Source organism: Arthrobacter sp. efr-133-TYG-120 (assembly GCF_030209785.1).
Lineage (GTDB): Bacteria > Actinomycetota > Actinomycetes > Actinomycetales > Micrococcaceae > Arthrobacter.
In genome coordinates this window covers 1-51,906 of sequence record NZ_JARVRI010000050.1, presented here as the reverse complement: position 1 = coordinate 51,906, position 51,906 = coordinate 1, and the positions used below count along the sequence as shown (strand labels likewise).

The window sequence follows — 51,906 nt, the reverse complement described above, 5'->3', positions numbered from 1 at the left end:
ACCTACTCTGCCAGCCAGTCCCAGACCAGCCACCCCAATCCTCACAGTCGTTTTGAGCGCTCAGAACGACAACAACTGCGAGCTAGTTGCATTTAAATGCGGCGGAAGCGGCGCGGCGCGTCAATCCCGTCGACAAGATCGGCAAGTACGCGGCCAATAGCCGGGGTGAACTTGAATCCGTGGCCTGAGAACCCCGCGCCGACCACCAGCGGTCCAAAACGGTCGAGCAGGAAATCTTCGTTGGCCGTGCTCGTGTAAGTGCAGCTGATGGGAACCGCCGATTCGGCGTCGACCCCGGGCAGCCACTCACGAGCGTAGCGGCGGAGGGCCTCCAGCTGAACCGGCTCGGGTTCGAATGTGCGGGCATCCGGATCGGTGACAGGCCCTACGCCATGCCACCCCGCCTTGACCCCCTCGCCTGGAGTGAGCATCCCATAGACGGGGCTGTACCAATAGTCGTCACGGGGATCTCCCGGGTCCGGCGCGTGGTTGAAGCTCGGCCAGGACTGGGAATCATCGATGGGCGTGAAATGGGCAGGTTGCTCTTGGGTGACCACCAAACGGGGGAGTGGGACTTGCGTCCCGACAAGCTTGCTGGTCCAGGCGCCCGCCGCGATGACAATCCGGCGCGCCGTGATTTCCAGCGAATCGGTCACGACGACGGCGCGATCCTCGCCGAGAACGCGGATCTCGCGAACAGGGGTCGAATACTCGAAGCGGGCACCGTGTGCCTCGGCCGATGTGCGCAGCGCCTTGAGGGCCTCGGCCGCCCGGACCCGGCCCGATTCCGGCACGAAGAGGACATCGCTTCGGAACACCATGCCCCGCCAACGCTCTGACGCCTCCTTGGCGGAGATGAACTGGCTTGCGATGCCCCGCTCAGCGTGCGCGGTCCGAACTTCCCGGAGCCGGGCAACATTTCCGTGGTTGGCCAGACCCACAAGATCCAACAACTGCGTTTCGGTTTCCTCCGCGAGCCTGTCCCAGAGGTTCCTCGCTTCGCTGACCAAGGCGAGGTAGTCACCCTCTGCGTAGGCCGTGTTGAAGTTGCGCGTCGCACCATGGGAAGCCCCTACATGGTGCCCCTCCTCAAACTGCTCAAGGAGAACCACCGATCGCCCCTTGAGTGCGAGCTGCCAGGCCGCAGCTGATCCCATCGCGCCTCCGCCGACTACGACGACGTCAACATCCATCCCGGCTTCATCCATCCTGTCCTGCGGCCCTCCCACCGAGGTCCGCTGCGGTTTCCATTCTGCCGTGGACGGAGCGGCTGTTTTGAGCAGTGCCCTCGGCATGGAAGATTGGATCGGGTGAAATTCCTCCTTCCTTCGCAGACCTCGTCTTCGCGCGGCATCGCGTTTCTAAGGATCGTGTTCGGCGGCCTTTTGCTGGTGCATGGAGTCCAGAAGCTGCTCGCGGGGCAGCCTGCATTTGAGGCAACCATCGCCGCGATGGGTGTTCAAAAAGCGGAGCTGATGTCCTGGCTGGTCATCTGGGGTGAAACCGGGCTGGGCGTACTTTTGGTGCTCGGCGCTCTGACGCGGGTGGCTGGCTTCCTGGCGGCCCTCATGTACGCAGGGATCTGGTTTGTCACCGAATCGGGCAAACCGTTGTTGAGCGATAGCCCCGGAATCAACGCCGAACTGCTCATCCTGTATATCGCGTTGGCGTTGGCGTTCGCCTTCATCGGTTCCGGGGCGGTTTCGCTGGACCGGAGACTGTTTGCCGGGAAGCCAGCCCGGAAATCGCGGCGCTAGGCTCCTAGCGCCGACCCGCCTGGAGACCCGCGCGGGCCATCGCGTCCGCGTAGGAGCGGCCCATTTCGATCAGCCATTCGGTCTGGCGTTCCTTGGAACCGGCGAAGGCGCGCCCGTGCAGCGAACGGGCCTTGTAGACCTTCAGGCCGCGGCGCCAGATCAGCTGGTTGTCAGTCTTGAGGAGCATCTGCGCCAGGCGGTTGGCTTCCGTTCCGTGCGCGACGATCGCCGATGCGCGCGGGACGAGTTTGAGGAACGCGATGAGCGGCTTGAGCCCGGCACTGACCTGCTCGGGGGTCAGTTTTCCGTTCGCCTCGCCCGGAGTAAACCACGGGTGGGTGTTCCACGGCATCATCCATTCCGGGCGCAGGCCGAGCTGGAACTGCAGACCCAATAGCCGGGTGGCGGCGGCGTCGTCTCCGGCCCACACAACGCCCCGCGGGGAGGCCTCGCTGGTGTTGGAGAACAGGCTGACAATCCGGCAATCCTCCACCGAGTGCATCGGATCCACGTAGGGGACTTCGAAGCCAGGGCGGAGCTTGCGGAGGAACTCCACATGCTGGTTGACCGGAGCGATGTGCGGGGCGAAGAAAGGGCTGTCCGGAACCGCGGGAGTCACCGATTCTTCCGCGGGAGCCGCTTCGGAGCTTGCGGGTTCGACGACGGCGGGTTCGACGACGGTGGCGACCGGTTCGGCGACGGGTTCGACGACGGGAGCGGCCGCAGGGACCACCCTGCGGGTAATGACCGGGCTGGCCTTGGGCACCGAATTTGTGGGCGCCTTCTTCGGCGTGGCCGTCTTTGCGGCAGCAGCCTTCGGAGCGTCCTTCTTGGCCGGAACCTTCTTTTCGGCCTTGGCCGGGGCGTCCAGGTCATCATCCTCGTCGTCAAACAGACCATCGAAGAGCTTGTCGAGTTCGTCGTAGCCGGTGCCGTAGTCGTCGTCGAGCTCGGGGCCGCGCCCGAAACCTTCCTCGTACCGCGAGTCCAGTTCGGTGCGGTAATCCTCGTCGTGGACCTCGAAATAGTCCGGTTCGGCCAATGCGGTCATGAGAGCAGGGGTCTCCTGGGGTCGGGCAGGGGCCAGTATCGGGCGCGAAGGGGCGCGTCCGTTTCCGGGCCAGTTGATGGGGGCTCTCCGGGGGACCGGTTGAGCCTTTAGATCTTAGCAAGCCATAGATGGTCTGGAGTCCTTCAGCCGTTCATCTGACTCGGTATGTCGCGCGGCTCCGGGGATCGAGGAACCGCGATGCGTCGAACATCACCCGTGGGCGCCGCCGAGGGCGGGCGGAGACACGAGAGGGCGGTGGAATGGACGAAAGAGTCCATTCCACCGCCCTTGTTCGGCGTCAGTCGTCCGGCGTCAGCCCTCAGATGTGGATGACGAATTGTGCAAGTGCCGCGGCCGCTATGAAACTTGCGGAGAACGTGATGGTCGCCACAATGACCGTGCGCCAGTTGAGTGTCTTCAGCGCGTTGATGTCGCGTCCAACGTTCATGCCGAGCAGGGCGATCGAGCCAAGGCCCACGTAGAGCGGGTCAAGGTTGTGGGTGAAGGAGACGATCAAGCCGCTGAAAGGCAGAATCGGAGCTGTTGCCAACGTGGCGAGCGCAAGGACCCATACGCTCGACGGCACGGCGGGAACGTACTTGGCCAGTACGAATGCCAGCGCGGTAAGGAGGCCAAGGATCACCACGCCAATGACGTCGTTGATACTGCTGGACTTGGTGCCCAAGGCGTTGAGGACCACGCCCGCGGCGATGCTTGCACCGAAAGCGATAATCCACGTTGAGGGCTTCGTGCGCACTTCGGGGTCCTGGAGCACGGCTGAAACGTCCACTTTGGATCGGTCCTGTGGCCGGCGCAGCTTCGCGGCAACGGGGTTCCCGTTGCGGTCAAGGCGCTTGCCTTCGTCATCGCGGCGGAAGAGGCGCGACCAGAACTTGTAGAGCCGCAAAGACATCGGCAACGAAAGGAAGGCTCCGGCGTAGAAGCCCACAAGGTTCGTCACCAGGTTCGACAGGGCTGCAAGCGCCATGATCTCCGGTGCTTGCCCGGGATACAGGATGGACAGGGCCGCGACGCCGCCAAGCATCATGGATCCCGAGCCGAGGCCCAGGCCTAACGCGAGTGCAAGCGGGTCGAAGATGCCCATTCCGCCGAGCAAGCCGGCCAGGAGGGAGATGAAGACGGCGCCGAATACACTGCCCAGCAGCCACACGGAGAACACGCCGCGGTAGACCGGGGACTTCACGCCGAAACGCTGCAGTGCGTAGGCCAAATAAGATTCCCGGTCAATTGCCCAGGTGGCCCCGATGGCCGTGCGGCCCATGCCCAGCGCGACGCCGACCGGCAGGGCAATGATGACGGTTCCGAAGATGTGGCCGACTTCCTGGAGCAGGATGGCCGGGCCGAGGGAGGTCAGCTTGGCGAAAGAAGGTCCCACCTGGGTGCCGAGGGCCCCGAGGAACATGACGATGCTGACGTTGAGCAGTACCGAGGCCACGGCACGGCTTTGGCCGGACATGGGGCGCACCTTCTGGACGCCAATGACGGCGCCCATCAGCACCGCCCACAAGACGGGCATGAGCACGATAGCGGCGTTGCCCAGGGGAATCTTGTGTGTTCCGGCCAAGATGGCGACGGCGCAGACGGCTGTGGACAGCAGGATCATCGATCCCCATTGCCGTGCGGTCGGGGTGAAGAGGCGGGCCCGTCCGTGATCGACGTTGACTACGGGCGTATCCACCTCCGGAGTGGTTGTGGATTGGTTCTTCATTGTTGTGCACCCTTCGTGTGCTGCAGTGGCGAGGGACGGATACATCCATGCCATTTGGTATACCAAAGATGGTAAGGTGGATCACATCGCAATGCAAGACATGTCACAAAAGCTGCTCGGATTCCCCAAACCTAGGGCATTCGCGCGATCGTCCGATGCCGGACTCGGTCTGCAGCTTTTTGACCTTGGGATACCAAATTTGGAGGGTTTATGATCACTCAGCTTTCTGCCCGGTACGTCCTTGGCTATGACGGGACCGGGCACGTCATGCACACGGATGGGCACGTGGTGATGAGGGATGACGAGATCATCTACGTGGGTACCGACTACGCCGGTCCCGTTGACGAACGCCGGGACTTTGGACAGAGCCTCATCTCCCCTGGCCTCATCGATCTCGACGCCTTGACGGATATTGATCACATGATCTTCGACTCCTGGCCCACCGAGGAAATCGCTCCGGGCTTGCAATGGTCCGAAGACTACTTCCATAACCGCCGCCGCGATGTCTTCACCGCGGCGCAGCGCCAGAGCGTACGCAAGTTTGCGCTGGCGCAGCTGGCCTTGCACGGCGTGACCACCTACATGCCGATTGCCTCGGAGATCCACAGCTCCTGGGCGGAAACCTTCGAGGAACTCAAAGGGATGGCGCAGTCCAGCATCGAGCTCGGCCTGCGCGGCTTCCTGGGCTCCGCGTACCGTTCGGGGATCAACGTCACTGACCACGACGGCCAGCGCGTGATCCTTTTCGACGAGGAGGAGGGACGCACAGGGGTCGCCGACGCCGCACGGTTCCTCGACTACGCCGACGAGCTAGGACACCCGTTGCTTACCGGTGTCCTGCTGCCATGCCGGATCGAGACACTCTCGGACGAACTGATGCGCCGGACTGCCGAACTGGCCACCGAACGCAACGCGCTGGTCCGCCTCCATTGCCTCCAGGGGACCAATGAAGACGGTTTCCTCGTCAAGCTCACGGGGCGTACAGTCCTTGAGCAGCTTGCGGATTCAGGCCTGCTGGACACGCGGCTCCTCATCCCGCACGGGGTTGTCATCGACGGCACCGACCCGTCCTCCAGCGCAGAAGGCGGGCCGTTGGATGTGCTGGCCCGGCATGACGTCAGCATCATTCACTGCCCCCTGACGTCGTTCCACTACTCAGGCATGCTCAAATCCTTTGACGCCTTCGCAGCCGCCGGGGTCAACATGTGCCTGGGAACGGATTCATTCCCACCGGACCTGATCAAGGGCATCGATGTCGGCACGCACCTGGCCCGCATCGCAGAGGGCCGCCGGGACGCCGGTACGGTCTCGGCGTTCTTCGACGCTGCCACCCTGGGTGGTGCCAGGGCGCTGGGTCGCGACGACCTGGGGCGCCTGTGTCCGGGCGCCCAAGCCGACATTATGGTCGCCTCACTGGAGGACTTCCGTGACGGAGTCGTGGAAGATCCATTGCGCACGCTCATCCTCAACGGTTCGGCACGCAATGTCACCGACACGTACGTTGCGGGCCGCCCCGTGGTTGTTGACGGCTCGCTCCCAGGCATCGACCTGGATGGACTGCGCGCTGAGGGTCAGCAGCTCTTTGGACAGATGGTGGACGCCTACGGCGAACGCGACTACCTGCGGCGCGATGCCTCCGAGCTGTTTCCACCGGTCTATGCCCCGGCAGCAGCTCTGACACATGACGCGACGGCGTACGCACCTTAAGGGTTAAGGGTCAGAAGTCCCTATGTTCACGCGTGAGCTCCTCCGCGGGGCTGTTTGCCCTGCGGAGGAGCTGCAAGCGGGCTACATCCAATGCGGTGGAGAAGCCCGAGCCGGTGACTATGCGGGAATTGTTGCCCGGATCTTCCGGCTGCCCACCATCACGATGAGGCCAAGCAACAGCAGCGCTGCCGCGAACAACAACCACAGGCCATTGAAGCCGGTGCTTGCGAGAACAGCCGTTCCGGTCCCAACAGCACCCGCTGCAGTTACAGAGGCCGCATTGGCTTGTGCTGCAGTTCCGGATGCAAGGGCCGCCGGTGTCTCAACCGAAGGAGCGGCTGCAGCCGGATCGACGAAGCCCTGAGATCCGACCGGCCCGTTCACGACGGGCAGGTTCACGACCGGCAGGGTGACGGCGGGCAGGGTGACAACGGGTTGGCTGATAGAGGGCAATCCCAAACCCACCGATGCGGTGCCGACAGTGTTCGGCAGACCCAAGGGTGCCGTCAGTCCTGCACTCAAGAGCGATCCGACGCCTCCATTGGTGCCCGTCGACGCGGTGCCGAGTAGGCTCGCCGAGGTGTCACCCAAGGAGGCCAGTCCGTTCACCGACCCAGCGACGCCGGTGCCTCCGGTGGCGCCAGTCGGTGTCGTGCTGAGGACGTTGACCGCGGTGTCACCCACGGTGACAGGAGCGGTTACCGGTGCCGTGACGCCGGTTCCGCCAGTGCCTCCGGTGGCGCCAGTCGGTGTCGTGCTGAGGACGTTGACCGAGGTGTCGCCCACGGTGACTGGAGCGGTGACAGGCGCGCTGACGCCGGTGCCTCCGCTGGTGCCTGTCGGTGTCGTGCTGAGGACGTTGACCGAGGTGTCACCGACGGCGGCCAGTCCGTTCACCGGTGCCGTGACGCCGGTGCCTCCGCTGGTGCCTGTCGGTGTCGTGCTGAGGACGTTGACCGAGGTGTCACCCACGGTGACTGGAGCGGTGACAGGCGCGCTGACGGGAGCCGTCGCCTGGGTGCCAGAGGCTGTTCCAGGGGCGGAGTTGCTCAGAACTGCCAGTGAGGTGGCTCCGATATTAACAGGGACCGATATCGGAGCCACCACCTGGGTTCCGGACGGGACGGCTGCTCCGCCGGAATTGGTCGCCGGGGCCGGAACCGGGGCGAGTGCAGGGGCGGTGGTCGCGGCGCCCGAAAGGATTGAGAGCGACGTCGACCCGACGTTCACCGGAATGGACACCGGTGCAACGACTTGGGTGCCTGAGGCATTGCCCAGCGCACTTGTAGTGGTGTCTGCCGCGTTCGCGGCAGTTGCGCCGAGGGCTATCAACCCACCGGCAAAGAGGGTGCCAAGCAGCCCCTTGCGAATCATGCTGTGCATTATGTTGTTCTCCTGAACGAGTAGTTCCGAAAGGCGCATTGGAGCGCCTGGATTGGCCATTTGCCGCGGTCCGGAATTGGCTTCCGGGAAAGCGGCGGGGCGCGGAACTAGTCAGGGGATGAACCCGGGTCAAACGACACCGGAGCCGGAACTCTGCCGGCAGCAGCTGTTGACACGATGGTCCCAGCCAAGGGGTAAAACAGCTTGGTGCCTTGGAGCCAAGCGGCAGAAGCTCCCGAGGGATTGCTGGAAAGGACCGCAGAGCCGCTTACGGTGTCGCTGCCGCCTGGCGCACCGGGCGGGAATGTCCCGTCGGAGGGCGCTGAAGGTTCGTTTGAACCGCTAGCCCGGACAGTCGACTTCGAAGGCGTTGCCATCAGGCCCGGAGGGCCACTGGAGCCAGCGAGGCTGAGCAACGGGGTCGCGACATCCTGAGCCGACGTCAAGGGGACACTGCCAGCGGGCCCTGCAACAGCGGGTCCCGCTTCAAGGGCTTCGCCGATTCCGGCGGCATCGGGGATGTGGATTGAAGGCACGGTTACGTCCGGGACAGTGACCGGAAGGCTGCCAACCAAGGAACCAACGCCTGACCCGACCCCGTCAACCGCGCGCGCTGCCGGCGATACGAGGCTTGCAGTCGCGGCACTAACTGCGCCATCAGGCAGGACTGTGCTCACCATGGGCGTGTTGGCCAGAAGTTGATCGACGCTCGCAGTCAGCTGCGGAAGCTCGTTGACCACCGCAGGGGGCACCTGTACCGCGGGTAGCCGGACCTCGGGGACTGGAACGGATGCCACGGCCGGGGCCGGCACGGACGCGACACTTGCCGCAACCGCGTCGCTGACAGTTCCGGAAAGCCCCTTTGGCGTATTGTGCACCACGTTGGACACCGTAGAGCTCTTGCCGCCCAGAAGGGTGTGGTTGTTGGTGTTTCCGGAATCAGCGCTGGCTGCCGTGGAAGAGAGGGCGATCCAAACAACGGCCCCCGCGCCGGCAAGCATGACGGAGCGGAGAACATGAAGAACGCGCGACTTACTTTGCTCAGCTTCCATCTCGACACCCCCCAGCGTCAGCTTGGATCGACGATCGCTCCCATCCTAGGCCTCACTAGTTAACTAGTCCAGACGTTGGAGGGCGGATTCGCCCATTCAGTTCAGCGGGCGTCGTTGGCGTATCGGACTCCGAGCTGGGATCGCACCCCGTCGAAGAGGCGCATTGTGTTCAGCGAATCGTCCAAGGGCATCACGGGACTTTCGGTCAGTCCTTGCTGGACACAGCGGGTAACCTCACGCAGTTCGTAGGTGTAGCCGATCCCGACCGCGTCAAAACGTTCGGTCCGGGGTTCATCCCAGCCCGTTCGAATCAGCAGCTCGCGCGGATTGTTAATGGACCCCTGCGTCTGGAGGAAGCCCTTGGAGCCTGCAACGGATGCCGAGCGCGGCCCATGGGCCAGCAACGAGGATGTCAGCTGGGCGATAGCACCGCCGTCGTAACCCAGCGTGAGCGCATTCTGGGAGTCGACGCCGTCGTCCGTCAAAGTGCCGATTGCGCTGACAGACTGCGGGAAACCGAGGGTGCCCAAGGGCCACAGCAGGGCGTACACCGTGAGGTCCAAAAGGGCTCCGCCGCCGTCCGCCGGGGCCCAAATGCGGGCGGTGGGATCGTAAGGGGCAGGGAATCCAAGGTCGGCGCTGACCCACTTGATGTCGCCCAGCTCGCCCGACGCGGCAATGGCGAATGCCCTCTGCATGCTGGGCAGGAATCGACTCCACACGGCTTCCATGAGGAACAGTTTCCGTTCCCGGGCCAGAGCGACGAGCTCCGCCGCTTCACGGCCGTTGATGGTCAAAGATTTCTCGCACAGGACGTGTTTCCCGGCGTTGAGGGCATCCCTGACGATCTCGAAGTGCTGGGCATGCGGGGTGGCCACGTAGACGACATCGACGGCGTCATCGGCTAGCAGCCGCTGGTAGCCGGGTACGCCGCCGTCGTCGCCATAGGACTTCGTGACCCCCTGCGCGGCGGCAAAGGCATCCGCGGATTCCTGGCGCCGTGAACTCACTGCATGGAGGTTTGCGTCCTCGAGCTGGGCGAGGTCGCCGCTCACGGTCTTGGCGATTCCTCCCGTGGCGATGATGCCCCAGTTCAAGGCCTTGCCAGTGGCCGCGCGGGGATCCTGGTTCGGCTGGCTGAACAACCACGGTTTGGCGATATGCAGACTCATGCGGCCAATCCTCTCATTGCACAAGCCGCGTTTACAGGACGCATTCGGGCCAACGGGCCGGGAACCTTGCGATTCCCGGCCCTCCGTCTGTAGCACTGAAGAGGCGATCAGGCCCCGGCGGCGACCCGCGGACAAACGGCTTCCTCGCTCAGTTTGCCCTGCTGCAACCTGAAGCGGCGCTCGGTCTTCTGAGCCAGGCTTCGGTCGTGCGTCACCACCAGAATGGTGGTGTTATGGTCCCGGCTCAAGGAACTGAGCAGTTCGATGATGTGCTCACCGGTCTGCTCATCCAGGTTGCCGGTGGGCTCGTCGGCCAGGATGAGCTTGGGCTCGTTGGCCAGCGCCCGGGCAATGGCAACGCGCTGCTGCTCGCCGCCCGAGAGCTTGTTGATGCGGCGGGACTGTTTCTCCGGATCCAGCTGCACCTGCTCCAGGAGGGACCTGGCCCGCTCCAAGCGGGCAGCCTTCCGCATTCCGGCGAACTCCATCGGCAGCATCACGTTATCCACTGCCGAAAGGTTGGGGATGAGGTTGAACTGCTGGAAAACGAACCCGATGTCCCGGCGCCGGTATTCGGTGAGTTTGCCGGCGGGGAGCCCGGCCAGGCTGACTCCGTCCACGACGACGTCCCCGCTGGTGGGCTTGTCGAGGGCACCGAGCAGGGAGAGCAGGGTGCTCTTGCCGCTTCCGCTCTTTCCCACGATCGAGGCGAGGGTGCCCTTTTCGAGCTCGAAGCTCACGCCGTTGACAGGCTTGATGGTGCGGTCGCCGGACTTGAACTGGCGGACCAGGTCTTTGACTTCAATCATGGCTATTCTCCTCGGAGGACTTCGATGGGGCGGATGCGGGCGGTGAGCAGTGCTGGTACCAAGGCGCCCACGACGGCGACGCCGAAGACTGCGGCAACGCCTGCAGCAATGACGCCGGGGGAGGCGCTCGCCGTGACCGAGGTCAGCAACTGGGAGGCTCCGCCGAAGGGGTTTCCACCTGGACCACCAAACCCTCCGCCGCCGGGACCGCGCTGGCTCGTGGCCGTCGTCGAGCTGTTGGAACTGATCAGCGCCGACGCGATGCCGCCGCTGGCGAAGGAGGCGATGGCAGCGCCAACGACGCTGCCAAGCGCCACGAGGACGAGGGCTTCGAGCAGGAACTGCAGGCCGATGGTCCGGTTGCGGGCGCCGATGGCCTTGAGGACTCCGATCTCACGGCGGCGCTCGCGGACCAACATGACCATGATGAGCAGGATGATCAGGCCGGCGGTGCCGAGTGCCGCGATGAAGGCCACGAGTGAAATGTTCTTGACGCTGTCCAGCGAATTGACCGCGGTTTCAAGGTTCCGCTGGCCCTGTGTGACATCGGCCTTGCCGGAGCCGAGGGCGGCTTGAAGCGCCGTCTTGGCGGCGTCCACATTCGCCATGCTGTTGACGGTGACCACCATGCTGGAGAGCTCGCCCGGAGTCGCCGCGAGGGCCTGGGCCTCGGCGAGTGTCGTGTACACGGCGTTGTTGCCGAAAGTGGTGCCGGCGTCGAAGATGCCTGCCACCGTGAACGTCTTGCCGGCGATGGTGAACGTCGAGCCGGCTTTGAGGTTGTTCTTCGTCGCGAGAGTCGTTCCGACGAGGGCCTTGGTGCTGGCGACGGTGTAGTCGCCCAGGCCTGTGCCGCTTGTGATGTTCAGGGCCTTGCCGGCGGTGTCCACCTCGGCCCCGATACCTGTAGCAGTGATGGGCAGCGAGAACGTGGGCGCCGTTCCGGTGCTACCCGAGCCCGTGCTGCCGCTTGTGTTGTTGCGGTTGCCGAGCGTGCCGGCGTCGATGGCTGCCTGAAGGTTCGTGGTGACGCTCGTGCCACCGCCGGGACCGCCACCGGGTCCGGCTTGCTGCCCCGTGGTGCCGGTGGTCGAGGTGGAGGCCGTCGTCGCGGTCTCCAGCCGCAGCGCCTTGGTGCCCACCACGGAAACGACGTTCGGTACCGCTGCCGCCGTCGCGGTCTGGGCCGCGGTGAGCGGCTCGCCGCCGCCGTCGAATCCCTGCGCGCCGGCCGGATTCACGGTCAGGACCGTGCCCACGGAGGCGTTCAGCTCCTGGACCTTGCCGCCAACCTCTTGGTTGGCCACGAGCATGGCCAGTGCCAGCCCGATCGCGACGGCCAGGACTGCCACTACAGCCGCGGTCCTTATCTTGTTGCGGAAGGCATTGCCTACACTCCGGGCGAGGACGCTCACGATTCTCCTTCTGGACCTGGCCCGCCCCAGCGGCGCGCCTGCTCACCTAACAGTGCTCACGGCGGCTGTGCGGCTGTGCTGCTGAAGCTATGCGGGGCCTGTGAAGAGTTGCGCGACGGCGGATGGAGCCGGACACACCGACGGCGGCCACCCCCTGGAGTGGGGATGGCCGCCGTCGTTGGTGCCTAGAGGAGAGCTACTACTTGGTGATCGGGCCGAGGACCGGATCGTCCACGTAGGCCGTCTTCACGTTGGCGAGGGTCACGATGACCGGAGGCAGCAGGTACGCCGGCACGGTCTTGACGCCGTTGTTGTAGGACTTGGTGTCGTTGATTTCCGGGGTCTTGCCGGACTGGATGTCGTTGACCATGGTGATGGAGTGCTCAACGAGCTTGCGGGTGTCCTTGTTGATGGTGGAGTACTGCTCGCCCGCAAGGATGGACTTGACCGACTCAACCTCGGAGTCCTGGCCGGTCACGACCGGAAGCGGCTTGCCTGCCGCCTTGACCGAGGTCAGGATGGCGCGGGCCAGGGTGTCGTTCGGGGACAGCACGCCGTCCAGCGAAGCGCTCGTGTAGGTACCTGCGAGCAGGGTGTCCATGCGCTTCTGGGCGTTCTCTGCCTTCCAACCCTGGGTGACGGCCTGCTCGAAGGACTTCTGGCCGGAAACCACCTTGAGGGTTCCGTCATCGATCTTCGGCTGCAGGATGCTCATGGCGCCGTCGAAGAAGACCTTCGCGTTGGCGTCATCGGGGGAACCTGCAAACAGCTCGATGTTGTACGGGCCGCTCGGCTTCTTGGCCTTGAGTCCGTCCAGCAGGGCCTGGCCCTGCAGCACACCGACCTTGAAGTTGTCGTAGGCCACGTAGTAGTCCACGTTGGAGGTGTTCAGGAGCAGGCGGTCGTAGGCAATGACCGTAGCGCCGGCGTCCTTGGCCTGCTTGAGCTGCGTGCCCAGCTGGGCGCCGTCGATGGCACCGACGATGATGAGCTTGTCGCCCTTGGTGATCATCGCGCTGATCTGGTTCTGCTGCTCCGAAACGCCACCGTTTGCGAACTGCACATCCGGCTTGAAGCCTGCGCTTGTGAGCCCGTCGTTGAAGAGCTTCTCTGCCAGGACCCAGTTCTCACTGGTCTTCTGCGGGAGCGCGACGCCGATCGAGGAACCCTTGGGGAATGCCTCGCTGCCGCTTGACGAGCCACCGGAGCTGCCGCTGTCCGTACGGCCGCAGGCCGTCAGCGCCAGTGCCGCGATCGCAGCTACTGCTGCTGCCTTTCCTGCTTTACCAAACATTCGCATATCTTGGTTCGCTTTCTTTGTTGTGGATGGAACAAGCCGTCTTGAAGCCGATCAGGCTTCCTTGGAGATGACTTCCTTGGTTGAGGTCGTCTCGTCCGGGGCACTTTCGCTGCTCCGGCCGAAGTTCTTCATCATCAATCCGATGATCGATTTCTTGCCCTGCGTCTTGTTGTAGACGTCGAAGGCAACTGCCGCCAGCAGCACGAGGCCCTTGATGATCTGGGTGAGGTCCGCGCCGACGCCGAGCAGTTGGAGGCCGTTGTTGAGGACAGCCATGACCAGGCCACCAACGATGGAGCCGATCACCGTGCCCACGCCGCCGGTGACCGCTGCGCCACCGATGAATACGGCCGCGATCGCATCCAGTTCCCAGCCGACGCCGTCGAACGGACCCGAAGCCGTGGAGCGGCCCACGAAGATCATGCCGGCGAGGCCGGCAAGGATGGACATGTTCATCATGACCATGAAATTGACCTTCTTGGACTGGACTCCGGAGAGTTCGGCCGCGTGGCGGTTGCCGCCGACTGCGTAGATGTGGCGGCCAATGACCGTCTTGGCGGAAATGAAACCGTAGATCAGGACCAGCACGGCCAGAATAAGGCCCGGGATGGGGAATGAGGTGCCTGGGCGGCCAGTCGCGAACAGGTAGGTGGCGTAGAGGATGGCTGCATTGACGAGCACGAGCTTGGTGACCATCACCCAGCCTTCTTGCACTTCGGCGCCCAGTGCCTGGGCGGTGCGGCGGGAACGGATCGCACTGACAATCACGAATGCGACGGCGATAAGGCCCAGCAGGATTGTCAGGTTGTTATACCCCGTCTTCGGCCCTATCTCGGGCAGGTACCCGGAGCCCAGGTACTGGAAGTCTTCGGGGACCGGAACGGTGTTGGACTTGCCCACGAACTGGTTGAAACCGCGGAACAGCAGCATGCCGGCAAGGGTCACGATGAAGGCCGGGATACCGACGTATGCCGTCCAGAATCCTTGCCAGGCTCCGATCAGGGCGCCGAGCAGGAGCCCGAACAGGACGGCTACGTACCAGGGCAGGTGCCAGTCCCTGATGGCCAGGGCCACCGAGATGCCGACGAAGGCCGCTACCGAACCTACGGAGAGGTCGATGTGGCCGGCGATGATGACCAGGACCATGCCGATGGCCAGGATCAGGATGTAGGAGTTGCCGTTGAAGAGGTTGATGACGTTGCCCGGGGTGAGCGTGCGGCCCGAGGTGAAGATCTGGAAGAAGATGACGAGTGCAACCAGGGCGAAGATCATGCCGAATTGGCGGGTGTTGCCACCGAATAGCTTCTTGAGCGCGTTCATTGTTTTGGGTCCTTGTGTCCGTGTGGTTCTGGAGGTGACCGGGGTCAGGCAGCTTTGCGGCTGGATGTCATGAGCTTCATGAGGCTTTCCTGGCTGGCTTCGTCCTTGTTGAGTACGCCAGTGATGGAGCCCTCGAAGATGGTGTAGATACGGTCGGAGAGGCCCAGCAGTTCGGGAAGTTCGGAGGAGATCACAATCACGCCCTTCCCTTGGTTTGCCAGCTGCTGGATGATTCCGTAGATCTCGTACTTGGCCCCGACGTCGATTCCGCGGGTGGGTTCATCCAGGATGAGAAGGTCCGGATCAGTGAACATCCATTTGGCGAGAACAACCTTTTGTTGGTTTCCGCCGGAAAGCTTCGATACGCCTTCCTCCACCGACGGCGTTTTGGTGCGCAGCGACTTCCGGTATTGCTCGGCCACCATGAATTCCTTGTTGGTGTCCACAACGATTCCCCGGCTGATCTTCTTCAAGTTGGCAGACACCGTGGTGGTCTTGATGTCGTCCAGGAGGTTCAGTCCCAGGCTCTTGCGGTCCTCCGTGACGTAGCCGAGACCGGCGTCGATCGCTTGGCGGACGCTGCGCATGGTGATCGGTTTGCCGTCCTTGTACACCTGCCCCGAGATGAACCGGCCGTAGGAGTGGCCGAAGACGGAGCGGGCAAGCTCGGTGCGCCCGGCGCCCATCAGGCCGGCAAAGCCGACGATTTCACCCCGGCGCACATGGAAGCTGGAGTTCTTGCAGACCAGGCGGTCCTGGATCTGGGGATGCCCGACCGTCCAATCCTTGACTTCGAAGAACACCTCGCCGATCTTCGGCGTGTGGTCCGGGAAGCGGGACTCGAGCGTCCGCCCGACCATGCCCTTGATGATCCGGTCCTCGTCGACGCCGTCTTCCACGACGTTGAGCGTCTCGATGGACTTGCCATCGCGGATGATGGTGATCTCGTCCGCGATCTGCTCGATCTCGTTGAGCTTGTGGGAAATGATGATGGACGTGATGCCCCGGCCCTTGAGGCCAAGGATCAGGTCCAGCAAGTGCTGGGAGTCCGATTCGTTCAGGGCTGCCGTCGGCTCGTCGAGGATGAGCAGCTTGACGGACTTGTTCAGCGCCTTGGCGATTTCCACCAGTTGCTGCTTGCCGACGCCGATTTCCTTGATGGGGGTATCCGGGTCTTCGCGCAAGCCGACCCGTGCGAGGAGTTCGATTGACCGCTTGCGTGCCTCGGCCCAGTCGATGATGCCGCGACGGACGGGTTCGTTGCCGAGGAAGATGTTTTCCATGATGGACAGCTCGGGGATCAGTGCCAGTTCCTGGTGGATGATCACGATTCCCGCATGTTCGCTGGCCCGGATGTCCTTGAACTGCTGGACTTCCGCCTGGTACACGATGTCGCCGTCGTAGCTGCCGTAGGGGTAAACCCCGGAGAGCACCTTCATCAACGTGGACTTTCCTGCACCGTTTTCGCCGCAGATCGCATGGATTTCGCCCACCTTGACCCGGAGGCTCACGTCCGAGAGCGCCTTCACGCCGGGGAATTCCTTGGTGATGGACCGCATCTCGAGGAGAACCGGATCCTGGTGCGTTATGGGGGTCGACATACCCTCGCGCCTCCAATGTTTGACGTCGTTGTCGGCTCGGGGATGGCGAGCCTATCTGATGAGAAAGTAAACTGGATCACACCGCTTGTCGTCAAGACTTTAACGCAAGACGGCGATAACAGCGTGGTAACGAAATGTTCAGGACTGCTTGATTCCGGCGTGCTGGAACACCAAAGCGGCCGCCCCCAGGGCCTCCGCCCGGGCGCCGAGCGAAGACATCGCGAGGTGCGTTGTCTCGCCGATTACGGGCACTGCATGGCGGACGAGGCCCCGCCGGATCGGGTCCAGGAGGATGTCGCCGAGGCCGGCCAGAGGGCCGCCCACCACGATGACTTCCGGGTTTATGAGATTCGCCACATTGCCCAGCGCGCGCCCCACCGCGAGTCCGGCGTCGTCCACTACGCGAAGGGTCGCCGGATCCCTCGCCAGGGCGTTGCGGACAATGTCCTCGGGTTCGAGATGGAGCCCTGAGCCCTTCCCGAGCAGCTCGATCATGGTGGTGGTGGAAGCCATCGTTTCCAGGCAGCCCCGGTTGCCGCAGCGGCAGATCGCGCCGTATTCGTGGATGGTCGCATGGCCGATTTCTCCTGTGATTCCCACTGCCCCGTAGTAGGGCGCACCGTTGATGATGAGGCCCGCTCCGATGCCGGAGCCGATCTTGAGGAACATGAGGTTGCTGATCCCGCTATGGGGCCCCCAGGTGACCTCGGAGAGGGCGCCCAGATTGGCGTCGTTGTCAACGTATACGGGAAGATCGAGGGCTTCCTCCAGCCGTTCGAGAATCTGGATCCCCACCCATTCGGGCAGGATGGCGCCCTGCGCCACGGTACCGGAACGGCGGTCGATGGGGCCCGCTATGCCGGCCCCCGCGCCAACCACCGCGCTTCGGTCCACCCCGCTCTCGAGCAGGAGCTTGTTGAGGAGCGCGACGGCGGCGCTGATGCCCTGTTCGGCGTGGTGGCCAAGGGGGAGCGTGACCGTTTCCTCGACGATGATGTGATAGCCCAGCGAGGCCAGGACCACCCGCAGGTGGCGCCGGCCAAAATCGATGCCGACGGCCACCGCGCCGTTGCTGTTGAGCCTGACGTTCAGCGCCCGTCGTCCGGAGCTTGTGATCGGTTCGGTGGAGACGAGCCCTGCGTCCTGCATGATCTTGACGATGTTGGACACCGTTGCCGTGGAAAGGCCGGTCTGCCTGGCGAGTTCGGCCTGGGTGGAGGGGCCGCTCAGCAGGCATTCGATGAGCCGCTGCTGGTTCAGGTGGCGCAGCGCTGATTGCGAGCCGGGGTTCTTGCGGTGGCTCTTCGTCGAGCTGGATGTTGCGGGCATGACATGAAGCGTGCCTCAAATCACAGTTGCAGTCAAGAAGTTAACGCAACGGCGTGAACTTGCATCGTCATCATGAACTATGCCCCGGTTTTGTACGAACCATCCCCGGCGGGTTGCCCGCAGGTCCTTTTGTCCCGGGTGGCGAGCCTTCTGCTGGCTAGGCTGGAAGGACGAGTGATCCCGGGCGTGCCTCCCATGAACGCCTGACGGGGATGCAAGGTGCTATTGAGGTGGTAATGATGCTGCTGTCCGTTCTGCAGGCCAACGCTGTTGTCCTGGACATCGACGCCAATCTGAAGACGGTCGATGCGGCGGCACAACGCGCTGCCGCGGCCGGGGCCGCCTTGTTGCTGACCCCCGAGCTCTTCCCGGTGGGGTACGCGCCGTTGCGGCTCCACGCGGAGCTGGATTTCGCAACGCTTCCAAGCATCCGGGAACGACTTGCGGACATCGCCCGCACGCACGGCATCGGGCTCGTGTATAGCCTTCCCGCACCAGCTGCCGATGGCGGTTGGCATATCTCCGCCACTCTTCTGGACGCGCACGGAACCGTGCTCCTGGACTATGGCAAAGTGCACCTCTTCGGCGCGGAGGAGCGAAAGGCGTTCTCCGCCGCCCAGGCAGCTCCCGGCGTCGTGGACTTCAAGGGCATCAAGACGTCGCTGCTGATTTGCTACGACGTCGAGTTCCCCGAAACGGTCCGCGCCTCGGCCACGCGAGGCGCTGACCTAGTGCTTGTTCCCACCGCCCTGTCGGCCGGATTCGACGCCGTGCCCCAGATCCTGATTCGGGCCCGGGCACTGGAGAGCCAACTCAACGTGGCCTACGCGAACCACAGCGGCCACGAGGACGGCTGCGACTTCCTCGGCGGGAGCGTGGTCGCGGGTCCGGACGGTTCGTTGCTCGCTGCGGCCGGGGATGGTGCCGAATTGCTCTTCGCCGAGATCTCCACTGAAAGCGTCAGGGCGGCACGGGAACAGGTGCCCTACCTGCGCGAACGCCGCCCGGAGCTGTACCGGGAGTGGGAAGGTTCTGCTCCGAAAGGTTGAGGCCGCGAATGCATGGGGTGGATGAGTAGCTCAGCGGTTGACTACGGGCGCGCGTAAGCCAACCGGCCGAGCCCAAGCACGGATTCCGAGAATGAGGCTGCGTCCGTCGCCAAAGAATGGCAGAAGAAAGACTGCATGCAACAGGAACCAGTGCTGCAGGAATGAACCGGGTGCCAGTAGTGCAACCAGCGCCCCCACCAAGCATGATCCACCCGGACCGAGTATCGCCACGATTGCGATCTGCCACCCGTAGAGATGCCCGACGGGAATGACGGAGAAGCGAAGGATGCCGGAAGAAACTACGACGTCGGAAATCCCGTGAAACAGCCTCATGCCCGCAACGTGAGACCACTCATGCACCAGAAATCCGCACAGCAGGCACAGCACATGCACAAGAAGCCACAGGCCAGCCCGGAAAAGTATCGGGTCAGTGGTCATGGCGGCCAGGAAGGTGCACGCCGTGAAGCCGAGAGCCGCGGCGGCAAAGGCAATCTACATGACCATATGAGTTGCTTGGCTATCAGCCCGGCAGTGACATCCCGGAGGGCGAACTTTCGAACAGTCAATCCTGGTTCGCTTGTAGGAGTCGCTTCTTGTGGAGCTTTAGCCGTTCCAGGACTGATGCAACGGCAACATAAAAGACAAGCGATGCCGCGAAGACAAAAGCGATGGGCGCGCCGTTCGACACCCCGATTTCCAACGCGGTCGCCCCGTCGGGCTTTGCATGGGGCTCGAAGAAGAGCGCGCCGAACAGGCCAGATTTCCTGACTCCTGTTTCTGACGCCGAGAACATCGTGGTGATGAAACTTGCGACAACGACGATCATGGTGACAACAAAAGAGACTGTCATCCCGACGATGGATCTAAGCAACCACTTCATGGCGTGCAATCCTTTCCATTCTCCGCATACCCAGGATGCTGTAAAAGACGACGAGCATGTTAAGCGCGGTGAAAATTCCCGCACTGATCATTGGATCAAAGTTAAAGACGTTCAAGCCGAGCGCCACAATCATGACGACTATCACCGTGAGCAGGACCCCCATGATGACAGTGAATGGGTTTCCCTTCTCAGGAGGGAAAGCGATGCCAACTAGGGTTGATATGAGAATGTTGCTCAAACACAATCCAAGCACCGGCAGGCACGCTTCGAAGGTAATTCCTTGCGACAAGGAAATCGTGATGACTGGAATGCCCACAACCATCAAGAGGACGCCTTGCGAGCCGACGAGGCGTAAGTAGTTCGCAACGGTGCGGCCCGGATAAGTGACCATGCGCCGCAGGGGCTCCGAGTTTGAAAATGCATAGACTCCCTGAAATGTTATGAGAGCGAGGACGTAGGGTGGGAACACCAAATGCTCGAGCCAGGCGAAGACTGAATAAATGATGATAAAAGAGATAGCCACCATCGTTTCGAAACTTCGAAACAAGACCAGAATGTAAACGCCGAACTTACGATCTGCCAAGCGTGAAGGCAGAAAGACGAAGAAGCGACGCATCGGGACGTAGTTCCTGGGTGCGATGGCGACGATTGCCGGAATTACTGCCGCCGATGTCGCAAGGAGGATTAAAATGGATAACCAGAGCCCAACGGCTTCCTGCAGTTTCGCGTAGAGCAATGCAGGTGCAAAGTAGTCGCGCCCCAATACGTAGCTTTCGGCGATCTGGCTGCTCTGCTCGTTGGTTTGAGGAAACGCCACCGCCAGCCCGAAAGCCAGCACCATCGGGACTATCAGACCGCGAAGTCGGGCGATCCGGAGGGCCTGCAGAGCACGCTCAAGCAGGTAGTAGCCGAGGCTCAGAAGCAAGTAGGTTGAAATAGCGGGGAACCAGATGGATGCCAGAACCCTCGGAATGTAATCAGGACCCTCGATCAACACGGTTGAAATGGAGAAAGCACCGAAAACGAACACGGTCATAAGGAGAACGAGGGATGACTCAAAGAGCGCAAACGCCATCGTCCTTTCCTTGTTGGTCACGGGCAGATTGAAGGAGAGCTTCAGAAGCTCATCTGCCTTCATGAACAGCACCCGGATCAGTGTGTACGCAATAAGTACCCAAAATCCGACCGTTGCGCTGGCCACTTGAAGAACCGGCTCAAGCAGGCCGGTTCCACCGAGATACTGACGGATGACCACATAGCTCAACACGTTGAATCCCGCGAACGCGAGAACGAGCAGGAATATGGTAGAAAGCCGAGCAGCCGGGCTGGCCAACAGGCCTCGTCCCAAGACGCGCCTCACGATGAAGAGCCAGAACAATCGAGACAGGAGAACTACGCTCTTGAAGCGCATTTAGGATGGCTCCATTGCCTGGATGAATTCGTTGGCAAGGTCAGCTATCGTTCCGTGATCTTCGATAATCTTCCGGACGGGAGCCTGAACCACCAGGGCCCCTTGGATGAGAAGCGCCAGCTCGTCAGCGACGTGCTCCAACATGGTGAAGTCATGACTGCACAGCAGAACCGATCGGCCTTCTTTGGCAAGTTGTCGGATATCTCGCTCGAAGAGGTTGATGGCGTCGATGTCGACGCCATTGAGGGTCTCATCGATGACGGTAAACCTTCGCCGGAGCATGAACGCCGCGATAAGTTGCAGCTTCTTCCTCATGCCGTGTGAGTAGTCCTCAATCAAGTCGCGGTGCCTGTCGCGCATGGAGTACCTGGCGAATTGCGTCCTCAGTGCCGCGTGATCCATGGATTCTCCATAGAGCCCGTGCATGAAACGCACGTATTCCTCCCCCGTGAGGAACTCAGGGATGTAATCATTGCTCGACAAGTAGATCGAAGACATCTTGGCGCTGCGGCTCTGACTGCTGACAGGTCCGATGCGGACGCGGCCGCTTTGAAGTTGGAGCAGATCCAGGATGACCTTTATCAGGGTGGACTTCCCGGATCCGTTGGGACCGATGAGGCCCATGATCTGGTCCTCGGCGATCGTGAACGAGACATCATGAAGCACTTGGGTTCTGGAGTTATAGGCGTAGTTGACGTTGGCAACACTGAGAGTCATGAGGCGTGATTCCGATGCTCTGGTCGTGGTGGCACGTTGTCAGTGCCACCACGACGGCTGGCTTGCTGGGAGTTACCTGCATTCAACCCACACAGAGACGCCCCATTGGCTCCAACTCCAATTGCCAGTAAAGCGGCCTCGTCCTTGCGTCAAACACCAGACGGCCATCGCTGCGAGCATTGCAAAAGCAAGCACCATCAGGACGGGGAGAACCACCAGAAACCAGCCATCGTAGCGAACAATCATTTCGTCAATCTTGGTTCGTGCCGTTGCCATGGTGCTGCTTGCATTCAAGGCGTCGTAGTGAGCATTTCGTTCCTCCACTTCGATTTGAGCTACTGGCGGATCCCGTGTAGCCGGCACTCGAATGCTAGGCCGCGAAAACCGCGTCTCAGTGGTCAAACGGCGAAATTAAGTGGTGAAACCCGGCAAAATACGTGCAAAATCGACGTTTCTCCGTGTGCCGGCGGCTCCGTCTACGTGTTTAACCAGCACAACCCGTAGACAGGGCGCCAAGAAGGGCTCGGGACTAAGCTTCCCTTCCGCCCACCAACCCGTCCGTGTACTGGAGGGCGATCCAAAGTTCCGCGCGCACTTGGGCCTGATTCAGATCCGTATCGAGCAGTTCGGCGAGCAGCCCGATCTGGCGGCGCACGCTGTTGCGGTGCAACCCCAGCAGCTTGGCAGAGGCGTCCCAGCTGCCGTTTTCGCTTAGCCAGCCCCGGAGCACTGCCAAGAGGGGATCGCGCTTGTCGGCTTCCAAGGCAAGCACCGGTTCAAGAAGCCTCGCGGCCAGCATCGACCCGGCCTCGCGGCCGAGGAGCCCGGTGACCGACCACGTCACCTCGTCGACGCGGGCGCTCCGTCCGCTGGACTGGACCCGTGAACGTAGCGAGGTCACCCGCTGGTGCGCTGCGGCGAGGCCTGTCAGTTCGGTCGGGTCTCCGATGACGAGCCGCCAGCCGAGCTTTTCGACGTCCGCCAGGAGCGCGTCGTCCACCTTCAAACGGGTGATCGCAGCGAACCCGTAATCGGTGACTTCCACCAGTTTGGTGTCGAAGAGGCGCCGCCACTGCAAAAGCTCACGCACAGGGCTGTCGCCGGCGGGCCATTCGGGGGAGTCCACCTTGATGCCTTGGACTACGCGTAGGGCAGCGGAGCGCGTGGAGGACAGGCTTTGGGCGAGGAGGTCCTTGAGCCCGTTGACGTGCCGGGTTCCGCCGCTCGCAAGGCTTTCAGGGTGCAGCAGCAACGCCGTCGCCAATTGGCTTGGCGCGAGCGAACCGCTGGTCCGTTGGCGGACGAGCAACTCCAGTAACCCCACGACGGACTGCACCACGCTGTTCTGTGCAGGCGTCAGCGCAGCGTCCGAGCCGAGGATCAGGGCGCCCAGGTTGGCGTCCTTGGTGCTCCGCAGCGGGTGGCCAAAGACCATCTCCGATCCCGGCTGCTCAAAGCCGTCCATCTCGACTCGCGGCCCGCTACCGGAAAGGAGCCGTTCCAGCATGGGCTCCAGGAGTGAATGCTCGACGCCGGTGCTGCCGCCGGCCGCGTGGGCGCGCGCACGTACCCGCCCGTCCGCTCCGACCAGAAGGGCCCAGACGGGCACCTTCTGGACCAAAGCGGCGAGCAGCTCGTGTTCAGGCCGAGGGGAGAGGACCGCCCGCATGAGTTGCCGGTTGGTGTCCGCGAGCTGGCGGAAGACCTTCGCGTTGTCCGATTCCAGGAGCTGGGAGAACTCAAGCCCGATCGCGGCGAACGGGATGGATTCCGGAATCTCAATCAAGGTGAGCTTGTGCCGCCTGCAGGCCTTGAGCAGCTCGGCCGGGACGGCGTCGAAATACGGCCTGATCCCGAAGCCCAGCGCCGCCACCTTGGCCCCCACCAGCCGCTTCACGTAAGCATCGACGTTCTCGCTGGACCCGCCGTCCCCCAGGAAAGGGAGCCCCGCGGTCAGCAGGAACTCCCCGTCCGGCAGGTACGGGGTGGGGTCGTCCAGTTCGCTGGGTTCAACCCAGCGCAGCAGCTCCCCGCCGCTGCCGCCGTCGTGGAGTATCTCCAACTCCGGCGGCAGCTGCTTGAGGAACTGCTCAAGGGTGACGAAACTCAGGCGCCCGGCGGCTGGCTCAGGCGACATCGCTTGGTGCCTCCTGGTAATCGGGGCACTCGTAGGCGCCGGACTCGTACACGCGGGGGAGTCGCGGTGCGATCCGGTTGATGATCTCGTCGCCGTGGCTTCCGATGGCGGCGCCCCAATCGTCGGCACTCGCGGCCCCTCCTGCGGGATCGCCGAACAAAACCGCTGTGTCTCCGACCTCGATTCCGGACGCGTCCGGGCCGAGGTCCACCATGAACTGGTCCATGCACACCTTGCCGATCACTGGGACCCTCCGGCCGGCGATCTGGACCAGGCTCCGGCCGCTGATTCCCTTCGGGATGCCGTCGGCGTAGCCGAGGGGGATGAGTCCGAGGTAGCGCGGCTCATGCGTGATGGCTTGGTGTTCGTAGCTGACGCCAGTCCCCGCCGGGACTTTCTTGACCATGACGAGCGGCGCGGTGACGCTCAAAGCGGGGCGGAGTCCGAAGTCGGCGGGGTCCAGATGGTCCGCTGGTGCCAAGCCGTAAATCGCCAGTCCGGCGCGGACCATGTCGAAGTGGAATTCGGGCCGGTCCAGGATGTTGGCCGAGCTCGACACGTGCCGCAGCTGCGGGTCCAGTCCGGCAGCGCGGGCTTCGCCAACTGCGTCTTCGAACTCCGCGACGGCCGCGGCGTTGCCGGGGTGGGCGGGAACGTCGGCCCAGGCCAAGTGGGTCCAGATGCCGCGGACAAGCACCGTGCCGTCCTGCTCCGCCTTGCGTGCCCGGGCCACGAGTTCGGGCCAGTCTTCCTTGCGCGCGCCGCCGCGGCTGAGGCCGCTGTCCAGCTCCAAGTGCACGACGGCGGGGCGGCCCAATTGCTCCGCGATCCCGGCCAGCACCTCAAGTTGACCGACGCTCCCAAGCGAAACGTCGACGTCGTACTCGAGCGCCTCACGGATGGTCGCGCTGGTCTGGGATGCCAGATATAGCCACGACAGGACCGGCACGGTGATGCCCGCCTGACGCAAGGTGATGGCTTCGCTCAATTGGGCCGTTCCGAGCCAATCAGCCCCTGCCGCCACCGCCGTGCGGGCCACGTCGACGAGGCCGTGACCGTAGCCGTTCCCCTTGACCACGGCCATGAAATGCGGCGCGGCGGTGCGCTTCTTGAGGGCCTTGATGTTGTCTGAAATCGCAGACAGATCAACGCTGACCTGCCCGGAAAGCGCCGCTCCGGGCGCCGTTTCTGATTGTGCAATACGTCTCATGGTTGATCACTATAGGTCATTTTGCACCGCCGTGAGAGCTGGCTCACAGGCTTACGGTTGTCAGGGGAAACCGCCAACTACTCTGAAGGGACGTCAACGGTGACTGTGCCTACCTCCACCCAGACCATTCCAACGCACGCCACGAATGCGGATGCAGGCAATGCCGCCCGCCGCCCGGGGCTCGGTTCGCAGCTCCTGCGCCGCAAGCCGATCGGGCAAATGGTCAGCGAAGCCGGAAGCAGCGAAAGCGGTACGCCGCTGGTCCGCAGTTTCGGCGTCCTCCAGCTGACGATGATCAGCGTCGGCGCGACCCTGGGTACCGGCATCCTGGTGATCCTGGGTGAATCCGTGCCGCTGGCCGGACCCGCGGTCTGGATTTCCTTCGTGGTCGCTGGGCTGGCCGCCCTGTTCTCGGCCGTGTCCTACGCCGAAATGGCAGGCCTCGTGCCCGTCGCCGGGTCCAGCTATTCCTACTCCTATGCCACGATGGGCGAGGGCATGGCCTGGATCTGTGGTTGGTGCCTCGTCCTCGAATACGCGGTCTCCGTGGCTGCCGTGGCCGTCGGCGCAGGGCAATACGTGAACGAAACGCTCGCCGCGTTCGGGCAGTTCCTGCCGGACGCGATGTCCCAGCCACCGGGCAGCGGCGGCGTGGTCAACGTGCCGGCCATGCTGATCGTGGTCCTCGCCATGGTCCTGCTGGTGCGCGGCGCCAAGGAAAGCGCCTGGATCAACACTGCGATCGTGACCATCAAGATTGTCATCCTGCTGTTCTTCTGCGCCGTTGCGTTCACCGCGTTCAACGCCGGCAACTTCGAACCTCTCATACCGATGGGTGCCGCAGGCGTTTCGGCCGCAGCATCCCGGGTGTTCTTCTCCTACATCGGTTTCGACGCCGCTTCCACCGCTGGCGAAGAAGCCCGCAACCCCAAGCGAGACCTGCCCCGGGCCATCCTGCTCTCCATGGTGATCGTGACCAGCATTTACGTCCTGGTTGCCGTGGCCGCAATCGGTGCCCGGCCCTGGGAATGGTTCGGCGGCACAGAGGCAGCCCTCGTCCAGATCCTCGAGGAAACCACCCACCAACCCTGGATCGCGCTCGTCTTCTCCATCGGTGCCGTGCTCGCCATCGCCAGCATCGTCCTGACCGTGCTCTACGGCCAGACCCGCATCCTGCTCTCCATGTCCCGCGACGGACTGGTCCCTGAAGTCTTCGGCCGGATCTCCCCGCGCACCGGCACTCCGGTGGCCGGAACGCTCATCGTGGGCACCGCCGTCGCACTCACCGCTGGGCTTGTCCCGCTCGGCGCGCTGGCCGACGCCACCAGCATCGGCACCCTCTTCGCGTTCGCGCTGGTCAACGTCGCCGTCATCTACCTGCGGCGCAACCGCCCGGAGCTCAAGCGCAGCTTCCGCGTACCGCTCTACCCGATCACCCCCGTCCTCGGCACCCTCATGTGTGCCTACCTCATGGCCAACCTGGGTGCCGACACCTGGGTGGTGTTCGGTGGCTGGATGCTCGTGGGGATCGCCCTCTACTTCGGCTATGGACGCCGGAACTCCAAGGTAGCGGCCCTGACCGAACAGGAATACCGTGAACTATCCGCCAGGGTCGCCGACCCGGAAACTGTGAAGGCAGAACTTTCATGACCATCGCCACCGAATTGCCCACGGAACCCACACCCCGCGCGGGGGATGCCGGAATTTCCCAAGCAACGCCGGCCGACGCTCCCATCACCATGCTGAACCCGGACTTCCCGTTCAGCTACGACCACTACCTGGCCCACCCCGACGGGCTGGCGGTCATTCCGCCGGAACTGTACGGCACGGAGGTAGCGGTGATCGGTGCGGGCCTTTCGGGACTCGTCACGGCCTACGAGCTCATGAAGCTCGGGCTGCGCCCCGTGGTCTACGAGGCCGACCAAATCGGCGGGCGGTTGCGCACCGCGAGCTTCCCGTCCGCTCCCGGAGTGGTGGCAGACCTCGGTGGCATGCGCTTCCCGGTGTCCGGAAAGGCGTTCTACCACTACGTGGAACTCCTCGGCCTGGACACCCAGGAATTCCCCAACCCGCTCGCGCCTGCAACATCAAGCACCGTGATCGAGTTGGCCGGACAGAAGCACTATGCCGCCACGTCGGCTGAGCTGCCGGAGTTCTTCCACGAAGTCGCCGCAGCCTGGAAGGCCGCAGTGAATGACGGCGCCGCGTTCCAGGAAATGCAGGAGGCGATCCGGGTCCGCGACACCAAGCGCATCAAGGAGCTATGGAACGGGCTGCTCCCGCTGCTCGACGAACAGACCTTCTATGGATTCATCGCCGCAAGCACGTCCTTCAAGGACGCCGGATTCGCGCACCGCGAGGCCTTCGGCCAAGTAGGTTTCGGCACGGGTGGCTGGGACACCGACTTCCCCAACTCCATCCTCGAAATCCTGCGCGTCGTCTACACCGACGCCGATGACCAGCACCGCCTCATCACCGGGGGAGCGCAACGGCTCCCCGAGGCACTGTGGCACCACGCGCCGTCGGGCATGGCCCACTGGCCCGAGGGCACCTCGCTCGCATCGTTGCATTCCGGTTCCCCGCGCGGGGCCGTGGACCGCATTGAGCGCGGGGCGAACGGCGACCTCATGGTGCGCGAGCGTTGGGGCCGCGAAACCGGGTACTCCGCCGTCGTGACCACCTGCCAGTCCTGGCTGCTGTCCACGCGCATCCACACCCAGGAATCGTTGTTCCCCTCGGAACTGTGGACCGCGATCGAACGCTCGCACTACATGCAGTCGTCCAAGACCTTCGTCATGGTGGACCGGCCGTTCTGGAAGGACATCGACCCCGAAACGGGCCGCGAAGTGTTGTCCATGACGCTGACCGACCGGCTCAACCGGGCGACGTACCTGCTCGACGACGGCCCGGACAAGCCAGCCGTCATCCTGCTCTCCTATACGTGGAACGACGACGCCCTGAAGTGGCTCTCGCTCAGCGCCGAGGAACGCGTCAAGCTCATGCTGCACTCGCTCGAGCAGATCTACCCGGGCGTGGACATCGCGAGCCACATCGTGGGACAGCCCATCACCGTATCCTGGGAGGCCGACCCCAACTTCATGGGTGCCTTCAAGGCCAACCTTCCGGGGCACTACCGCTACCAGCAGCGCCTGTTCACGCACTTCAAGCAGGACAAGCTGCCGGAGAGCCAGCGAGGCATCTTCCTTGCGGGCGACGACGTCTCGTTCACCGCAGGCTGGGCCGAAGGCGCCGTCACCACAGGGCTGAACGCTGTGTGGGGCGTGGTGAGCCACCTCGGTGGTTCGTCCGTGGCAGGCAACCCCGGTCCCGGTGACGTGTTGGACGAGCTGGGGCCGATCAGCCTGGACTAACCCTGCGCGTGCATCCCGCGGTGCGCCGCCGCTAGCTCCCGGTAGTGCGCTGCGTTGCGCTTCACGCCGTCGAGCTCTTCTTCGCTCAGTTCGCGGCGCACCTTGGCAGGCACGCCCGCAACCAAGGAGCGCGGCGGGATGACAGTTCCCTCAAGCACGACGGCGCCCGCGGCCACCAGCGAACCGGTACCGATCACGGCTCCGTTCAGGATGGTGGCGCTCATGCCAATGAGGCAGTCGTCCTCAACGGTGCATCCGTGGACGACGGCGCTGTGGCCGACACTGACGCGCTCGCCGACGGTGCAGGGGAAGCCGGGGTCGGCGTGCAGGACCACATTGTCCTGGAGGTTCGAGCCGGCACCGACGCTGATGGCGGCGGTGTCGGCACGGACTGACACACCATAGAAGGCGCTGGAGTCCGCGCCGAGGGTTGCCTTGCCGATGATGGAAGCCGTGGGTGCCACGAAGGCGGTGCCATGGATGGCCGGAGTATCCCCGGCGAACGTGTAAATGGGAGCCATGGGGCAAGCCTAATCCCCACCGCCTCCCTAACCTCGCTTCGCTCGGCCAGGGAACCCTGGCGGCGTGGGCCCAAGCGAAGGAGTCCGGAGGACCAGGAATTGGTAGTGCTGCGTCCAGTTCCCGGCGCCGGGTCCCGACTCGACTCCTGTGCCCTCGGGCCAGGTCTCAAAGCGCTCGACGTCGCCGTGCGCACCAAAGATGCGGTGCAGGGTGTCATCGCTCCGCCGGCTGAAGAACCGCCGCGGCTCGTCCTGGTCCTCGGGGTTGAGGACTTCCTCATCGTCACCGGACCAGAGCCCGACGGCGATTGGCGCGCCAGCCGCGCTGACCCGCACGAGTTCACTGACGACGTCGTGGATTACCACGTTGGGCACGTGCAGGAGGGTGCTCATAGTCCACACGGCCGGGAAAGTAGCATCGGCGAACGGCAGGGACCGGCCGCTGGCAACGCTGGCGTCGAGCCCTTTGGCACGGGCAACGTGGATGCTCTCCTCGGACAGGTCGACGCCGGTGTAGTGCAGTCCCGCCCGCACGAATTCCAAGCCTTCGACGCCTGTGCCGCAGCCTAGTTCGAACAGCGAGTGCCTGTGTTCTTCCTTGAGCAGGCGGATAAACCAGTCGCGGCATTCCGTCCGACGCGGGGTCATGGCGCGGGTGTTCTGGATGCCGGCCTGCCGGTCGTAGTAAACGGCCAGGTTCGCCTCGTGATAGTCGGCTTCGTCGCTGAAGACCTTTCGGGTCCCGTCCATGGACCCAGCGTAGAACACCCAACTAACTAGCAGTAGGTGTCGTTATGAGGCCTCTAAACGACAACAACTGCGAGTTAGTTGGGTGGGGCGCCTAGTTGGGTGGGGCGCCTAGTTGAACACCACTGTGCGGGTGCCGTCGAGCAGGACGCGGTGCTCTGCGTGCCACTGCACAGCCTGTGCCAGCGTGCGGCCCTCGACGTCGCGGCCCATCTGCACGAATTGCTCGGCCGTGCGTGCGTGGTCCACCCGGATGACTTCCTGCTCGATGATCGGACCCTCGTCGAGGTCCGCCGTGACGTAGTGCGCAGTGGCCCCGATGATCTTCACGCCCCGGGCATGCGCCTGGTGGTAGGGCTTGGCGCCCTTGAAGGACGGCAGGAAGGAGTGATGGATGTTGATGGCCTTGCCGTTGAGCTCGGAGCAGAGCTCGTTGGAGAGTACTTGCATGTAGCGCGCCAGGACGGTCAGCTCGATGCCGTGCTCATGGATGAGTGCGAGCAGCTTCGCCTCGGCCTGCGGCTTGGTGTCCGGGGTGACCGGGATGTGGTGGAAGGGGATCCCATAGAACTCGGCCAGGCCTTCGAGGTCCCGGTGGTTGGAGACGATGGCCGGCACCTCGATGGGGAGGGTTCCTGAGCGTTGCTGGAAGAGCAGGTCGTTGAGGCAGTGTGCGTCCTTTGAACCCAGGATCAGGGTACGGACCTTTTGGCCCACCGGGTTGATTTGCCACTTCATGCCGAATTCTTCGGCCACCGGGGCCAGCGCCGCACTCAGTTCAGCCTGGCTCGAAGACGTTGTGGCTTCCACCCGCATGAAGAAGTTTCCCGTGCTGGGGCTGCCGTATTGCTGGGAATCTGCGATGTTGCAGCCGGCCTCCAACAAAGCCCCCGCAACGGCGTGCACAATTCCGGGCCGGTCCGGGCAGGACAGGGTTACAACAAAAGACGTAGGCAGGGTGGAGTCAGTCACAGCTAAAGCCTACCGTTGCGCACCTGTTGTACTGTTTAAGTCGTCGCGACTGGCGTTGGGTGGTGCACCACCAGGGAGCGGCATTTTGAAGACCACGGATCGTACGCCTGGGCCGAGGGTCACGTTTTACTGTCGCTGTGCCATGCCCCGTAATCAAAGGCATGGAAAAAACCCAGCCGGTAGCCTGACCTGTAGAAATACCCGTTGCCTATCCAGGAGATCTTCGTGACCACCACCACCATCACCTCCGCGACCATCAGCAACCAGCCGCTTGCCGAGCTCGACCCCGAGATCGCAGCAGTTCTGGAACAGGAACTCGGCCGCCAGCGCGGCACCCTGGAAATGATCGCTTCCGAGAACTTTGCGCCCCGCGCCGTCATGGAAGCCCAGGGCTCGGTCCTGACCAACAAGTACGCCGAAGGCTACCCGGGCCGCCGCTACTACGGTGGTTGCGAATACGTGGACGTCGCCGAGCAACTGGCCATCGACCGCGTGAAGGCGCTCTTCGGCGCCGAGTACGCCAACGTCCAGCCGCACTCCGGTGCGCAGGCCAACGCCGCAGCCCTGTCCGCCATGATCACTCCAGGTGACAAGATCCTCGGCCTTTCCCTTGCCCACGGCGGCCACCTGACCCACGGCATGAAGCTCAACTTCTCCGGGAAGCTCTACAACGTGGCTGCCTACCAGGTTGAAGAAGACAGCTTCCGCGTGGACATGGACAAGCTCCGCGAACAAGCCATTGCCGAGAAGCCCCAGGTCATCATCGCCGGCTGGTCCGCTTACCCGCGCCACCTCGATTTCGCAGCCTTCCGTTCCATCGCCGACGAGGTTGGCGCGCTCCTCTGGACGGACATGGCCCACTTCGCGGGCCTCGTCGCAGCAGGCCTGCACCCGAGCCCGGTGCCGCACTCCGACGTCGTCACCTCCACGGTGCACAAGACGCTGGCCGGCCCCCGTTCCGGCGTGATCCTCGCCAAGCAGGAATGGGCCAAGAAGCTCAACTCCAACGTGTTCCCGGGCCAGCAGGGCGGCCCGCTCATGCACGTGATCGCCGCCAAGGCCGTTGCCTTCAAGATCGCCGCCGGCGAGGAGTTCAAGGAGCGGCAGGAGCGCGTCCTCGAAGGCGCCAAGATCATCGCCGATCGCCTCAACCAGGCCGACGTCGCTGAAGCTGGTGTTTCCGTTCTGACCGGCGGCACCGACGTGCACCTGGTCCTCGTGGACCTGCGCAACTCGCAGCTGGACGGCCAGCAGGCCGAAGACCTCCTTCACTCCGTGGGCATCACCGTCAACCGCAACGCCGTTCCGTTCGACCCCCGCCCGCCGATGGTCACCTCGGGCCTGCGCATCGGTACCCCGGCCCTGGCTACCCGCGGCTTCGGAGCCACCGAGTTCGCCGAGGTTGCCGAGATCATCGCTTCGGCGTTGAAGGCCGGTTCCGCTACCGACGTCGAAGCATTGCAGGCCCGCGTCGACAAGCTCGCCGCTGACTTCCCGCTGTACCCGCAGCACGAGCAGTGGTGAACCCGTCCATGGCGCAGACCGCGAAGATCCTTGACGGCAAGGCCGCCGCTGCCGCCATCAAGTCTGAGCTGACTGAGCGTGTAGCTGCCCTGAGGGCCCGCGGCGTAACTCCGGGCATTGCCACTGTGCTCGTCGGTGCGGACCCTGCTTCGCAGCTTTACGTGTCCATGAAGCACAAGCAGTCCGTGGAGATCGGGATGAACTCGATCCAGCGTGAGCTTCCGGCGGACGCCACCCAGGCGCAGGTCGAGGACCTCATCGACGAACTCAATGCGGACTCCGCCTGCCACGGTTACATCGTGCAGCTGCCGCTGCCCAAACACCTGGACACCGACGCCATCCTCGAGCGGATCGACCCCGCCAAGGATGCCGACGGCCTGCACCCGACCAACCTGGGCCGGCTGGTGCTCAACGTCAACGGAGAGATCACCTCGCCGCTGCCGTGCACACCCCGCGGCGTCATCGAGCTCCTGGAGCGCAACGGCTACAGTCTCGCCGGCAAGCACGTCGTGGTGGTCGGCCGCGGGGTCACCATCGGCCGCTCGATCGGACTGCTGCTCACGCGGCGGGCCGTGAACGCCACCGTGACGCTCACGCACACCGGCACCAAGAACCTCTCGGAGCTGCTGCGGCAGGCGGACGTGATTGTGGGCGCGGCGGGTGCCAAGCACATCGTCAAGCCTGGGGACGTGAAGCCGGGCGCGGCCGTGCTCGACGTCGGTGTCACCCGTGAAACCGACCCCGAGACGGGCAAGAGCAAGGTCCACGGGGACATCGATCCCGCCGTTGCCGAGGTAGCCGGCTGGATTTCGCCGAACCCCGGCGGCGTGGGCCCCATGACCGTGGCGCTGCTCATGACCAACGTGGTCGAAGCCGCCGAACGCCAAGTGGCAGCGGGAAGCGCCTCCGGCGTCGCCTGATTGTGCTCCCCACCACCGTGTAGGGCGCCTACTCCCGCGGGAGTAGGCGCCCTACACCGTTAACCCGACGACGACGGCGCCGTCCGCGGCTAGGCTCGGAGCATGCAGCGGCGTTTCCAGGGTCCTCCCACGAGTTTCATCGTGATCGCGGTGGCCCTGATCCAGGTCTTGGGGACCGTCTTTTCGGCGAGCCACCAGGCCACCCTGCGCCCCTTGGACCCGCTCGCCTTCATCTTGCTGTTGGCGGGACCGGTGGCCTTGGCTTTCCGGACCCGCAGGCCGGCCGTCATGCTCCCGATCACCCTCGCGGCCACGTCCGTCTATCTGCTCCTCGGTTACGCCTGGGGTCCGATAGTGCTGTCCCTGGCTCTCTCGATCATCCTCACGGCTGCCGCGGGGCTGCGCTGGCAGGCCTGGCTCGGGGCCGGGATTTCCGCCGCGGCCGTCGTTCTGATGGCTGTCCTCGCCGGAGATGAGACGGGGCTGGTCCGGGCCTCTGCCGGTGTCGCCTGGGCCGCGATCCTTGTCCTGATCGGTGAAGGCTTCCGACGCCGGGGCGAACGGATGGCCGAATACCGGCGACGGCGGGAGGCCGCGAAACAGGCCGAACGGGATGAGTACCGCCTCACGCTCGCCCGCGATATCCACGATGTGGTGGCGCACTCCCTGTCGATGATCAACGTCCAAGCCTCTGTGGCGCTCCATCTGGGAACGAACGATCCCGAGAAGCTCCGCCCGGCGCTGGAGGCCATCAAGGCCGCGAGCAAGGAGTCCTTGGCCGAAGTCCGCCAGCTCCTCGGTGTGCTGCGCGACGACGCCCCGCTGAGTCCCTCGGCTCCGCCAAGCCTGGGGCGGATCCCGGAACTCGTCGACGACGCGCGGCGAGGCGGCCTAGAGGTGCGGTTCGAAAACTCCGTAGACCCGGAACGCGTGGGCCCAGGCCACCAGGAAGCGGCCTACCGGACCGTCCAGGAAGGGCTGAGCAACGTCCGCAGGCACTCAGGTGCGGCGTCCGCCGTCGTACTTCTCGAATTGTCCGGGAACGCGCTGAGGGTGCGGATCGACGACGACGGCGGAGGCCTCCGCGGAGCGCCCGCCGGGAACGGGCTGAGGGGCATGCGGGAGCGCGTCGAGGCGCTGGGCGGCACGCTTGGCCTGACGCCGCTGGAGCCCGGGCTGCGCGTGGAAGCGAACCTTCCGCTGAACCCCCACGAGGGAGGACACCAACGATGATCCGCTTGCTGCTCGCCGACGACCAGAACCTTATCCGGGCGGGATTCCGGGCCCTCCTGGACGCCGAACCGGACATGGAGGTGGTGGCCGAAGCCGGTACCGGCCGGGACGCCGTCAGGCTGGCCGAGCGTGAGGCACCCGACGTCGTGCTCATGGACATCCGCATGCCGGATGGCGACGGGCTGGCCGCAACCCGGCAAATCCTGGCCAACCCACAACTCGCGCACACGCGCATTATCATCCTCACGACCTTCGAGCTGGACGAATACATCGCCGAAGCCGTGCGCGCGGGCGCCGCGGGCTTCCTCGTCAAGGACACCGAACCGGAGGAACTGATCCGGGCCGTGCGGGTAGTGCACGACGGCGACGCCCTCCTTTCGCCGTCGGTGACACGCCGCATCATGGCCCAGCTTGCCCTGCACAGCAAGGCGGCGTCGAAGACAGTGCCGCTGGAGCAAATCACCGAGCGCGAACGGGAAGTTCTGGCGTTGGTTGGCGAGGGCCTGAACAACGCAGAGATCGCCGAGCGGCTGTTCATCACCCCGCTCACGGCAAAGACGCACGTTTCACGGATCATGACCAAACTGCTGGTGCGTGACCGTGCGCAATTGGTGGTGCTCGCGTACGAGTCCGGCCTGGTGCGGCCGGGTTGGAGCAGCTAGCCCTGGCCTGGGGTCTCCCGGGGGAGTAGGCAGCTGGCCGCAAGTGACTCCCGGTGGCCGACGCGTTTCGACGGGCCAAAAACAAGACTGGAAACAGAGCCGAGATACGGCCTGTTGAGAGTTTGGACTGGACATGTTGACATCACTGAGCACCACCATCGGCGCCGCGGCCGCGCAGCTGCCCGCCGACGTCGTTCACGGACCGGGGGACGGATTCGTCTTCTGGCCGTTTTTCCTCCTGATCCCGCTGTTTTGGTTCCTCGTGATCGGATTCTTCATCTTTTTCGGCCGCCGGATGTGGCGCCGGAACCATTACTGGGCAGCAACACAGGGCGCCGAAAGCGTGCTGAGGGAGCGCTACGCACGGGGCGAAATCGACGAGACCGAGTACCGCCAACGCCTGGAAGTGCTGCGGGCACATCCCACGAAGTGATGAACCGGCGGATTCTGCTGGATCATTCGTCTGGATAAACCCTCTGGCCCTGGAACCACGCGGTTCCAGGGCCTGAGGTGCGGAATGATCCAGCAGAATGTCGCGAAGGGTCCAGCAGGTTAGTCCAGAAAATTGCGGAATACCTCTTTCACGTATTCCTTGGCTCTACTAGTCTGCTGGGGTGCACAATGAAGCCACCCGATCTTCCTCCACGTCAGCCAGCTTCCAGATGAACCCACCCGCAGTCATCACCGCCGAAAACCTCACCAAGAGCTACGGCGAGCTCATCGCCGTCGACGGAATCTCGTTCGAGGTCCCGGCAGGGGAGTCCTTTGGCCTGCTTGGCCCCAACGGTGCCGGCAAATCGACCACCATGAAAATGATCGGCGGAGTCTCCCAGCGCACGTCCGGGAAGCTCAGCATCATGGGCCTGGACCCGGAAACCCACGGGCCGGAAGTCCGCGCGCACCTCGGAGTGGTACCGCAACAGGACAACCTGGATGAGGAACTGAAGGTCCGCGAAAACCTGATTGTCTATGGCCGCTACTTCGGCTTGCCCTTGAGCTACTTGCGCCCCAAGGCTGATGAACTGCTCGAGTTCGCCCAGCTGACGGACAAGGCCAAGTCGAGGGTCGATGCCCTGTCGGGCGGCATGAAACGGCGCCTCACGATTGCCCGCTCGCTGATCAACGAGCCGAAGATCCTGCTCCTGGACGAGCCCACTACGGGACTGGACCCGCAGGCGCGCCACATCCTTTGGGACCGGCTGTTCAGGCTCAAGGAGCAAGGTGTCACGCTGATCCTCACTACGCACTACATGGACGAGGCCGAACAGCTTTGCGACCGGCTGATCGTGGTGGACAAGGGCCGGATCATGGCCGAAGGTTCGCCTGCCAGCCTGATCCGCGAATATTCCACGCGCGAGGTGCTGGAACTGCGCTTCGGTTCGGAACGCAACGCCACTATCGGCGCCGAACTCGCGGGCATCGGCGAACGCGTCGAGACGCTCCCGGACCGGGTGCTCATCTACGCGAACGACGGCGAATCGGCCCTGGAGCAAGTCTCCGCACGCCGGCTCCGTCCCCTGACGTCGCTGGTGCGGCGTTCTTCGCTGGAGGACGTCTTCCTCCGGCTGACCGGACGGAGCCTCGTTGACTAGCGCCCACTCGCCTGCCGTCTCAGCCAGCCGGGCGAAGCGCTGGGGATCTTTCTTCTACGCCGAGCAGGTCCTCCGAGTGATGCGTGGCTACGGCTGGTCCGTGTTCCTGTACAGCGTGGGGCAGCCGGTGGCCTACCTGTTCGCCATGGGAGTCGGGCTGGCGAGCCTCGTGGATGCGAACAGCGCAGCGGTGTTCGGTGGAGTGAACTATTTGACCTTCATCGCGCCGGCATTGTTGGTCTCATCCGCGGTCATGACGGCGTCGGGAGACTTTTCCTACCCAATCATGGACGGCTTCAAGTGGCGCCGCGTGTTCTATGGCCCGCACGCCTCCCCGCTGGTACCGCAGCAGATCGCCGCGGGCCACATCATGGCGAGTGCCTTGAAGTTCCTGGTGCAATCGGTGGTGTACTTCGCCATCGTGGCCATGTTCGGTGCCTCGCCGAGTCCGTGGGGTTGGGTGTCGGCGATAGTTGCCACGGTGGCCGGACTGTCCTTCGGGCTGCCGCTCATGGCCTATGCCTCGACCATCACCAAAGACTCCGGCCAGTTCGCGCTGGTGCAGCGCTTCATCGTGGTGCCGCTGTTCCTGTTTTCGGGCACCTTCTTCCCGCTGGATTCGCTGCCGCTTGGAGTGCGCTGGATCGGTTGGATCTCCCCGGTCTGGCACGGCACTCAGCTCGGCCGCGTCTTCACCTACGGACTCGAGGAGAATCCCTTGTTGACCCTGGCCCACGTCCTGTTCCTTGTGGGCGCCGCCGCCGCAGGCTGGACGCTGACGCGGCGCCAATTCGTAAGGAGGATGGGAGCATGAGCGTTCTTACCGGAGGCCACAGCGCCACCGACGCCGCCCGTGAACGTACCTTCGGCCCGCTGTACTCCCGCAACGCGCTTGCTGTTGTATCCCGGGGCCTCATGGCAGCGAAAAGCAGCACGTGGTTGATCCTGGTATCCGGATTCTTCGAGCCGGTGCTGTACCTGATTTCCATGGGCGTGGGACTCGGCCCGATTGTGGGTACCGTGGCGGGACCGGGCGGCCAGGAAATCAGTTATGCGGCCTACATCGCGCCCGCGCTCCTGGCCGTGTCCGCCATGAACGGCGCCGTCTACGACTCCACGTGGAACGTCTTCTTCAAGATGAACTTCGCCAAGCTGTACCAAGGAATGCTCTACACCTCCCTCGGGCCGTTGGATGTAGCCATCGGGGAGATCTTCCTGGCCCTGCTGCGCGGACTCCTGTATGCCACGGGGTTCACGGCCGTCATGGCCGTCATGGGACTCATCACCACGCCATGGGCCATCCTCGTCATCCCCGCCTCAGTACTGATCGCTTTCGGCTTTGCGAGTTTCGGCATGGGCATCACCAGCTTCATGAAGACGTTCCAGCAGATGGACTGGATCAACTTCTTCATGCTGCCCATGTTCCTTTTCAGCGCTACCTTCTACCCGCTGAGCGTCTATCCGCAATACATCCAGTGGCTCATCCAAGCAATGCCCCTCTGGCATGGCGTGGAACTCCTGCGGCAGATCAGCATCGGCTCCTTCAGCCCGGCCACGGCAGTCCATATCGCCTACTACCTCGTGATGATCGGACTCGGCATCACGCTCACTACCGGAAGGTTGCGCAAGCTCTTCCTGAAATAGCGGCGCGGGCTGTTCGCCGGGGGTGGAAGCGGGCGGTTCGCCGCGCGGAGTTTGCGACAATGGGTGCATGCGATCCCTCGGCGACTCCCCGTCATCTGTTCCCTCGACCGCTTCCGCCAGGAGCCCTTTCAAAGGCTTCCGCATCGGTGGACTGGGCATGACCGTGGTGCTCATCGCTTTCCTGGTGGCCGTGATCTTCGCCGCCAACCACAACGACGTCGTCGGTTGGATCGTTGCGGTTGTCTCCTTTGGCTGGCTCGCGCTCGCCGCTTTCGTGGTCTTCAGCATCCAGAAGGCCGCCAGGAGGGCCGGTGAAAAACTCACCGAGGCCCAGAACGCCTTCAACGCGGCAACCGGCCGGGCGCCGTCGTCGTCGAGCGCCGACCACGGTGGCACACGGGTGGTCTCGGAACGGAGCGAAGCTGACGAAATGCGGGACCTCAAACTGGACCACTCTTTCAAGATTGTCCAGGTGCAGGTCCGCGTGGTGGAGGACGAACGCGCCAAGGGCGACGCCGCCGATCAGGACACGATCAACCGCGCCTTGGAAACCATCGCCATCACGTCAAGCAATGCCCGGGACATGATCAAGTCATCCGGCGGCGGCGACGAGCCCGTCTCTGGCACCATCATCGACTAGAGTGGACGGGGTGAGCTCGGCATTGAAGAAGGACTTCCTTCGCATCGCAACGGTCAACGTCAACGGCATTCGCGCCGCCTACAAGAAGGGCATGGCGGAGTGGCTGGAACCGCGCGACGTCGACATCCTGTGTCTGCAGGAAGTCCGCGCGCCCGATGAGGTGGTCCACCAGCTCATCGGCGAAGGCTGGTACATCCTGCACGCCGAAGCCGAGGCAAAGGGCCGCGCCGGCGTTGCGATTGCCTCCCGGCAGGAACCCGTCGCCACCCGCGTGGGTATCGGTGACGACTACTTCGCCACGACTGGGCGCTGGGTCGAGGCGGACTACGTCGTTCGGGACGGCGGCGGCAAGGACACTACCCTGACGGTCGTCAGCGCCTATGTGCACTCCGGCGAAGTGGACACACCCAAGCAGGTGGACAAGTACCGCTTCCTGGACATCATGACCACGAGGCTTCCGGAACTTGCCAAGCACAGCGAGCATGCCTTGGTGGTCGGCGACCTGAACGTGGGCCATACGGAGCTGGACATCAAGAATTGGAAGGGCAACACCAAGCGTGCCGGTTTCCTTCCTGAGGAGCGCGCGTACTTCGACCGCTTCTTCGGCGACGAGATCGGATGGAGGGATGTCCACAGGGGCCTGGCAGGAAATGTCGATGGCCCCTACACCTGGTGGTCCCAGCGCGGTAAGGCCTTTGACACTGACACAGGCTGGCGCATCGACTACCACATGGCCACTCCCGGACTCGCGGCAGCCGCACTTTCGGCCGTCGTCGACCGGGCGCCGTCATGGGACACCCGTTTCTCCGACCACGCACCGCTGGTAGTCGACTACCAGCTCTAGGCTTTCGAAAGTTTCCTCATGACCAGTTCCACCACGACTGAACCCGCTGCAGCCGCAGCCAAGGCAACATCAACCAAACTGGCCGCCGGGGCGAAGCACCGCGTGCTGTCCGGCATGCAGCCCTCTGCTGACTCCCTCCACCTGGGCAACTACCTCGGTGCCCTGGTCAACTGGGTCCGCATGCAGGACGAGTACGACGCCATCTTCTTCATCCCGGACCTGCATGCCATTACGGTGCCGCAGGATCCCGCCGAGCTGGCCCGCCGTACGCGCGTCACCGCTGCGCAGTACATCGCCGGCGGTGTAGACGTCAACAAGTGCACACTGTTCGTTCAGTCCCAGGTTCCTGAACACGCCCAGCTGGCGTGGGTCCTGGGCTGTATCACGGGCTTCGGCGAAGCCTCGCGCATGATCCAGTTCAAGGACAAGTCGCTGCAACACGGCTCGGACCACGCGAGCGTCGGGCTCTTCACCTACCCGATCCTGCAGGCGGCCGACATCCTGCTGTACCAGCCACACGGGGTGCCCGTAGGCGAAGACCAGCGGCAGCACATTGAGCTCAGCCGCGACCTCGCCCAGCGTTTCAACAGCCGCTACGGCGAGACATTCCAGGTGCCGCAGGCCTTTATCCAGAAGGAAACGGCCAAGATCTACGATCTCCAGAACCCCACGGCCAAGATGTCCAAGTCCGCGGAGTCGCCTGCCGGCCTGATCAACCTGCTCGATGACCCGAAGGTCACGGCCAAACGCATCAAGTCGGCAGTCACGGATAACGGCACGGAAATCCGCTTCGATCGCGAAGCGAAGCCCGGAGTATCCAACCTGCTGAGCATCTACTCGTCCATCAGCGGCCAGCCGGTGGAGAAAATCGTCGCGGACTATGAAGGCAAGATGTACGGCCACCTGAAGGTCGACCTCGCTGAACTCGTTGCGGCCCACCTCGGGCCGATCCGGGACCGCGCCAACGAGTTGCTCGCCGATCCGGCAGAACTCGACCGGCTCCTGGCTCACGGAGCGGACAAAGCCCGCGAGATCGCCTCGGCCACGCTCGCCGACGTCTACGCCAAGGTGGGCTTCCTGCCGTACGGCGGAGCACAAGGAATCCGCTAAAGCCATGTGCGCGGCTGGCAAGCTCAGCGTCCAGGTCGGCTCCCGTTCAAGGGGAGCCGGCCGGGACACTGATGCCCGCCCGGGCACGGGCACACACCAGTCTGCAAGCGCGTGCGGGGACAACCTGTGCGTAGGGGTCATTCTGGGTTTCCCCCGGGAAGTCGCCCAGGAACTGCAGCAATGGCGAGCATCCTTTGGCGATCCGATGGCGGAAGTGATCCCGGCCCACATCACCCTCGTGACCACTACCCCTGCCCAGGACTGGGAAGCCACCCTTGAGCATGTCCGCGACGTCGCGCGGCGCCAGGCACCATTCAGGATCACGATTTCCGGCACGGGCTCCTTCCGGCCGGTATCCCCGGTGGTGTTCCTGAAAGTCGAAGACGGTTTCGAGGAGTGCGTAGGCCTGCACGAACAACTACAGACCGGCCCCCTGGAACGCGATCTTCCCTTCCCCTACCACCCGCATGTGACGGTAGCGCACGACGTCGCTCCCGAGAGTCTTGACGAGGCCGAAACGGTGCTCAAGAACTACAGCGCCACCTTCCCTGTGGTTAGCATGGGACTTTACGAGCACGACGACAACGGCATTTGGCAGCTACGGGAAGAGCTCGACTTTGGCGGCGACGCAGACCAATCACGGAAAAGCACAGCGCAACGACCGGCAGCAGGCGGAGAAGCCACCGCTGCCGACTGAAGGGGCGCAGCTGAAGCTGCAGCTCATCCATCGTCAGGTCGAATGGGGTAAAGCCCGGCGCTCGGGCAACAGAGGCGCCACCATACCGGCGTTCATCAACCTGGCCCTCGCCCGGCTGAGCAACTTCCGGCCGATGCGCGCCTTCAACCTCTACAACCTGCGCCACGGTCCGTTGTTGAGCGCCGGCATAGGCTTCACCATGTTCTTCTCCATCACAGGCCTGCTGGCCACGGGATTCGCCGTGACCGGCTTGGTCCTCAACGGGCAACCCCAACTAGTTGATTCAATCGTCTCGAGCGTCGCCACAGCGGCCCCGGGACTCCTGAAAACCAGCGGGGGCAACGGCCTGGTGGATCCGCATGATCTCCTGAATCCCACAGGCCTTGGCTGGACGGCCGTCATAGCCGCCGTCGTCACGGTCTTTACTGCTCTCGGCTGGATCGCGGGGATCCGGGAGGGTCTCCGCGGGGTGTGCGGTCTGGAGCCCGTGCAGGAAAACCCTCTGCTGATGAAGGCCCGCGACGCCGGTACCCTCCTGCTGCTCGGCGCAGCCTTGGTGGTCAGCGCCGGTGTTTCGCTCGTGTTCGGGACAGCAGCCGGATGGATCATCGAGCGGCTCGGTTTGGCCGACGCCGTCGCTGGCCCAGTCACCTGGCTCGTTCGCACGGCCGTACCCCTGGTCCTCAACTGGGCGACGGCGGTGATCATGTTCCGCTTCGCAGGTCGCTTGAAGCTTCGCCGGCAAGCCTTCGTGGAAGGAACGGTGCTGGCCGGCATCGGAACCACCATCCTCCAGATCTTCAGCACGGAGTTGCTGGCGAATGCCGGACGGAATCCCATTCTGGCCTCATTTGCCATCATCATCGGGCTTCTCATCTGGTTCAACCTGGTCAGCCAGGTCTACTTGGTCTCCGGGGCGTGGGCGGCCGTCAGGGAAGCGGACACCAGCGCCCACGGGCACCCCAAGCCGGCCCTCGGATCGCGGCACCCTTCGCCCCGCACGTTCCACGCAAAGGACTCCTGAGGGAGCCAGCGCCCCAACTAGCTAGCAGTTGTTGTCGTTTTGAGCCCTCATTACGACAACAATTGCTAGTCAGTTGGGCTGGGGCCCGCGCTAGTCGCCGAGGTACTGCCCGGCCCAGGCGGAGATGATCCCTGCAACCCGGGCAGCTTGTCCTTTGCCCGTCAACAGGTGGTCACTGCCTTCGAGCGAAATGAAGCTCCGAGGGTGCCGTGCAGTCTGGAAGATCTCGCTGGCGTTGTCGATGCCCACGGTGTTGTCCGTGGGGGAGTGCAGCACCATGAGGGGCCTGTGCAGGGTACGGATGCAGTCCCTGAGGTCGGCCTTCTCGACATCCTCCACAAAGTGCCGGCGGACCTCCATGCGCCTGCCGCCCAGGTTGACCTCGGCGCTGCCTTCGCTGAGGATCGTGCTGACTTCGGCGTCGAACATGTGCTCCACGTGCCTGGGCTGGAACGGGGCGCCGACCGTGGCAACGGCACGTACCTCGGGGAGGCTGAGGGCGGCAGCCAACACGGCCGCCCCTCCGAAGGAGTGGCCAACAAGCAGGGAGATTTCCTTGCCTTCGGCGCGCATGAACCCGGCGGCGCGGATGGTGTCAGCCACCTTCACACTGAACGATCCAGCGGACCAATCGCCGGCGGAGTCGCCCAGTCCAAGGTTGTCGAAGCGAAGCATGCCGACGCCGAGATCCGCCAAACCCTTGCAGATACGCGATGCTGACGGGCTGTCCTTGCCGAGGGTCAAACCATGGGAGAACACACCCCAGCCCCGGACCGGACCCTCAGGAACATCCACGATCCCTGCCAGGAGATCTCCGGTGCTGCCTTCGAAGCTGATCTTCATGGATTTGGACACCTGTCCGCCTTTCGTTTTGCGAGGAAGTCTTAAACAGCGACGACGGCGGACCCCGCCAAGGGGACGCCGTCGTCGTATTCTGAATTTTGGGCTAGATCTTGCGTGCCAGGATGGCCTGCTTGACCTCGGCGATGGCCTGGGTCACCTGGATGCCACGCGGGCAAGCTTCCGAGCAGTTGAAGGTGGTGCGGCAGCGCCACACGCCTTCCTTGTCGTTGAGGATCTCCAAGCGCATGTCACCGGCATCGTCGCGGGAATCGAAGATGAAGCGGTGTGCGTTCACGATGGCGGCCGGGCCGAAGTACTGGCCGTCCGTCCAGAACACGGGGCAGGACGACGTGCAGGCGGCGCACAGGATGCACTTGGTGGTGTCGTCGAACCGTTCACGGTCCTCGACCGACTGCAAGCGTTCCTTGGTGGGCTCGTGGCCCTTGTTGATCAGGAACGGCATGACTTCGCGGAAGGACTGGAAGAACGGCTCCATGTCCACGATCAGGTCCTTCTCCACCGGGAGGCCCTTGATCGGTTCAACGGTGATGGGCTTGGAGGTGTCCAGGTCCTTCAGCAGGGTCTTGCACGCGAGGCGGTTGCGGCCGTTGATGCGCATGGCGTCGGAACCGCAAACGCCGTGGGCACAGGAACGGCGGAACGACAGCGAGCCGTCGATTTCCCACTTGATCTTGTGCAGGGCGTCCAGCACGCGGTCGGTGCCGTACATCGTCAGCTGGTGGTCTTCCCATGCGGCCTCTTCCGAGACCTCGGGGTTGTAGCGTCGCACTCGCAGCGTGATGTTGAAGGTCGGGATTTCCCCGCCTCCACCAATGTGCGCGGGCAGCTCGATCTTGGATGCTGGCTCAGCAAGTTCAGCAGACATCTTAGTACTTCCTCACCATCGGCTCGTAGCGCGTAAAGACAACAGGCTTGGTGCCGAGGCGGATGCCCGCGATTGCTTCCGCAGATCCGTCCGCCGGAGCGTGCTCATCCTTATACGCCATGGAGTGCTTCATGAATTTCTCGTCGTCGCGCTCCGGGAAGTCCTCCCGGAAGTGGCCTCCACGGGACTCCTCGCGGTGCAGGGCAGCAACTGTCATGACCTTGGCCAGTTCCAGCAGGAAGCCCAGTTCCACCGCTTCGAGCAGGTCAAGGTTGAAGCGCTTTCCCTTGTCCTGGACGCTGATGCGCTGGTACCGCTCTTCGAGGGCCGCGATGTCCGTGAGCACCTGGTTCAGGGTGTCCGCCGTACGGAACACCTGCATGTTGGCGTCCATGGTGTCCTGCAGTTCCTTGCGGATCGCGGCAACCCTCTCGCCGCCGTCGGAAGTGCGGACGTGGTTCAGCAGATCCAGCGTGTATGCCTCCGGGTCTTCCGGGAGCTCCACGAAGTCAGCGGTCTTGGCGTATTCGGCCGCAGCAATGCCCGCACGCTTGCCAAAGACGTTGATGTCCAGCAGGGAGTTGGTACCCAGGCGGTTGGAGCCGTGCACGGAAACACAAGCAACTTCGCCGGCCGCGTACAGGCCCGGCACGATGGTGTCGTTGTCCTGAAGGACCTCGGTGGTGATGTTCGTGGGGATGCCGCCCATGGCGTAGTGCGCCGTCGGGAACACGGGAACCGGCTCGGTGTACGGCTCGACACCGAGGTAGGTGCGGGCGAATTCGGTGATGTCCGGGAGCTTCGCGTCGATGTGGGCCGGCTCGAGGTGGGTCAGGTCCAGGAGGACGTAGTCCTTGTTCGGGCCGCAGCCGCGTCCTTCACGCACTTCGTTTGCCATGGAGCGGGCCACGATGTCGCGGGGAGCGAGGTCCTTGATAGTGGGAGCGTAGCGTTCCATGAAACGCTCACCCTCGGAGTTACGCAGGATCGCGCCTTCGCCGCGGGCAGCTTCCGAGAGGAGGATGCCCAAGCCGGCAAGACCGGTCGGGTGGAACTGGAAGAACTCCATGTCCTCCAGCGGGATTCCGCGGCGGAACGCGATTCCCATGCCGTCACCGGTCAGGGTGTGGGCGTTGGAGGTGGTCTTGAAAACCTTGCCCGCGCCGCCCGAGGCGAACACCACGGACTTGGCCTGGAAAACGTGCAACTCACCGGAGGCGAGGTCGTAGGACACGACGCCGGCAACGCGCTTCTGTTTGTACGGCGTCCCGTCTTCGCGGACGGCGTCTTCCTCGACGGTCAGCAGGTCCAGGACGTAGTACTCGTTGTAGAACTCGACGTTGTGCTTGACGCAGTTTTGGTACAGCGTCTGCAGGATCATGTGGCCCGTGCGGTCTGCTGCATAGCAGGCGCGGCGGACCGGAGCCTTGCCGTGGTCACGGGTGTGGCCACCGAAACGGCGCTGGTCAATGCGGCCTTCGGGCGTGCGGTTGAACGGCAAGCCCATCTTCTCCAGGTCCAGCACGGCGTCGATGGCTTCCTTCGCCATGACCTCGGCTGCGTCCTGGTCAACCAGGTAGTCGCCACCCTTGATGGTGTCGAACGTGTGCCACTCCCAGTTGTCCTCTTCGACGTTGGCCAGGGCTGCACACATGCCGCCCTGGGCTGCGCCGGTGTGGGAACGGGTGGGGTAGAGCTTGGTCAGTACTGCGGTGCGTGCGCGCTGACCGGATTCGATCGCGGCGCGCATGCCGGCGCCGCCGGCACCGACAATAACGACGTCGTACTTATGGACCTGCATACCAGATGCTCTTTCTCTCTAAGTCAGATGGTCGGCGGAGCCTGCTCCGCGTGTTGTGCACAGCCGGACAAGCCGGTGGTGCAGCGGAGCGCTACGGCGCCGGGCAGAACCCGCCGGGCAGCTGAACGCCGTTGACGACGGGGCACGGGTTGAATGTGAAGATCACCAGTGTGCCAAGAACGACGATGACGACCGTGGCCGCGTAAAGGACTACCTTGAGCCAAAGGCGCGTGGCGTCCTTCTCGGCGTAGTCGTTGATGATGGTGCGGACGCCGTTGGTGCCGTGCAGCATGGCGAGCCACAGCATGGCCAGGTCCCAGAACTGCCAGAACGGGTCGGCCCACTTGCCGGCCACGAAGCCGAAGTCGATGCCGTGGATGCCTTCGCCCACCATGAGGTTCACGAAAAGGTGGCCGAAGATCAGAACCACGAGCACGACGCCGGAGAGCCGCATGAACAGCCACGCGAGCATCTCGAAGTTCCCCTTGGAACCGGTGCCGCGACGGTACTGCGGAGCAATCTTCCCGCTGCCGATTTTTCCGCTGCGCGGGCTTTGAATGTCAGTACTCATGGCTTAGTGGCCTCCCAGTGCGAGGGACAGGTGGCGGATGGCGAAGGCCCCGAAGGTGACCAGCCACAATACCAGGACGGTCCACAGCATCTGGCGCTGGTATTTCGCGCCCTTCTTCCAGAAGTCAATGGCGATAACGCGCAGGCCATTGAAGGCGTGGAAAACGATCGCTGCGACGAGGCCCGTTTCGCCCAGGGCCATGAGGGGGTTCTTGTAGGCGCCGATAACGGCCGTGTAGGCCTCCGGGGACACACGCACCAGTGAGGTGTCCAGCACATGGACCAACAAGAAGAAAAAGATCACAACACCGGTAATGCGGTGTCCAACCCAGGACCACATGCCTTCACGGCCGCGGTACAAGGTGCCAGCTGGTTTTGTCGGCACTGAATAAACCTTCCTGCAACACAGCGGCGCTGGCACGGGATCCATGCGGGGGAAACGCCAGCTGCGAGAGCACTCGTAGCTCAGCCTAAATCTAGGCTTCGCTCACAGCTTATTCAATTTAGGCACCCCTTCTTGTAACGAGAGCGCGGGGTTTCGCCTGAATTCCGGCGTTTTCGCCACGATGGTGAGACGAAGACCACAAAGCGGGACTTGAGCGGGTGTCGGATAAGGTGTTGCGGTGAGTATAGAAAACGCTGCAAGCCTCGAATCGCCATTGCGCCACTTCCATGCGGTTATTCCGGCCGGCGGAGTGGGCACGCGCCTGTGGCCGCTTTCGCGTGCTGCCGCGCCCAAGTTCCTCCACGACCTCACGGGTTCGGGCAGCACCCTCCTGCGGGCTACGTACGACCGTCTCGAACCGTTGGCCGGCAACCGGGTTCTGGTGGTTACGGGTGTGGCGCACCGGGTTGCCGTCTGCCGCCAGCTTCCAGAAGTGGGCGAAAACGAGTTGGTCCTCGAAAGCGAACCGAAGGACTCGGGAGCGGCGATTGGCCTCGCCGCCGCCATCCTGCACCGTCGCGACCCCGACACCATCATGGGTTCCTTCGCCGCCGACCACGTCATCAGCCCGGACCACCTTTTCCAGGAAACTGTGCGCGAGGCTATCCACACTGCGGCTGCCGGAAAAATCGTCACCATCGGCATCAAGCCCACGCACCCCTCGACCGGGTTCGGTTACATCCGCACCGGGGACTTGCTCAATATCGACGACGCGCCGAATGCGCACGCCGTGGTCGAGTTCGTCGAGAAGCCGAGTGAGGACATTGCCAAGAAGTACCTCGAGACTGGCGACTACGTCTGGAATGCCGGCATGTTCGTCGCGCCCGTCGCTCTCATGCTCAAGCACCTGGAGGCAAACCAACCGGTCCTGTTTGCCGGGCTGCAGGAGATTGCCGACGCCTGGGACACGCCCGAACGCGATGAAGTGACCGCCCGGGTGTGGCCCACGCTGCCGAAGATCGCCATTGACTACGCCGTGGCCGAACCCGCCGCGGCGGCGGGGGATGTCGCCGTCGTGCCCGGTACTTTCCGCTGGGACGACGTCGGAGACTTCGCCGCGATCGGCCGCCTCAACAATGCCGGCGACGTCGATGAGGTGACGGTCCTCGGTGAAGGCGCCCGCGTCTTCACGGAGAACGCCAGCGGTGTGGTTGTCTCCGATACGAAGCGTGTGATCGCCCTTATCGGGATCAAGGACGTCGTGATCGTCGATACGCCGGACGCGCTGCTTGTCACCACGAAGGAGCACGCCCAGCGGGTCAAGGGCGCGGTGGACGCCCTCAAGGCAAGTGGAGACACCGACGTTCTATAGCGCCCTCTTGCGGCGCTGTCCGTAACCAAGAGACCCCTTTCGCTATTCGGGGGGTGTGGATGGCTAGAGTTGTGAGGTGCGCAATTTCACTACCGAAACCGAGCCGACCCCTGTGGTGAAGCCATGGCTTGACGATCTCTTGCCGGAACTCCTTGAATTCCGGAGGGACCTGCATGCGCACCCCGAACTTTCCTTCAAGGAATTTCGCACTACGGACAAGCTGGTTGAACGGCTCGAGGCGGCGGGACTTGAACCCCGCCGGCTGGAAGGCTCGGGGCTGACGGTCGACGTCGGCGACGGGCCCATCGCCACGGCCCTGCGCGGAGACATCGACGCCCTCCCCATCATCGAGGAGACCGGGCTTCCGTTCGCGTCGAAGAACCATGGCGTCACCCACGCGTGCGGGCATGACGTCCACACCACGAGCATGCTTGGCATTGCCCTGGTGCTGCACGCCATGCACCAGGAATCCCCCTTGGGCGGAACGGTGCGCATCATCTTCCAGCCGGCAGAAGAAACCATGCCCGGCGGTGCGTTGTCCTGCATCGAGCAGGGCGTGCTCCAAGGCGTTCCGCGTATTCTTGCGCTGCACTGCGATCCGCGTATCAACGTCGGCAAGATCGGCACGCGTATCGGCGCCATCACCTCGGCGTCGGACACCATCAAAATCGAATTGACCGGACGTGGCGGCCATACTTCCCGTCCGCATTTGACCGAAGACCTGGTCTTCGCGCTGGCCCAAATCGCCGTCAACGTGCCGGCCGTCCTGTCCCGCCGGGTCGATGTGCGCAGCGGCGTTTCGGTGGTGTGGGGCCAGATCGCGGCAGGTTCGGCACCCAACGCCATCCCCGCCAACGGCTACATGGCCGGCACCATGCGTTGCCTCGACAGGGACGCCTGGCACAGCGCAGGGGAGTTGCTCGACGACGTCGTCCAGCAGGTTGCCGCGCCGTACGGGGTGGACGTGCACCTTGAGCACACCCGCGGCGTCCCTCCCGTGGTCAACTCGGAACACGAAACTGCCATCATCGAGGCCGCTGCCCGTGCGGAACTCGGCGAGCACGCCGTCGTCCTGACACCGCAGTCCATGGGTGGCGAGGACTTCGCCTGGTTCCTGGCCGACCTGCCGGGTGCCATGATGCGGCTCGGAACCCACACGCCCGGCGGCGAGGAATACGATCTCCACCGCGGTGACTTCATTGTGGACGAGCGTGCCCTCGGCTTCGCAATCCAAGTCCTTGCCGCCGCCGCGCTGCGAACCATCCGGGATCTCTGAACCTCGACGCTCGCTCACTTATGCCGGGTTTTGGCCGGACGCTCGCTCACTCTTGGTTTAAAGGCCGGGGATCCTCCTGCGGATTATCTGCAGGAGGATCCTTTCGTTTGGGCTTGTTTGTGAGCGGAGGTTGCCGGGGGACGGCTTGTTTGTGAGCGGGCGTCGCCCGAAGCGATTAAGTTGTGCACAATTTAATTGTGAGCTATCGTTATTCCCATGAGTGAAGCCCCCCGCCTCGACCGCCAGGTCTGTTTCGCGCTGTATTCCGCTTCGAAGGCGGCCACGGCGGTCTACCGGCCGGTGCTGGACGAGCTTGGACTGACGTATCCGCAGTACCTCGTGATGCTGGTGCTCTGGGAGAACGAGCCTCGAAGCGTCCGGGAACTGGGTACCGAGCTGGGACTCGACTCGGGCACCCTGTCTCCGCTGCTCAAGAGGCTTGAAGCCATGGGCCTCGTGGAGCGCCGGCGTTCAGTAGAGGACGAGCGTCGCGTCGAGATCCACCTGAGCGACGCCGGGCGGGCGCTGAGTGCCCGGGCGGGGGCTGTTCCGCAGCGGCTCGCCGACGCCGCCGGCTTGAGCGCAGCCGAGCTCGCGCAGCTTCACGACACCCTGGGCCGGCTTACCGCCGCCCTCCATTCAGCCATCTGATCGTCCACCCCAGCACCTCCATCCCATCGAAGGAAAAGGAACCACAGTGAAGACTTTGTACGTAGCAGAGGCGCTTGCCTCCGGTGAAGGCCGCGAAGGCAACGCACGCACCAATGACGGCAAGTTGGACGTCACCCTCGCCAGCCCGGTGGAACTGGGCGGAAACGGCAAGGGCACTAATCCCGAGCAGCTCTTCGCCGCCGGATACGCGGCATGCTTCCACTCGGCACTCAGGCTGGTGGGACGCAAGGCCCGGGTGGATCTGACTGATTCCGCCGTGGCTGCCAAGATCCATTTCGGTGCCTTGGAGGGCAGCGAGGGATATGGCCTCGCCGCGGAGCTTGAGATCGCCCTGCCTGCCCTGGACCGCGAAACCGCCGAGCAGCTCGTGGCCAAGGCCCACCAGATCTGCCCCTACTCCAACGCGACCCGCGGGAACATCGCCGTCGACATCAAGCTTGTGGAGGTGGCCGCATGAGCGCCGCCGTTCCCACGAGCACCCGCGAAATCCAGCTGGCGTCCCGCCCGCAGGGACGCCCCGTCCAGGAGAACTTCCGGCTGGCAGAGACCGATCTGCCGGAGCTGCAGGACGGCCAGATCCTGGTCCGCAACGAGTTCATGTCGGTCGATCCCTACATGCGCGGCCGCATGAATGACACAAAGTCCTATTCGGCGCCTTTCCGGCTCGACGCAGCGCTCGACGGCGGTGCGGTGGGCGAGGTGATCGCGTCCCGTTCCGAGGCACTCAAGGTGGGTGACGTCGTCGTGCACCAGCTCGGCTGGCGCGAATATTCGGTGGTGGATGCGGCAAGCGCGACGCCGGTCCCGGCCGGACTGGCGCCGACCTCGGCGTTCCTCGGGGCGCTGGGCATGACGGGCCTGACGGCGTATGCCGGGCTGCTCAAAGTGGCCGAGTTCAAAGCCGGGGACGTGGTCTTCGTTTCCGGTGCCGCCGGCGCGGTTGGTTCGATTGTCGGGCAGGTCGCCAAGGCCATGGGGGCCTCCAAGGTGATCGGCAGCGCCGGTTCCCCGGAGAAGGTGGCGCGTTTGCTGGAACTCGGCTTCGACGCGGCGTTCGACTACCACGACGGTCCGGTGGCGAAGCAACTGCGTGAAGCAGCGGGGGAGCGCGGCATTGACGTCTACTTCGACAACGTGGGCGGCGAACACCTCGAGGCTGCCCTCGCGGTCCTCACTGTGGGTGGCCGGGTGGCAATGTGCGGTGCCATTTCGCAGTACAACTCCACAGAGCCCACGCCGGGCCCGCGGAACCTGGCCTTGGCCATCGGAAAGCAATTGACCCTGCGTGGCTTCCTCGTGGGCGGCCAGCGCCAGCACGCCGCGGAGTTCGCCGGGAAGATGGCCGGATGGCTGGCCGATGGAACGGTCCGCTACGACGAGACGATCGTTGACGGACTGGAAAACGCGCCGAAGGCCTTCATCGACCTCCTGGATGGGGCCAATACCGGCAAGATGCTGGTCCGGCTGCACTGAGGGATTCCCGGCGCGAACTGGCAGCAGATGCCCTCTGCGTTGCGGCAAAGTCATATGGTCGTAGCAACGCTCTGATTGATGGAGCGTTTTCATGGTCA

General features: G+C 63.8%; 49 protein-coding genes and 1 riboswitch. Of the genes, 23 read left to right on the top strand and 26 right to left on the bottom strand.

The window, feature by feature from the left end; translation table 11 throughout:
- Nucleotides 1-92: 92 nt before the first annotated feature.
- Nucleotides 93-1,193 (bottom strand): FAD-dependent oxidoreductase, encoded by a 1,101-nt coding sequence (locus QRN51_RS23010; RefSeq protein ID WP_284992036.1) that lies wholly within the window; start codon nucleotides 1,191-1,193, stop codon nucleotides 93-95.
- 117 nt (nucleotides 1,194-1,310) lie between these two features.
- Between QRN51_RS23010 and QRN51_RS23005 the strand changes: the two genes are divergently transcribed.
- Nucleotides 1,311-1,757 carry a DoxX family protein gene (locus tag QRN51_RS23005; RefSeq protein WP_284992032.1) on the top strand — a complete coding sequence of 149 codons (447 nt, stop codon included), beginning with the start codon at nucleotides 1,311-1,313 and terminating at the stop codon, nucleotides 1,755-1,757.
- Between the two features lie 4 nt (nucleotides 1,758-1,761).
- On the opposite strand, the gene QRN51_RS23000 is transcribed toward QRN51_RS23005, so the two are convergent.
- Together QRN51_RS23000 and QRN51_RS22995 are read right to left on the bottom strand one after the other, a co-directional pair.
- Nucleotides 1,762-2,259: a uracil-DNA glycosylase family protein gene (locus tag QRN51_RS23000; protein ID WP_284992035.1), complete on the bottom strand. Its 498-nt coding sequence runs from the start codon at nucleotides 2,257-2,259 to the stop codon at nucleotides 1,762-1,764.
- Between the two features lie 868 nt (nucleotides 2,260-3,127).
- Nucleotides 3,128-4,537, bottom strand: coding sequence for a DUF3100 domain-containing protein (locus QRN51_RS22995; RefSeq protein ID WP_284992031.1), 1,410 nt, complete (start codon nucleotides 4,535-4,537; stop codon nucleotides 3,128-3,130).
- Nucleotides 4,538-4,747: 210 nt separating this feature from the next.
- Here QRN51_RS22995 and QRN51_RS22990 point away from each other — a divergent pair, with 210 nt between their 5' ends.
- The gene (locus QRN51_RS22990; RefSeq protein WP_284992030.1) at nucleotides 4,748-6,244 is read left to right on the top strand and encodes a chlorohydrolase family protein; all 1,497 of its coding nucleotides are present in this window, start codon (nucleotides 4,748-4,750) and stop codon (nucleotides 6,242-6,244) included.
- A gap of 117 nt (nucleotides 6,245-6,361) precedes the next feature.
- Here the strand turns inward: QRN51_RS22990 and QRN51_RS22985 are convergent, their stop codons facing one another.
- The 9 genes from QRN51_RS22985 to QRN51_RS22945 form a co-directional block, all read right to left on the bottom strand.
- The gene (locus tag QRN51_RS22985) at nucleotides 6,362-7,627 is read right to left on the bottom strand and encodes a DUF320 domain-containing protein (protein WP_284992029.1); all 1,266 of its coding nucleotides are present in this window, start codon (nucleotides 7,625-7,627) and stop codon (nucleotides 6,362-6,364) included.
- A 107-nt stretch (nucleotides 7,628-7,734) separates the two neighbouring features.
- The gene (locus tag QRN51_RS22980) at nucleotides 7,735-8,679 is read right to left on the bottom strand and encodes a hypothetical protein (protein ID WP_284992028.1); all 945 of its coding nucleotides are present in this window, start codon (nucleotides 8,677-8,679) and stop codon (nucleotides 7,735-7,737) included.
- 101 nt (nucleotides 8,680-8,780) lie between these two features.
- On the bottom strand, nucleotides 8,781-9,851 hold the full coding sequence (locus tag QRN51_RS22975; protein ID WP_059388017.1) for a Gfo/Idh/MocA family protein: 1,071 nt from the start codon (nucleotides 9,849-9,851) through the stop codon (nucleotides 8,781-8,783).
- Between the two features lie 107 nt (nucleotides 9,852-9,958).
- Nucleotides 9,959-10,660, bottom strand: a complete 702-nt coding sequence (locus QRN51_RS22970; protein ID WP_284992027.1) for an ABC transporter ATP-binding protein — start codon at nucleotides 10,658-10,660, stop codon at nucleotides 9,959-9,961.
- 2 nt (nucleotides 10,661-10,662) lie between these two features.
- On the bottom strand, nucleotides 10,663-12,075 hold the full coding sequence (locus QRN51_RS22965) for an ABC transporter permease (RefSeq protein ID WP_284992026.1): 1,413 nt from the start codon (nucleotides 12,073-12,075) through the stop codon (nucleotides 10,663-10,665).
- Between the two features lie 199 nt (nucleotides 12,076-12,274).
- Nucleotides 12,275-13,375: a substrate-binding domain-containing protein gene (locus QRN51_RS22960; protein WP_059388015.1), complete on the bottom strand. Its 1,101-nt coding sequence runs from the start codon at nucleotides 13,373-13,375 to the stop codon at nucleotides 12,275-12,277.
- Between the two features lie 51 nt (nucleotides 13,376-13,426).
- Nucleotides 13,427-14,695, bottom strand: a complete 1,269-nt coding sequence (gene mmsB, locus QRN51_RS22955; protein ID WP_059388014.1) for a multiple monosaccharide ABC transporter permease — start codon at nucleotides 14,693-14,695, stop codon at nucleotides 13,427-13,429.
- A gap of 44 nt (nucleotides 14,696-14,739) precedes the next feature.
- Nucleotides 14,740-16,296 carry a multiple monosaccharide ABC transporter ATP-binding protein gene (gene mmsA, locus QRN51_RS22950; protein WP_284992025.1) on the bottom strand — a complete coding sequence of 519 codons (1,557 nt, stop codon included), beginning with the start codon at nucleotides 16,294-16,296 and terminating at the stop codon, nucleotides 14,740-14,742.
- A gap of 138 nt (nucleotides 16,297-16,434) precedes the next feature.
- On the bottom strand, nucleotides 16,435-17,625 hold the full coding sequence (locus QRN51_RS22945; protein ID WP_284992024.1) for an ROK family transcriptional regulator: 1,191 nt from the start codon (nucleotides 17,623-17,625) through the stop codon (nucleotides 16,435-16,437).
- A gap of 239 nt (nucleotides 17,626-17,864) precedes the next feature.
- Here QRN51_RS22945 and QRN51_RS22940 point away from each other — a divergent pair, with 239 nt between their 5' ends.
- On the top strand, nucleotides 17,865-18,674 hold the full coding sequence (locus QRN51_RS22940; RefSeq protein WP_502870892.1) for a carbon-nitrogen hydrolase family protein: 810 nt from the start codon (nucleotides 17,865-17,867) through the stop codon (nucleotides 18,672-18,674).
- A 30-nt stretch (nucleotides 18,675-18,704) separates the two neighbouring features.
- On the opposite strand, the gene QRN51_RS22935 is transcribed toward QRN51_RS22940, so the two are convergent.
- The 6 genes from QRN51_RS22935 to alr all read right to left on the bottom strand — a co-directional run bounded on the left by QRN51_RS22935 (nucleotide 18,705) and on the right by alr (nucleotide 25,029).
- Nucleotides 18,705-19,007 carry a hypothetical protein gene (locus tag QRN51_RS22935; RefSeq protein ID WP_284992022.1) on the bottom strand — a complete coding sequence of 101 codons (303 nt, stop codon included), beginning with the start codon at nucleotides 19,005-19,007 and terminating at the stop codon, nucleotides 18,705-18,707.
- Between the two features lie 229 nt (nucleotides 19,008-19,236).
- Nucleotides 19,237-19,554 (bottom strand): hypothetical protein, encoded by a 318-nt coding sequence (locus QRN51_RS22930; RefSeq protein ID WP_284992021.1) that lies wholly within the window; start codon nucleotides 19,552-19,554, stop codon nucleotides 19,237-19,239.
- Nucleotides 19,538-20,965: a hypothetical protein gene (locus QRN51_RS22925; RefSeq protein WP_284992020.1), complete on the bottom strand. Its 1,428-nt coding sequence runs from the start codon at nucleotides 20,963-20,965 to the stop codon at nucleotides 19,538-19,540. The genes QRN51_RS22930 and QRN51_RS22925 overlap by 17 nt, the downstream gene beginning before the upstream one ends.
- Complete coding sequence (locus QRN51_RS22920) at nucleotides 20,966-21,682, bottom strand: ATP-binding cassette domain-containing protein (protein WP_284992019.1); 717 nt, start codon at nucleotides 21,680-21,682, stop codon at nucleotides 20,966-20,968.
- Nucleotides 21,683-22,211: 529 nt separating this feature from the next.
- On the bottom strand, nucleotides 22,212-23,819 hold the full coding sequence (locus tag QRN51_RS22915) for a PucR family transcriptional regulator (protein ID WP_284992018.1): 1,608 nt from the start codon (nucleotides 23,817-23,819) through the stop codon (nucleotides 22,212-22,214).
- On the bottom strand, nucleotides 23,809-25,029 hold the full coding sequence (gene alr, locus QRN51_RS22910) for an alanine racemase (protein WP_284992017.1): 1,221 nt from the start codon (nucleotides 25,027-25,029) through the stop codon (nucleotides 23,809-23,811). The genes QRN51_RS22915 and alr overlap by 11 nt, the downstream gene beginning before the upstream one ends.
- A 219-nt stretch (nucleotides 25,030-25,248) precedes the next feature.
- On the opposite strand from alr, the gene QRN51_RS22905 reads away from it, so the two are divergent.
- Nucleotides 25,249-26,679 (top strand): amino acid permease, encoded by a 1,431-nt coding sequence (locus tag QRN51_RS22905; RefSeq protein WP_284992034.1) that lies wholly within the window; start codon nucleotides 25,249-25,251, stop codon nucleotides 26,677-26,679.
- Nucleotides 26,676-28,400 (top strand): flavin monoamine oxidase family protein, encoded by a 1,725-nt coding sequence (locus QRN51_RS22900; protein ID WP_284992016.1) that lies wholly within the window; start codon nucleotides 26,676-26,678, stop codon nucleotides 28,398-28,400. Before QRN51_RS22905 ends, QRN51_RS22900 begins: the two co-directional genes overlap by 4 nt.
- Here QRN51_RS22900 and QRN51_RS22895 read toward each other — a convergent pair.
- The 3 genes from QRN51_RS22895 to purU all read right to left on the bottom strand — a co-directional run bounded on the left by QRN51_RS22895 (nucleotide 28,397) and on the right by purU (nucleotide 30,640).
- Nucleotides 28,397-28,921: a gamma carbonic anhydrase family protein gene (locus QRN51_RS22895; protein ID WP_284992015.1), complete on the bottom strand. Its 525-nt coding sequence runs from the start codon at nucleotides 28,919-28,921 to the stop codon at nucleotides 28,397-28,399. The genes QRN51_RS22900 and QRN51_RS22895 overlap by 4 nt on opposite strands.
- Nucleotides 28,922-28,948: 27 nt before the next feature.
- Entirely contained in the window at nucleotides 28,949-29,671 is a 723-nt protein-coding gene (locus tag QRN51_RS22890; RefSeq protein ID WP_284992014.1) for a class I SAM-dependent methyltransferase, read from the bottom strand.
- A 108-nt stretch (nucleotides 29,672-29,779) separates the two neighbouring features.
- Nucleotides 29,780-30,640: a formyltetrahydrofolate deformylase gene (gene purU / locus QRN51_RS22885; RefSeq protein ID WP_284992013.1), complete on the bottom strand. Its 861-nt coding sequence runs from the start codon at nucleotides 30,638-30,640 to the stop codon at nucleotides 29,780-29,782.
- A gap of 35 nt (nucleotides 30,641-30,675) precedes the next feature.
- Nucleotides 30,676-30,760, top strand: a riboswitch (ZMP/ZTP riboswitch).
- A 90-nt stretch (nucleotides 30,761-30,850) separates the two neighbouring features.
- Here purU and glyA point away from each other — a divergent pair.
- From glyA to QRN51_RS22820, 13 genes are all read left to right on the top strand, one after another.
- Nucleotides 30,851-32,164 carry a serine hydroxymethyltransferase gene (gene glyA, locus QRN51_RS22880; protein WP_370872264.1) on the top strand — a complete coding sequence of 438 codons (1,314 nt, stop codon included), beginning with the start codon at nucleotides 30,851-30,853 and terminating at the stop codon, nucleotides 32,162-32,164.
- 8 nt (nucleotides 32,165-32,172) lie between these two features.
- The gene (locus tag QRN51_RS22875; RefSeq protein WP_284992012.1) at nucleotides 32,173-33,084 is read left to right on the top strand and encodes a bifunctional methylenetetrahydrofolate dehydrogenase/methenyltetrahydrofolate cyclohydrolase; all 912 of its coding nucleotides are present in this window, start codon (nucleotides 32,173-32,175) and stop codon (nucleotides 33,082-33,084) included.
- 102 nt (nucleotides 33,085-33,186) lie between these two features.
- The gene (locus QRN51_RS22870) at nucleotides 33,187-34,317 is read left to right on the top strand and encodes a sensor histidine kinase (RefSeq protein ID WP_284992011.1); all 1,131 of its coding nucleotides are present in this window, start codon (nucleotides 33,187-33,189) and stop codon (nucleotides 34,315-34,317) included.
- A complete protein-coding gene (locus tag QRN51_RS22865; RefSeq protein ID WP_284992010.1) occupies nucleotides 34,314-34,979 on the top strand; it encodes a response regulator transcription factor in 666 nt (221 codons plus the stop codon). The genes QRN51_RS22870 and QRN51_RS22865 overlap by 4 nt, the downstream gene beginning before the upstream one ends.
- Nucleotides 34,980-35,112: 133 nt before the next feature.
- Entirely contained in the window at nucleotides 35,113-35,412 is a 300-nt protein-coding gene (locus tag QRN51_RS22860) for an SHOCT domain-containing protein (protein ID WP_059388001.1), read from the top strand.
- Between the two features lie 229 nt (nucleotides 35,413-35,641).
- A complete protein-coding gene (locus QRN51_RS22855) occupies nucleotides 35,642-36,571 on the top strand; it encodes an ABC transporter ATP-binding protein (protein ID WP_059388000.1) in 930 nt (309 codons plus the stop codon).
- On the top strand, nucleotides 36,564-37,385 hold the full coding sequence (locus tag QRN51_RS22850; RefSeq protein ID WP_284992009.1) for an ABC transporter permease: 822 nt from the start codon (nucleotides 36,564-36,566) through the stop codon (nucleotides 37,383-37,385). Before QRN51_RS22855 ends, QRN51_RS22850 begins: the two co-directional genes overlap by 8 nt.
- Nucleotides 37,382-38,215 carry an ABC transporter permease gene (locus QRN51_RS22845; protein WP_059387998.1) on the top strand — a complete coding sequence of 278 codons (834 nt, stop codon included), beginning with the start codon at nucleotides 37,382-37,384 and terminating at the stop codon, nucleotides 38,213-38,215. Before QRN51_RS22850 ends, QRN51_RS22845 begins: the two co-directional genes overlap by 4 nt.
- Nucleotides 38,216-38,282: 67 nt before the next feature.
- Nucleotides 38,283-38,855 carry a hypothetical protein gene (locus QRN51_RS22840; protein ID WP_284992008.1) on the top strand — a complete coding sequence of 191 codons (573 nt, stop codon included), beginning with the start codon at nucleotides 38,283-38,285 and terminating at the stop codon, nucleotides 38,853-38,855.
- Nucleotides 38,856-38,865: 10 nt separating this feature from the next.
- Nucleotides 38,866-39,699 carry an exodeoxyribonuclease III gene (locus QRN51_RS22835; protein ID WP_059388003.1) on the top strand — a complete coding sequence of 278 codons (834 nt, stop codon included), beginning with the start codon at nucleotides 38,866-38,868 and terminating at the stop codon, nucleotides 39,697-39,699.
- An 18-nt stretch (nucleotides 39,700-39,717) separates the two neighbouring features.
- The gene (trpS, locus tag QRN51_RS22830; protein ID WP_059387996.1) at nucleotides 39,718-40,809 is read left to right on the top strand and encodes a tryptophan--tRNA ligase; all 1,092 of its coding nucleotides are present in this window, start codon (nucleotides 39,718-39,720) and stop codon (nucleotides 40,807-40,809) included.
- A gap of 4 nt (nucleotides 40,810-40,813) precedes the next feature.
- Nucleotides 40,814-41,506, top strand: a complete 693-nt coding sequence (locus QRN51_RS22825) for a 2'-5' RNA ligase family protein (RefSeq protein WP_284992007.1) — start codon at nucleotides 40,814-40,816, stop codon at nucleotides 41,504-41,506.
- The gene (locus QRN51_RS22820; RefSeq protein ID WP_441433657.1) at nucleotides 41,427-42,530 is read left to right on the top strand and encodes a YihY/virulence factor BrkB family protein; all 1,104 of its coding nucleotides are present in this window, start codon (nucleotides 41,427-41,429) and stop codon (nucleotides 42,528-42,530) included. Before QRN51_RS22825 ends, QRN51_RS22820 begins: the two co-directional genes overlap by 80 nt.
- A gap of 90 nt (nucleotides 42,531-42,620) precedes the next feature.
- Here QRN51_RS22820 and QRN51_RS22815 read toward each other — a convergent pair whose 3' ends face one another.
- The 5 genes from QRN51_RS22815 to sdhC form a co-directional block, all read right to left on the bottom strand.
- Nucleotides 42,621-43,385, bottom strand: coding sequence for an alpha/beta hydrolase family protein (locus tag QRN51_RS22815; RefSeq protein WP_284992006.1), 765 nt, complete (start codon nucleotides 43,383-43,385; stop codon nucleotides 42,621-42,623).
- A gap of 91 nt (nucleotides 43,386-43,476) precedes the next feature.
- On the bottom strand, nucleotides 43,477-44,259 hold the full coding sequence (locus tag QRN51_RS22810) for a succinate dehydrogenase iron-sulfur subunit (RefSeq protein WP_059387992.1): 783 nt from the start codon (nucleotides 44,257-44,259) through the stop codon (nucleotides 43,477-43,479).
- A gap of 1 nt (nucleotide 44,260) precedes the next feature.
- Nucleotides 44,261-46,060 (bottom strand): succinate dehydrogenase flavoprotein subunit, encoded by a 1,800-nt coding sequence (gene sdhA / locus QRN51_RS22805; protein ID WP_059387991.1) that lies wholly within the window; start codon nucleotides 46,058-46,060, stop codon nucleotides 44,261-44,263.
- 91 nt (nucleotides 46,061-46,151) lie between these two features.
- Nucleotides 46,152-46,631, bottom strand: a complete 480-nt coding sequence (locus QRN51_RS22800; protein WP_059387990.1) for a succinate dehydrogenase hydrophobic membrane anchor subunit — start codon at nucleotides 46,629-46,631, stop codon at nucleotides 46,152-46,154.
- 3 nt (nucleotides 46,632-46,634) lie between these two features.
- Nucleotides 46,635-47,015: a succinate dehydrogenase, cytochrome b556 subunit gene (gene sdhC / locus QRN51_RS22795; RefSeq protein ID WP_084784381.1), complete on the bottom strand. Its 381-nt coding sequence runs from the start codon at nucleotides 47,013-47,015 to the stop codon at nucleotides 46,635-46,637.
- 238 nt (nucleotides 47,016-47,253) lie between these two features.
- On the opposite strand from sdhC, the gene QRN51_RS22790 reads away from it, so the two are divergent.
- The 5 genes from QRN51_RS22790 (at nucleotide 47,254) to QRN51_RS22770 (ending at nucleotide 51,808) form a co-directional block, all read left to right on the top strand.
- Nucleotides 47,254-48,387: a mannose-1-phosphate guanylyltransferase gene (locus QRN51_RS22790; protein WP_059387989.1), complete on the top strand. Its 1,134-nt coding sequence runs from the start codon at nucleotides 47,254-47,256 to the stop codon at nucleotides 48,385-48,387.
- A gap of 76 nt (nucleotides 48,388-48,463) precedes the next feature.
- Nucleotides 48,464-49,663 (top strand): amidohydrolase, encoded by a 1,200-nt coding sequence (locus QRN51_RS22785; RefSeq protein ID WP_059387988.1) that lies wholly within the window; start codon nucleotides 48,464-48,466, stop codon nucleotides 49,661-49,663.
- Between the two features lie 216 nt (nucleotides 49,664-49,879).
- Nucleotides 49,880-50,314 (top strand): MarR family winged helix-turn-helix transcriptional regulator, encoded by a 435-nt coding sequence (locus QRN51_RS22780; RefSeq protein ID WP_284992005.1) that lies wholly within the window; start codon nucleotides 49,880-49,882, stop codon nucleotides 50,312-50,314.
- Between the two features lie 46 nt (nucleotides 50,315-50,360).
- Nucleotides 50,361-50,792, top strand: a complete 432-nt coding sequence (locus QRN51_RS22775) for an organic hydroperoxide resistance protein (protein WP_284992004.1) — start codon at nucleotides 50,361-50,363, stop codon at nucleotides 50,790-50,792.
- Nucleotides 50,789-51,808 (top strand): NADP-dependent oxidoreductase, encoded by a 1,020-nt coding sequence (locus QRN51_RS22770; protein ID WP_284992003.1) that lies wholly within the window; start codon nucleotides 50,789-50,791, stop codon nucleotides 51,806-51,808. Before QRN51_RS22775 ends, QRN51_RS22770 begins: the two co-directional genes overlap by 4 nt.
- The last annotated feature ends 98 nt before the right edge of the window (nucleotides 51,809-51,906 follow it).

Coding starts and splice junctions, on each gene's coding strand:
- QRN51_RS22970 (WP_284992027.1), bottom strand. CDS start 10,660: ATGATTGAAGTCAAAGACCTGGTCCGCCAGTTCAAGTCCGGCGACCGC.
- QRN51_RS22915 (WP_284992018.1), bottom strand. CDS start 23,819: ATGTCGCCTGAGCCAGCCGCCGGGCGCCTGAGTTTCGTCACCCTTGAG.
- QRN51_RS22855 (WP_059388000.1), top strand. CDS start 35,642: ATGAACCCACCCGCAGTCATCACCGCCGAAAACCTCACCAAGAGCTAC.
- QRN51_RS22980 (WP_284992028.1), bottom strand. CDS start 8,679: ATGGAAGCTGAGCAAAGTAAGTCGCGCGTTCTTCATGTTCTCCGCTCC.
- QRN51_RS22840 (WP_284992008.1), top strand. CDS start 38,283: ATGCGATCCCTCGGCGACTCCCCGTCATCTGTTCCCTCGACCGCTTCC.
- QRN51_RS22800 (WP_059387990.1), bottom strand. CDS start 46,631: ATGAGTACTGACATTCAAAGCCCGCGCAGCGGAAAAATCGGCAGCGGG.
- QRN51_RS22905 (WP_284992034.1), top strand. CDS start 25,249: ATGGTCAGCGAAGCCGGAAGCAGCGAAAGCGGTACGCCGCTGGTCCGC.
- QRN51_RS22810 (WP_059387992.1), bottom strand. CDS start 44,259: ATGTCTGCTGAACTTGCTGAGCCAGCATCCAAGATCGAGCTGCCCGCG.
- sdhA (WP_059387991.1), bottom strand. CDS start 46,060: ATGCAGGTCCATAAGTACGACGTCGTTATTGTCGGTGCCGGCGGCGCC.
- QRN51_RS22895 (WP_284992015.1), bottom strand. CDS start 28,921: ATGGCTCCCATTTACACGTTCGCCGGGGATACTCCGGCCATCCATGGC.
- QRN51_RS22935 (WP_284992022.1), bottom strand. CDS start 19,007: ATGAGGCTGTTTCACGGGATTTCCGACGTCGTAGTTTCTTCCGGCATC.
- QRN51_RS22995 (WP_284992031.1), bottom strand. CDS start 4,537: ATGAAGAACCAATCCACAACCACTCCGGAGGTGGATACGCCCGTAGTC.
- QRN51_RS22975 (WP_059388017.1), bottom strand. CDS start 9,851: ATGAGTCTGCATATCGCCAAACCGTGGTTGTTCAGCCAGCCGAACCAG.
- QRN51_RS22875 (WP_284992012.1), top strand. CDS start 32,173: ATGGCGCAGACCGCGAAGATCCTTGACGGCAAGGCCGCCGCTGCCGCC.
- QRN51_RS22940 (WP_502870892.1), top strand. CDS start 17,865: ATGCTGCTGTCCGTTCTGCAGGCCAACGCTGTTGTCCTGGACATCGAC.
- QRN51_RS22945 (WP_284992024.1), bottom strand. CDS start 17,625: ATGCCCGCAACATCCAGCTCGACGAAGAGCCACCGCAAGAACCCCGGC.
- QRN51_RS22920 (WP_284992019.1), bottom strand. CDS start 21,682: ATGACTCTCAGTGTTGCCAACGTCAACTACGCCTATAACTCCAGAACC.
- QRN51_RS22890 (WP_284992014.1), bottom strand. CDS start 29,671: ATGGACGGGACCCGAAAGGTCTTCAGCGACGAAGCCGACTATCACGAG.
- QRN51_RS23000 (WP_284992035.1), bottom strand. CDS start 2,259: ATGCACTCGGTGGAGGATTGCCGGATTGTCAGCCTGTTCTCCAACACC.
- QRN51_RS22860 (WP_059388001.1), top strand. CDS start 35,113: ATGTTGACATCACTGAGCACCACCATCGGCGCCGCGGCCGCGCAGCTG.
- QRN51_RS22930 (WP_284992021.1), bottom strand. CDS start 19,554: ATGAAGTGGTTGCTTAGATCCATCGTCGGGATGACAGTCTCTTTTGTT.
- QRN51_RS22900 (WP_284992016.1), top strand. CDS start 26,676: ATGACCATCGCCACCGAATTGCCCACGGAACCCACACCCCGCGCGGGG.
- QRN51_RS22780 (WP_284992005.1), top strand. CDS start 49,880: ATGAGTGAAGCCCCCCGCCTCGACCGCCAGGTCTGTTTCGCGCTGTAT.
- QRN51_RS22960 (WP_059388015.1), bottom strand. CDS start 13,375: ATGCGAATGTTTGGTAAAGCAGGAAAGGCAGCAGCAGTAGCTGCGATC.
- QRN51_RS22985 (WP_284992029.1), bottom strand. CDS start 7,627: ATGCACAGCATGATTCGCAAGGGGCTGCTTGGCACCCTCTTTGCCGGT.
- QRN51_RS22770 (WP_284992003.1), top strand. CDS start 50,789: ATGAGCGCCGCCGTTCCCACGAGCACCCGCGAAATCCAGCTGGCGTCC.
- mmsB (WP_059388014.1), bottom strand. CDS start 14,695: ATGAACGCGCTCAAGAAGCTATTCGGTGGCAACACCCGCCAATTCGGC.
- trpS (WP_059387996.1), top strand. CDS start 39,718: ATGACCAGTTCCACCACGACTGAACCCGCTGCAGCCGCAGCCAAGGCA.
- QRN51_RS22870 (WP_284992011.1), top strand. CDS start 33,187: ATGCAGCGGCGTTTCCAGGGTCCTCCCACGAGTTTCATCGTGATCGCG.
- QRN51_RS22925 (WP_284992020.1), bottom strand. CDS start 20,965: ATGCGCTTCAAGAGCGTAGTTCTCCTGTCTCGATTGTTCTGGCTCTTC.
- QRN51_RS22990 (WP_284992030.1), top strand. CDS start 4,748: ATGATCACTCAGCTTTCTGCCCGGTACGTCCTTGGCTATGACGGGACC.
- QRN51_RS22825 (WP_284992007.1), top strand. CDS start 40,814: ATGTGCGCGGCTGGCAAGCTCAGCGTCCAGGTCGGCTCCCGTTCAAGG.
- alr (WP_284992017.1), bottom strand. CDS start 25,029: ATGAGACGTATTGCACAATCAGAAACGGCGCCCGGAGCGGCGCTTTCC.
- QRN51_RS22845 (WP_059387998.1), top strand. CDS start 37,382: ATGAGCGTTCTTACCGGAGGCCACAGCGCCACCGACGCCGCCCGTGAA.
- mmsA (WP_284992025.1), bottom strand. CDS start 16,296: ATGTCGACCCCCATAACGCACCAGGATCCGGTTCTCCTCGAGATGCGG.
- QRN51_RS23010 (WP_284992036.1), bottom strand. CDS start 1,193: ATGGATGTTGACGTCGTCGTAGTCGGCGGAGGCGCGATGGGATCAGCT.
- QRN51_RS22865 (WP_284992010.1), top strand. CDS start 34,314: ATGATCCGCTTGCTGCTCGCCGACGACCAGAACCTTATCCGGGCGGGA.